Origin of the sequence: Eubacterium ruminantium, assembly GCF_900167085.1 — a bacterium.
Lineage (GTDB): Bacteria > Bacillota > Clostridia > Lachnospirales > Lachnospiraceae > Eubacterium_Q > Eubacterium_Q ruminantium.
This window is the reverse complement of record NZ_FUXA01000012.1, coordinates 16677-74347: the sequence shown is the minus strand read 5'-3', so window position 1 is coordinate 74347 and position 57671 is coordinate 16677. Positions and strand designations below refer to the sequence as shown.

The following is a 57671-nucleotide window of genomic DNA, read 5'->3' as shown; positions in this document are numbered from 1 at the left end:
ACCCGGGTTCATGGCAAAGATTCTTATAGGATCAAAAAGATCTGCTGTTACTTTTATTCCGAATAAAGTTCCTGCACCCAGAAGTTCTCTGATCATACCGATAACAGTAAGACCGAGTGTAAATCCAAGTCCCATACCGATTCCGTCAAATATAGACAGAAGAACTTTATTCTTACCTGCATAACTCTCAGCTCTTCCGAGTATTATACAGTTAACAACAATAAGTGGAATGAATACTCCAAGACTTTCATATAAGCCCGGAGTATATGCCTGCATAACAAAGCTTACAACTGTTACAAATGAAGCGATGATGGTTATATATGCAGGTATTCTCACCTTATCCGATATAAGATTTCTAAGCATGGAAATGAGCATATTACTCATAGTAAGTACTGCAAGAGTTGCAATACCCATTCCAAGTCCGTTTATAGCAGTCGAAGTAACTGCGAGTGTCGGACACATACCGAGCATCTGTACAAATGTCGGATTTTCTTTAATTATTCCGTTATATAATCTCTCCCAGTATTTCTTCATTACTTAGCACCTCCCCATGTTTCATTTGCATAGTTAAGCGCTTTATTAACTGCCTTTGTTACAGCGTTTGAAGTAATAGTTGCACCTGAGATTGCTGTTATCTCTTCATCAGATCCGGCAGGGTTCTTGGTTACAACATAATTCTTAACATTCTTGCCGATATACTGCTTAAGGAATGAAGGATCATCCTTAGCTTCCATACCAAGTCCGGCTGTCTCACTTATCTTAAGAACAGATATTCCTGTTATCACGCCGTCATTCCCAACAGCAACTGCCATCTGGATATCACCGCCATAACCTTCATGAGAAGTGATTATAATGATATGTCCTGCTGTATTTCCATCAGAAGATTTAGCATCCCAGATTTCATCTATATCAGCTTTAGCCGCGTAGATATCTTCAGCTTTATCATTTGCATCACTTATATTTATTTCCTTATTCTCTACATAAGAATCAGCCTCAGGGAAAATCTTTGTAAATGATTCCTGCTTATTCTTATCAGCTGTTTCTGCAATCGGTTTCTTTGTAAGATCATAGACTGCTCCAAGAAGAAGTCCTGCGAAAAGACCGATAATACAAATTGAAATAATGATATATGCAAGACTGTTCTTTTTCTTTTCTGAACGTTCTGCCTTATCCTGCAACTTTTTATTCCTGATCCATTCTTCAGCCTCTTCTGCTGTAAGACCTTCAGGCATTCCGATATTTTCATTACCCGGAATATTCTCTCTTCCACCTATGAATCCAAGATTCTCTGAAAGAGGCTTTTCATCATAACCTTCACCGAATGACTTAGGTTTTGTAACCATTTCGATAAGCGGTACAAGAAGGTTTGAAATGATTATGGCATACGAAACGCCTTCTGCACTTCCTCCGTAAATTCTGAGAACAAATGTAAGAAGTCCGAGGATAATACCAAATATAACCTTTCCGGATGCAGTAATAGGTGATGTCACATAGTCAGTCGCCATGAAAAATGCACCGAGCATAAGTCCACCACCAAAAAGATGTCTTGTAAGATAAAGACCTGCGTCCGAAAGTTCCATATGCTTACTCATTATAGCATAAAGGAAAATGCAGATTGAGAAAGTGAAAATATAATAAAATGGAATTCTTAAACTGATAACTTTCTTGATAAGAAGGTACAGCGCTCCGATAAGAAGTGCCGCTGCCGATGTCTCTCCTATAGTTCCTGCTTCATTTCCAAGGAACATCGAAAGTATGCTAGGAGCCTTACCTCCGTTCTTTAAAATAGTAAGCGGTGTTGCAGTTGTAACTCCGTCATAGACAAATGAAGTCATTCGTCCTGCGAAAGACATTACAAGAAAACATCTTGCAGCAAGGGCCGGGTTCATAAAATTCTGTCCCAAACCACCAAAAAGCTGTTTAACGACTATTATTGCAAATGCACATCCAAGGATTGCCATCCAGATTGGAAGCGTCGGTGGAAGGTTGAGTGCAAGAAGAAGTCCTGTTACAGCTGCCGAAAGATCCTTAACCGTAAGCTTTTTCTTAAACCAATATTCCGAAAGTGCTTCGAATGCAACGCACGAAACCATGCATACCATGATCAAAAGATATGCATCAAATCCGAAATTGATTATTCCCATTATAGCGGCCGGAATGAGTGCGATGATCACATCACCCATTATAGCCGTTGTAGATGATTTATCCCTTATATGAGGGGATGCCGATATATTTACCAAGTCTTTATTCATTCTCCCCTCCTACTTTTTCTTATTCGCAAGAAGAGCTTTTCTCGTTCCTGCTATTGTCTGTGTCAAATGTCTCTTTGCAGGGCAAACATAAGAACAGCAACCGCATTCGCAGCATTCCATTCCGCCTGCATCCAGGAATTTCTCGTATCTGCCATGTTCAGCATAATCCGCTAAAATATTAGGCATAACTCTTCCCGGGCAAATAGATACACATCTTCCGCACTTGATGCATGATGACGGCTCAAGTTCAGCAACCTCATCCTTTGAAAGCGCAAGTATAGAAGATGTTCCCTTTGTTATAGGAATATCGAGAGAAAATATCGCTCTACCCATCATCGGTCCACCGGAAATAACTTTTTCCGGTTCAACCTTATATCCGCCGGCAGCCTCGATAAGTTCTCTGTAAGATGTTCCGAGAGGCACAATGAAGTTGCCCGGCTCAGCAATCGCATCACCGGAAACCGTCACAACTCTTGAAATAAGCGGCCGCCCCTCAATAACAGCTTCATATATCGAAATGATAGTATCCACATTATTTACAATAACGCCTGCATCAGCAGGAAGCATTTTGGAATTAACAAATCTTCCTGTAGAAGCATAAATAAGCTGACGCTCTGCACCCTGAGGATATTTTGTTTTTAATTGTCTTACAGTGATATTCGGAAGATCCTTTGTCATTTCCTTAAGGATCTTGATAGCCTCCGGTTTATTGTCTTCTACAGCAATAATACCTCTGGCTCTATTGAAAAGATTTACCACAATCTGAAGTCCGAGTATCAGTTTCATAGGTTCTTCTATCATTCTTCTGTAATCGGAGGTGATGTAAGGTTCACACTCTGCTCCGTTCACGATTATGGTATCAATGTCAGCTTCATTCTTTGGTGAAAGCTTAACATGTGTAGGAAAGCCTGCTCCGCCCATTCCGACGATGCCCGCTTCTTTGATAATATCTATAACATCTTCTCTGTAGAGAGTTTCAAGATTTTTGATATTCTGAGAATAATCCATTTCTTCAAAGAAATGATCATTATCGATGATTATTGAATCAACTTTATTTCCACCGGGAGTAAGACGTTTTTCAATAGCCTTAACTGTTCCGGATACTGTTGAATGAACGTTTGCAGAAACAAATCCCGTTGCTTCTGCTATCTTCTGTCCCGCAACAACTTTGTCGCCCTTTTCCACAATAGGTTTTGCAGGGGCGCCAATATGCTGGCTTAAAGGAAGAACTATCTCTCCCTTAGGAACATAAACTTTTATCTCTTTATAATTTGAAAGCTTTTTGCCGCCATACGGATGAATTCCACCCTTAAACGTAAAAATCGCCACTTATCCCTTACCTCTTTCGTTAATCTCAACTGATATTCTACTATATGACATTCTATAATACAACTTCATTTGTTTTGCTTTTTTATGTCATTTCAATTAAATTTTTTATATTTTTTCTATCACTATTCCGGAGATGATACCGACAATCATTCCGGAGATTGCTCCCACTGCCAGAAGAACCCCGAGATAGTATAAAAGGCTCATATTTCCAATCATAAATGCAGCCACAAGAATCTGCCCGAGGTTATGGAATATCCCTCCGATAACACTGACTCCTGTTTTTCCGAAAATAGGAAGTTTCATCGCCAGATACATAACGATCACGGCAAATATGAACCCTGCCGCACTATATATTATCATCACCGGATTTCCGAAAAGCAGCGACGAAAGTACAATTCGGGCAAGTGCTATAAATATAGTATCTCTGAGACCAAGTTTATATAAAGAATAAACCGTAACTATATTTGACAGCCCTATCCTTACTCCCGGCACGGCTGCGAAGACCGGTATAAAACTTTCAATATATGAAAGTACCATCGCAAGAGCGATAAGCGCTCCTCTATATGCTATTTTTTTATTTTTACTGAGAGTAGGCTTGCTACTTTCACTTTCTCCCATGATTTAATCCTCCGGAACAATGTCATTCGATAACTTCAACGATAAGCCTATGAGGCAGACAAATGATGGTCTCTCCGGTCTTACTTATCTTACCCTGCTTCACACAAAGTCTGTCCGGACAGTCCGCTTCTTTGATATAAGCCTTATTATTTTTCACAACTACGGTATTAAATCCGCCATTATATCCATCAAATGAATATTCTTTATCCTCTTCAAGTGATGCCACAAGCACGACTTTCCCATCAATACTTACCTTTATCCTCTTACCTTTATGCATAAATGATCTCATCATAATTAATAAGATCACTCCGAATAAAACGGCAGAAATCATCAAAATGACATCACCCTTAGTGATCAGTTTTTTTTTCATATTCAACCTATTCTTCCACAAATCTGTCTTTAAGACCGTCGGTTACGGTAATATTTCCTTTATCATCTATAAAGATTGCTTCTGCATTATACATTTCCAGAAGCTTCTCTGATCTTTCCTTACCCAGTATAAAGCATGCAGTTGAAAGTCCGTCACTGATCAGACCGGAATATTTCGGCTGAATGCATTTTTCATCGCATACTATTGTAACTGAAACAAGTCCTGACTCTGCCGGAAATAAAGTCGCAGGATCAATGATATGATGATATCTTTTCCCATCTTTATCTATGTATTTCTCATAACTACCTGATGTAGAAATGCATACCTTATCACTGCCTGAATGGACTTTTATATATCCAACCAGATCATTCATCTCACCCTTTGGATCTCTGATACCTATCTTAAAATCAGAATTATCTTTTTTAGATCCATGAACCATAATGCTTCCACCGACAGAAAGGACAACACCTGTATTACCATCAACAAATTTATCTTCATAAACCTTATCCAGTGCATAGCCCTTACCTACAGAACCGAAGTCCATTTTTACTCCATCCAAAGTTACAGCTTCTTTATCTTCATCGACTGTAATCTTCTTATATCCTGTTTCTAAAGCGGCTTTTTCCAGCTCACTTTTATCCGGAACCTTATAATCTTCGGCACTTCCGCTATATCCTTCTATCCCCCATTCATCAAGAACAGGTCTTAAAGTGATATCAAGAGCGCCTTCACTGTCATCACAAAGCTTTAATATCATTTTCGTAACTTCTGTTATTTCTTTCTTATCAGCCGGATCAACTTTATCCAGAGAAGGATCGTTTTTATTGATTTTGTAAATAAGGCCGTTTTCTATTCTCCAGGAAATCTTCTCATCTGTTGCATGAACCGATTCAAATATTCTTTCCGCCTTTTCTTTTACTTCTTTATCAGCCGCACCTCCGGCACCGCTTTCAAAATCTCCATATAACGTAAGAGTTATCTCAGTTCCCATAGCAAAATCATGAGTGGTATATGAATCCATCCCATTACTGTAGCTTCCTACTTCTTCTTTATTTGAAGAGCGGTTTTTATATATAACAAAGCCCACAATGAGAGCTATACTTGCTGTAAATAAAATGATCAGTCCTATGATCGTTCGTTTATTATTTTCCATTTTTCAATCATTTCCAAATTTATATATTAAACTTTTTTATAAACGGTATTATATTCGTAAAACAACCTGCCTATTGCTATGAATGCATGTCTAAAGGCTCGTGTCTATACGTATGCCATTTTATAATAAACCCGGTCGTTTCTTCAACTTTTTTAATCACTCAAAGTGCATTCCGACTACATTATTTTCATATCAATATAAAACGGACCGGAACTCTTACAAGTTTCCGGCCCGCGTAACGCATCATCAATTATTCAATATATAATATTCACTTACAAGGAAAACAAGGAAAATAATACTGAAGACTGTAAATGTCAGAATATATTTTCCCTTCCTATTTCCTTTTACACGTCCATAAAGTTTAAATGATATAAGACTCGCCATCGATGCAATAAGTGTACCGAGCCCACCAAAATCCGCTCCGATACAAACTGCTTTATAATTTGTTGTCATACCTGATATAAGTATGGTTGTCGGTACATTATTTATGAACTGACTTGTGATCAGTGTTGTTTCAAATTCTCTGCCTGCAACAATATTTGAAAGGAATTCATTTACGACATCCACTCTTTTCATATTTCCAACAAATATAAACAGAAATAAAAATGTCAGCAGCAGGAAATAATCCACTTCCAAAAGATTTTTTCTGTCAAATATGATAACAGCAACAATAACTATCCCAAGTACCAGATAGTATGGTAAAACTCTTAACACAACCGTAAGGCTGAGAACGAAAAGAACGAGATAAATAATTGTTCTTAGCGGCGTCTCATATCCGGGTTTGTAATCTTCCTTGTGACTTCTGTTGATCTTTTTATTTCCTGTAACAAGACAGGTCATGACTACAAGGATCACAAATGCAAGCAATGTATAAGGAAGCATCATTTTTACAAATGCAACCGGATGGAAATGAGCCAGATCATATAAGAATAAATTATGCGGATTTCCTATCGGTGTCAGCATACTTCCAAGGTTAGCTGCAATAGTCTGCAGAACAATTATAGGAATCAGATACCCATCCTGTCCTGCCATGCAAAGCACCTCAATCGCGAAAGGCACAAATGTTATCAGCGCAACATCATTTGTAATAAACATCGAAAATAAGAAGCAAAGAAGCACCAGCACCAATCCTAAAACTCTTAATTGAGATACTTTATCGAGAAGATTTTTGGCTATCTTCCTGAAAAAACCCTGTCCGCTAAGTCCCGACATTATTATCATAAGAGAAAGCAGGGTTCCGAGAGTTTTGAAATTAATGTAGTCTAAGTATTGCTTATCAAACGGTACAAGAAAAACCGACATTACAGCAAGAATAAATGAAACCATTGTAACCGGTTCATTTTTAAATAAATTCTTTATAACACGGAGCATGATATTTCTTTTCTCCTACAGTTTTCTGGAAATGTCTGCGCAAGCTTCCATAGCTTCGATAAGGCTGCTTCTGAATCCTTTATCTTCAAGAACTCTGACAGCTTCTATTGTTGTTCCTGCAGGTGAGCAAACCATGTCCTTTAATTCTCCAGGATGTTTGCCTGTTTCAAGAACCATTTTTGCACTACCGTACACTGCCTGAGCAGCAAATTTATATGCTTTATTTCTTGGCATGCCGAGTCTTACTGCTCCATCTGCCATAGCTTCTATCATCATAAATACATATGCAGGCGAACTTCCGGAAACAGATACAACAGCTTCCATGATCTTTTCAGGAACAACTTCTGCTTCTCCAAACGAAGAAAGGATCTTCATAACTTCTGCAAGCTCTTCCTCTGTTACTTCATCGCTAGGACTAACTCCTGTCATTCCCTCACCAACAAGAGCAGGTGTATTAGGCATAGTTCTAACTATCTTGAGCTTCTTTCCGAAAGCTTCATTGAACCAGGCAATAGTCTTTCCTGCAACGATTGAAATAATAAGTTTATTCTCATCAACCTGATCTTTAAGTTCTGCAGCTACTGCAGGGATAACCTGTGGCTTAACAGCAAAAAGGATGATCTCAGCCTTCTCAACAACTTCCTTATTGTCTGCAGTTACAGCGATACCAAAGCTTTCCTTTGCTTTATTTCTCTCTGACTCAACAGGTGAAGAACAGATGATATCATTTTTACCTAATATCTCTTTCTTTATAATCCCTCCAATTATGGCGCTTGCCATATTTCCTGCACCTATAATACCAAGTTTCATTTCTGTATCCTCCTGGAATAAATATTATTTATCTATATTTCCGCAAATAATGTGGATAATATTTAAAGTTCAAACTGATCAAAGAAATCTGTCTCTGCCGGCTTATTTTGCTCATTCCAGCAAATAAATACAGCCTTCATTTCCGGATGTTTATCTCCCAGATCATTTAATGTATCATAAAAATTTTCATCATTCAGACAACCGATTTCTACATATAATTCATAGTACTTTTTCTCGTGTCCGAATTCTTCTTTAAGTACCTGCCAGCTTTCATCTGAATCACAACCAACCGAATGATCTCTTAAATAATCCTTCAACTGATTCTCGGTTTTTTCTTCTATTCCTGTGTTATAAAGCAGTCTCAGAAATGCCAGCCTTACTTTTTCTTTTCTCTTATTTCTTATAAAGCTTTCAAGAGTACAATCTATATCTTCTTCGCCGCAAAGAATAAGCTCAGTGTGTCCTTCTTCATCATCTTCTTCAATAAATGATATTATCTTATGATCAAATCCTTTAAACCACTCATCTCTGCCGGCTTCTTTGATATTCAGAAGAAAATCCGCCTCTTTAAGATTAATGGCACAAGCAAGCAGTCTTGCTGTATCTTCCTTTTCCTTATCATTCATTGAAATGAATTTTTTATCAGGATAATCTTTCCTGCTCCTTGGCATAATTTTGACCAGTTTGCTGTCTCCAAGGAAAGGTGAACGTCCCATGGCAAGAGTTCTCTTCGGGATCTCAACCTCAGTAAGCATTTTGCAATATGAAAAGCACCAATCAGAAAGTTTCTTTATATTATCCGGCAGGACAACCCGCCTTAAACTCCTCGTATTCATAAATGCTTTTTTATCTATCGTTCTTACTTTGGCATCCTCAATAGTTTCCGGTATCTCAAGCACTTCATCATCCCCTGAGTAGGACGTAACAGTTACCGAATTATCTTTAATTGTATAATATAATTCTCCCTTGGGAGTTTTGAATATATTATCCTGCATATTACCTCATCTGGTTATCAATATTTTAGATTTCAAGTTCCAGGATTTCCTGCTTAATGGCATCCTGTCTCTCTGAGATCATCAAAGTTTCACTCGCTCTAGTATAATCCTCAGAACCGAACTGTGCAATAAATCTTGAACTATTTTCGTTAACAGTCAGTTCTGTCACAAGAAGAAGCATTTCATTTCCTTCTTCAAATGCCTTGCCCACATACTCAAATAAATTATGAAGTCTTGCTTTTACATTAGAAACGCTCTCTTTCATTTCAGCAACTTCATCATCAAATCCGGCCTTAACCACTGCAAATGCGTCATTTACATCTTTATTTTCATTTCCTTTTTCAACAAGGATCTTTATGCTGTTACTGAAGAATTCGATAATCCTTCTAAATCTATACTTGTCTTTATCAGAAAGTGAACTTGCCTTCGCCAGATTATCTTTACGTTTCTTCTGGCCATCCACAAGTTTTTCCATAAAGCTTATCATTTCTGTTGTATCATTTTTCTCTGCAATATTTGTCTTCAGAGCCTTCAAGAGTTTAAGGAGTTCTGTCAGATATTCTGATGTTTCCATCACATCTTTTATTTCAGAAATAACCTTATCCATGAGCATACCGAGAACCGAAAGTCTTTCGTCAAATCCGGCTTTATTTCCTCGGATATATGCGGTTTCAGGCGCATTTCCGCTCAAAATGTCATCCAGCCTGTAATCCTTTTTGTATTTATTGTAAAGATCATAATAAGCCGTGAATTCTTTGACAATCTTATTATTTCTGATGTACTGCCCAACGAGTGTTTCATCAACAGGAAGATTCTTCTCATTATAGAGATTAAGAATTGTCGAAAGGTCCTCCCATCCTCTGGCAGTAACATAAGAACGGCCATTTACCGTCATTTCCATATGGTAGAAGAAATCCTTATGAATCTCCAGGAAGCTGGTTATCTCGCTTCTGACATTATGTTCTCTTGCATATTTCTTCCATGTGTCGTAATCAGCCTCAACAGTAAGAACCTTCAATCTGTCCATGGTAACAACATCAAACTCGCGAACGCTCTTATTGTATTCCGGAGGATTTCCGGCCGTAACTATAACCCAACCGTCCGGAACTTTATGCTTTCCAAATACTTTATACTGAAGGAATTGAAGCATTGAAGGCGCCAGAGTTTCCGACACGCAATTGATCTCGTCCAGGAAAAGTATACCTTCTTTTACGCCCGATTCTTTCATAACCGAATAAATAGATGCTATAATCTCACTCATCGTATATTCAGAAACATCATATTCCATTCCTTCATATGTTTCATGCTTTATAAACGGAAGCCCAAGAGCCGACTGCCTTGTGTGATGTGTCATAGAGTATGAAACAAGCGCTATCCCAAGCTCCGAAGCCACCTGCTCCATTATCGCCGTTTTTCCTATACCCGGCGCACCCAAAAGAAAAATAGGTCTCTGTCTCACAACAGGAATTCTGTATTCGCCCCATTCATCTTTAAGAAGATATAAACTAACATCGTTCTTTATATAATTCTTAGCCTGATTTATATTCATCTATTCATTCTCCCGTAATCTAATTTACTATTTCTTGCTTAAATCTCCTGTTTGCTTACTGATATTCCATCATTTCCGAGGAATCCATTATGTTTTACTCATCGGCGCCATATAATTTCCGCATGAATTATTAGCACACTATTCGTGATCATCCCTGTTGTTCCAGTTATTATCCTGATTGTTGTACTGGTTGTTATACTGGGTGTTGCCCTAGTTGTTGCCTAGTTGTTGTACTGCTTGTTGCCCTGGTTGTTGTACTGCTTGTTGTACTGCTTGTTGTACTGCTTGTTGTACCGGTTGTTGTACCGGTTGTTGTACTGCTTGTTGTACTAGTTGTTGTACTGGTTGTTGTACTAGTCTTTATCCTGTTTTTTATTCTAGTTTTTGCTCTATTTACTATCCTCACTCTTACTTTGTTCTTTGACTGTGACTGTGGCTGTGGCTGCGGCTTCAGCTTCAGCTTCTCGTGCCTCTCTCTCCAGTCGAATAGCCTCCGCCTCAAGTTCCTCAGGTTCAAGTATTACCTTATAGGCCCACACCGGTGGTTTAGGTGCATACTCATCTTCTTCAAGAAATGCAAACATAACATCATAATCCGGCATCTTTTCCGGATAATCGCCATATCCATCCGTAAAATAAATGAGCCCCTTAAGATTAGTAAACTCCTTCTTTTCTATCAGCTCATCCACATATTTGAAAACCGGTCGAAAATCAGTAGTTCCGAATCCCTTAAGTTTTATATTTTCGCAGAACAGATCAAATTCATCATTATTGGTTATCTTCGTATCCTTCCTAATTTGGCTATCACATTGGATTATATGAATATTTACCTCCGAAAAGAAATTATCCTTACTCTTAAGTATACTATAAGTCTTCTTCAAAAATGTCCGAACTACCTCTCCCTTACAAGAAGCTGACGTATCCAGAACAATGATAAATTCTCTTATCTTTTCATTTTCTTTATACTCAAGAGGTTCGATAAGCGGCATATTTCCATACTTTTCAATTCCATATGTATAGTAAATGTAATCAAACTCATCATCATTTACATGTATATCCTCGCCACTCGACATGAAACGGCGAAGCAACTCCGAATAATCATATCGTTCCTTTGTAGCTTCTTTCAGCCCGGCATCTAGTTCCTCATTTCCATTTCCACTCCTGGAAAATGTCCTAAGATCCGTCTTCACTCTCTCACTTATCTTCTGCCACTTTGTGAGTTCAATGTTTATCTCTTTCTTCTGCCAGAAAATATGCTCGTCTCTATGAAATAAAACGAACCATTTTACCTTACCCGCTTCTGATATTCCGTACGTCCTCAAATGTTTATAAACCTTTTCTGCGGTAATACCGTTGCACTGTCGTCTTATTATCTGAAGCTGTTCTCTCGCCTCATCATCCTTCGTCAGAGAAAATGCCTTTATATCCATCGAAAGTATAGTAGCTTCTGTCGCAACATCCACCGCAAGATCCCATAAATTCTTATCGATCTTTGCATATCCAAACAGGTGAAAGAATATTAAATGCAGTAGTAAATGAAGATATATCCTCGGAATCATATTGGGCTCATCTTTATAAGTTTTCAGAATCCATACAGGGTCGTAGTATATGTTTATCCCATCTGTAGCCATACCACCGCCCACAACAGCCCCGGAAGCTTTGATATCCTTTTTGGGAATAAGCTTCATTTCTGCAAGAGCAATATCGAGAAATCTCAGATTAACAGCTATCTGATCTCTCGCTATTACAAGTATCTTCGTTGCAAGATCATTTATCTTTTTTTCTTTTTCTGAATTATTGTCTCTCATATTCCTCGTATAGGAGCAAACAAAAAATATTATTTCTCCCGTCACTCAAATAGAATTATTGTCTCTTGTATAAAAGCGGTGCAAAAATTGCACCGCTTCATAAATATAATGTGCTATATTTTTAATTACTTAACCGACTTATAGATAAGCTCAGCCAATGCATTGATTCCTTCCTCTGTAAGGAACGGTCCGCCGTCACTTACATATTCCGGTTTCTTTTCAACAGCCGCGTGCCAATCTATAATCGTAAGATTTGCATTCTTACTTGCAAGCATGGTCAATGTACTGTTAACTGTATCAGTATATTCAAGGCTTGTTCCGTATACATTTACCCAATATATCTTCTTGCCTTCGCCTGCAGCTTTAATTATTTCCTGTCCTGTTTCCTCGGAGAACTCACCATTGCTACCAAGCATGATAACTACGATATCTCTAAGATTTCCTTGTTCTTTAATACTGTTTATAACATCGACACCATCATAAGCCGCCTGACGATTCTGTGAAGCATCTATATAAACTTCCGGCATCTTACTTACTATTTCAGAACTGATACCCTGGAGCATGAAGTCACCAATAACAGTTACCTTAGATGAATCAGCAGGTGATGCAAGTTCAGGCTTTGGTTTCTCAGTTGTAGGCGCCTCTGTAGTTGCTTGTGTAGTAAGTGTAGTCGATATCTCTGTTGTTGTTTTCTTTTCCTTAGGCTTCTTGTCTGATCCTTTATTGTCCGATGAAGAATTTGAACTAACTATAAGTCCGATTATACCCATGAGCATAAATATTCCAAATATAACAATAGGTAAAAGTCTTACTAACTTAGTAGTCGGATCTTTAACTTTCTCGGAATCATAAATCATTCTCTTAATATCATCCGAATTAATAAAATGAATTGCTTTATAGATTCCAAATGTTATAGCTAAGATCAATAAAACAAGAATGATTCTTCCGCCGATTCCGTTTGTCCATCCCTTATATACAAATATGATCACCATAGATATAAATGTTATAAGGAACTCAAGCCACATCTTTCCAAGGAATTTAAATATTCCGAGGTCAACAATACCTCCAATCTTAAGATACTGTGCTGTAGCAAGCCAAACCATAACGCCCATTGCTGCTATTACAAGGATTATTCCAAGTCTTGACCAGATGTTGCTTCCTGTTAAGAAGATAATTCCTACAATAACTATAAGTGAAGCAGCTATGAACATAAGCGTTCTATACATTTTATAATCAGCCGGGAGTGAACTATATTTAAGTTTCTTCTTATATATGAGGGCCGCCATCATACCAACGATGAATGGATAAATCTTACATAAACCAAAATTGCTTATAGCAATTGTTATAGCCTCTATAAGGGCTACAATAAGAAGAAATATATTGGATGCCGTTGGTCCGTTTTTATCAGCTATCATATTCCAAATATGGAATAGCAATGGAAATACAATGAAGAATACCGTAAATCCTAAAACTGATTTAATTATCTCTTTTCCAACTATTCTTGTAATTGGATGAGAAAGTATAAGTGATAAACCACAAAATGCAAAAAGAAGAACAAGTATTTCAAGATAATAGTTCTTTATCCTTCTTATATAAAACTGAGAAACTTTATACTTGTCTTTTCTCATAAGACTTACAGCTGTAACAGTTGTTATATAACCAAGTACAACAAAGAACATTTGCAGGATTAAATCTCCTGATTTAAATACTTTAGGTGCAAGAATAGCACAAAGAGCGATAATTATAGATATACCTCTTAAACCATCAAGTCCCCTGTTCTTATTTACTTTCTTTTTTACCATTTTGGTTCCAGATTCCTTATCATATTTTCCGGTCTTGTCATACTCATTAGAATTTAAAGAAAACTGATTATCCATTATGACCTCCTCATAAACTTATATAATCCCCTTTTCATATCATATAGCAAAAACCAAAAAAATACAATGCAAAAAAAGCTTCCGGTATTAAACCGGAAGCCTTTTGTCTGATTTATAATATATCAATTATTGATAATTACTCAACGATTGAAACAACTGAACCAGAACCAACTGTTCTACCACCCTCACGGATAGCGAATCTAAGTCCCTGCTCCATAGCTACTGGATGGATGAGTTCGATTGTCATTTCTACGTTATCACCAGGCATGCACATTTCTGTACCTGCAGGAAGGTTACAAACACCTGTTACGTCTGTTGTTCTGAAGTAGAACTGTGGACGATAGTTGTTGAAGAATGGAGTATGACGTCCACCTTCATCCTTTGTAAGAACGTAAACCTGAGCTGTGAACTTCTTATGGCATGTTACTGTACCTGGCTTAGCAAGAACCTGACCTTTTTCGATCTGGTCTCTGTTGATACCACGAAGAAGAGCACCGATGTTATCACCAGCCTGAGCTTCGTCAAGCATCTTTCTGAACATTTCGATACCAGTAACAACTGTCTTCTGAACTTCTTCCTTGATACCAAGGATTTCAAGTTCGTCGTTAAGGTGAAGTGTACCTCTCTCTACTCTACCTGTAGCAACTGTACCACGACCTGTGATTGTGAATACGTCTTCTACTGGCATAAGGAATGGCTTATCTGTATCACGCTCTGGAGTTGGGATGTACTCATCAACTGTCTTCATGAGTTCCATGATCTTGTCTCCCCACTCACCGTTTGGATCTTCAAGAGCCTTAAGAGCTGAACCCTTAACGATTGGGCATCCTTCGAAACCATACTCTTCAAGAACTTCTGAAACTTCCATTTCAACGAGCTCGATAAGTTCTGGATCGTCAACCATATCACACTTATTAAGGAAAACGATGATATATGGAACGTTAACCTGACGTGCAAGAAGGATGTGCTCCTTTGTCTGAGCCATAACACCGTCTGTTGCAGCTACAACGAGGATAGCGCCGTCCATCTGTGCAGCACCTGTGATCATGTTCTTTACATAGTCAGCATGGCCTGGGCAGTCAACGTGTGCGTAATGTCTGTTATCTGTTTCGTACTCAACGTGAGCTGTAGAGATTGTGATACCTCTTTCTCTCTCTTCTGGAGCCTTATCAATGTTAGCGAAATCTACTGCTGCGTTTCCTGCTACTCTCTCAGAAAGTACTTTTGTAATAGCAGCTGTAAGAGTTGTTTTACCATGGTCTACGTGTCCGATTGTACCAATGTTACAATGTGGCTTTGTTCTTTCGAATTTTGCTTTTGCCATTTCTTTAATTCCTCCTTAATTTGCCCTGCATGGGCATTCTTAACAGTCTGAAACATATTATATTAAAAAATCGAATAAGTTTCAAGATTTTTATTAATGTTTATTTAGATTTGTAATATAATTACTTCTTTGTGCTGAGGACCTTCTCCTGAACTGACTTTGGAGCTGGCTCATACTTATCAAAGAACATAGAATAGTTTCCACGTCCCTGTGTCTTAGAACGAAGGTCTGTTGAATAACCAAACATTTCTGCAAGTGGAACATAAGCCTTTACAAGCTTACCATTACCAACATCTTCCATTCCTTCAACACGTCCACGACGTGAGTTAAGATCACCAATAACATCACCCATGTAATCAGCAGGCATAGTTACTTCAACCTTCATTACAGGCTCAAGAAGTACAGGATTACCCTTCTGCATAGCTTCCTTAAACGCCATAGAACCAGCGATATGGAATGCCATTTCAGATGAGTCTACTTCATGGTATGATCCATCATAAACATTAGCATATACACCAAGTACTGGGAATCCGGCAAGAATACCAGCCTGAGCTGCTTCTTCGATACCCTCTCCGATAGCTGGGATGTATTCCTTAGGAATGTTACCACCAACTACTGAAGACTCGAACTTGAATGTCTCTTCACCGTTAGGATCCATAGGCTCAAACTTAACCTTACAGTGACCGTACTGACCACGACCACCTGACTGCTTAGCATACTTAGAGTCAACATCAACAGGCTTTGTAAATGTTTCCTTGTAAGCAACCTGAGGCGCACCAACGTTAGCCTCTACCTTGAATTCACGGAGAAGTCTGTCAACGATGATTTCAAGGTGAAGCTCACCCATACCAGCGATGATAGTCTGTCCTGTTTCATGATCTGTATGTGTTCTGAATGTAGGATCTTCTTCAGCAAGTTTCTGAAGAGCTGTTGCAAGCTTATCCTGACCGTCCTTTGTCTTTGGCTCGATAGCGAGCTCGATAACAGGCTCAGGGAATACCATTGACTCAAGGATAACTGGATGCTGCTCATCACAGATTGTATCACCTGTTGTAGTATTCTTAAGACCAACTACAGCAGCGATATCACCTGAGTAAACAGTCTCGATATCTGTACGGTCATTAGCGTGCATCTGAACGATACGTCCTACACGTTCCTTGTTGTCCTTAGTAGCGTTAAGTACATAAGAACCTTTATTTAATGTACCAGAGTAAACTCTGATGAATGCAAGTTTACCAACGAATGGGTCAGCTACAATCTTGAATGCAAGAGCAGCAAATGGTTCATCATCTGATGACTTCTTTGTGATCTCATTTCCATCAAGATCAACACCCTTGATATCAGGGATATCAATTGGTGATGGCATAAATTCGATAACAGCGTCGATAAGCTTCTGGATACCCTTGTTCTGATGTGCTGAACCGCAACATACTGGAACAACTCTAGTCTTCTCTCCTTCTGGAGTGTCGATAGCTGCACAAGTACCCTTACGAAGAGCTGCTTTAAGCTGATCGATTGTAGGAACTTCACCCTCAAGGTAAGCCATCATAAGGTCATCATCTAATTCGCAGCATGATTCAACGAGTTTCTCATGCCACTCTTCAGCGAGGTCCTTATAATCGTCACGGATATCAACGATAGAGATATCCTTACCTTCATGATCGTTGTAAAGATATTCCTTCATTTCGAAAAGATCGATGATTCCTTCAAAGAAATCTTCCTTTCCGATTGGAAGGTTTATAACAACTGGCTTCTTGCCAAGTCTTGTTTTGATTTCTTCTACTGTGTTATAGAAGTTTGCACCAAGGATATCCATTTTGTTAACAAATGCCATTCTTGGTACGTGATATGTATCAGCCTGACGCCATACATTCTCTGACTGTGGCTCAACACCACCCTTAGCATCGAATACACCGATTGCACCATCAAGTACACGGAGTGAACGCTCAACTTCTACTGTGAAGTCAACGTGACCCGGAGTATCGATGATGTTGATACGATGCTCAAGTGCGCCAGCCTTTGGCTTAGTCTGCTCCTGAAGTGTCCAGTGGCAGGTTGTCGCTGCTGATGTAATTGTGATACCTCTTTCCTGCTCCTGTTCCATCCAGTCCATAGTAGCAGTACCTTCATAGGTCTCACCGATTTTATGATTTACACCGGTATAGTAAAGAATTCTTTCTGTAAGAGTTGTCTTACCAGCATCAATATGTGCCATGATACCGATGTTACGAGTTCTCTCGAGTGGATATTCTCTTCCAGCCAAGGCTTTTTCCTCCTTTGTTCAAATATATAAATACAATTAGAATCTGTAATGAGCAAATGCCTTGTTTGCTTCTGCCATTCTGTGCATTTCTTCTTTTCTCTTAACTGATGCACCTGTGTTGTTTGATGCATCTATAAGTTCTGCAGCAAGTCTCTCTTCCATTGTCTTCTCTGTTCTCTGACGTGAGAAAGTTGTAATCCAACGGAGACCGAGAGCCTGTCTTCTGTCAGCTCTTACATCAATAGGTACCTGATATGTAGCACCACCGATACGTCTTGCCTTAACTTCGAGAAGTGGCATTACGTTATTCATAGCTGCTTCAAATACCTCAACAGGTTCCTTACCTGTCTGATCCTTAATACGGTCAAATGCACCGTAAACAATCTTCTGTGCAACACCCTTCTTACCATCTAACATAATGTTGTTGATAAGACGTGTAACAACCTTATTATTGTAAATAGGATCTGCTAAAACGTCTCTTTTTACGATATGTCCTTTACGTGGCACGGTTCTTCCCTCCTTAATAATTATTAATTCATTGGTACTCACATCCTCCAACGGGATGTGTTCGTGCTGTATATTAGCAAAGATAATGAAAATCATGCCAAACCAGCACTTAACAGAAATAAACTGTTAATATGGATTACTTAGCATCCTTAGGACGCTTAGCACCATACTTAGAACGTGCCTGACGTCTCTTAGCAACACCTGCTGTATCATTAGTACCACGGATAATGTGATATCTTGTACCAGGAAGGTCCTTTACTCTACCACCACGGATAAGAACAACGCTGTGCTCCTGAAGGTTGTGACCTTCACCAGGGATATAGCTTGTTACTTCGATTCCGTTTGAAAGACGTACTCTGGCGATCTTTCTAAGGGCTGAGTTAGGCTTCTTAGGTGTAGCTGTCTTAACTGCTGTACAAACACCTCTCTTCTGTGGAGAATCTGTGCTTATAGGCTTCTTCTTAAGAGAGTTAAAACCTCTAAGAAGGGCTGGTGCAGTAGACTTTTTAACAGCTGTCTGTCTTCCTTTTCTGACTAACTGGTTAAATGTTGGCATGTTTTCACCTCCAATTCTTTAAAATTCTGCATAATTTAAGGCATGCGATTTACGCATGCCTTAACATTATATAATCAGCATATATATGTGTCAAGAGATTTTTTTACTCTTCGTCACTGTTTACTGAATCATCTGCAGCTACATCATTTACATCTGCTGAATAGCTGTCAGCTGAAACTTCATCAGCATCATTGATGTATGAATCGTCATCTGCAAAAGAATCATCAACATCATTTATATATTCTGTATCAAGACTTACTGAACGGTAACGCTTCATACCTGTACCTGCAGGGATAAGTTTACCGATAAGTACATTTTCCTTAAGACCGATAAGTGGATCGACCTTACCCTTGATAGCAGCATCAGTAAGAACTCTTGTTGTCTCCTGGAATGAAGCTGCTGAAAGGAAGCTGCTTGTTGCAAGTGAAGCCTTTGTGATACCAAGAAGTACCTGTTTAGCTTCTACCGGTTTCTTACCTTCTTCAATAAGCTTTTCATTTATATCATTTACATCAAGTACATCTACAAGTGAGCCAGGAAGAAGTGTTGAATCTCCATTGTCTTCAACCCTTACCTTCTTAAGCATCTGACGAACGATGATCTCAATATGTTTATCGTTGATATCAACACCCTGGAGACGGTAAACCTTCTGAACTTCTCTGATCATGTAGTTCTGTACCGCATCAACACCCTTGATCTTAAGGATATCATGTGGGTTTACTGAACCTTCTGTAAGTTCATCACCGGCTTCGATATCCTGTCCGTCACGAACCTTAATACGTGATCCGTAAGGAATGAGATATGCCTTTGATTCTCCTGTCTCATCATTTGTGATGATAACCTCTTTCTTCTTGCCTTCCTTATAAGTAACCTTGCCGCCGAACTCTGCAATGATTGCAAGACCCTTTGGCTTACGAGCTTCGAAAAGCTCTTCGACTCTAGGAAGACCCTGTGTGATATCGCCACCGGCAACACCACCTGTATGGAATGTTCTCATGGTAAGCTGTGTACCAGGCTCACCGATTGACTGAGCAGCGATGATACCAACTGCTTCACCAACCTGTACTGCCTGTCCTGTTGCCATGTTAGCACCATAACATTTAGCACAAATACCAAGATGTGATTTACATGTAAGTATAGATCTGATCTTTAACTTAGCATCTCTTCTTGGAAGTCCTGTTTCAGGATCTGTGAATGGACGTCCATCATCAGGCTGAACACCATACTTCATGATGTTCTCAGCACGCTTAGGTGTGATCATATGATTCTTCTTAACGATCATATTTCCATCTTTATCGAAGACAGAAACAGCTGTATAACGTCCTGTAATTCTATCCTGGAAGCTTTCAACTATTTCATCAACACCTTCAACGAATGCCTGTACATAGATACCCGGCTTCTCATCCTGTCCCTCGCAGCAGTCTGTTTCACGGATGATAAGATCCTGAGAAACGTCTACGAGACGTCTTGTAAGGTAACCTGAATCGGCTGTACGAAGAGCTGTATCAGAAAGTCCCTTACGAGCACCGTGAGCAGAGATGAAGTACTCGAGTACGTCAAGACCTTCACGGAAGTTTGACTTGATAGGAAGTTCGATAGCCTTACCTGTTGTATCAGCCATAAGACCACGCATACCTGTAAGCTGCTTGATCTGCTGATCAGAACCACGGGCTCCGGAATCAGCCATCATGTAAATGTTGTTATATTTGTCAAGTCCGTCAAGGAGGGCTTTCTTAAGTGTAGTATCTGCACCGTCCCATACCTTGATGGTTGCGTTATATCTTTCTTCTTCAGTAAGGAATCCCTTGCTGAACATTACTGCGATGTAGTCAACGACATCCTGTGCCTCATTAAGGATATCAGGCTTAGAATCAGGAACAGTCATGTCTGCTACAGAAACTGTGATTCCACTAAGTGTAGAATACTTATATCCGATAGCCTTAACCTTATCAAGAACTTCAGCTGTCTTTGTAGCACCGTGTGTATTGATACACTTATCAAGGATCTTCTTAAGCTGCTTCTTTCCAACATGGAAATTAATTTCAGGAACAACGGCATTATCAGGGTTAGATCTGTCTACAAATCCAAGATCCTGAGGAATGATCTCGTTGAAGAGAAGTTTTCCAAGTGTTGTAGCAACCATCTTCTTGATCTTTGTTCCATCAGAAAGCTTAGCCTTTCTCTGAACATAAATCTTCTGCTGAAGAGTGATTTCCTTATTCTCATAAGCAAGAAGTGCATCATTAAGTCCCTTGTAGTAGTGACCTACAACATCATGAACCTTAGCAGTTATATCTTTATAAAATCTTGTCTTTTCTTTTGTTTCCTTCTTAATAACTCTGATTCTTACAATATCTGTAAGCTGAAGCTTCTTAGAAGGATCTTCGCTCTTAACAGCCTCGATAACGGCATCAACGTTTGCCTGCTCATCATCAAGAAGGAACTCTGCCTTGATCATGCTGTCATCAGCAGGTGTTTCCTTGAATCTATCATTTGTAAGATAGTAAATACCAAGTACCATATCCTGTGAAGGAACTGATACAACACCACCGTCTGATGGCTTAAGGAGGTTGTTAGGTGAAAGAAGAAGGAATCTACATTCTGCCTGAGCCTCAACAGAGAGTGGAAGGTGAACAGCCATCTGGTCACCATCGAAGTCGGCGTTGAACGCTGTACATACGAGTGGGTGAAGCTTAATAGCCTTACCTTCTACAAGGATAGGCTCAAATGCCTGAATACCAAGTCTGTGAAGTGTCGGGGCACGGTTAAGCATAACCGGATGCTCTTTAATGACATCTTCGAGAATATCCCAAACCTGTGGTTCGAGTCTCTCAACCATCTTCTTAGCTGCTTTAATATTATTTGCGATTCCCTTAGCTGTAAGCTCTTTCATTACGAATGGCTTGAATAATTCGATAGCCATTTCCTTAGGGAGACCACACTGATAAATCTTAAGTTCAGGTCCTACTACGATAACTGAACGTCCTGAGTAGTCAACACGCTTACCGAGAAGGTTCTGACGGAAACGTCCCTGCTTACCTTTAAGCATATCTGAAAGAGACTTAAGGGCTCTGTTTCCAGGTCCTGTTACAGGTCTTCCACGACGTCCGTTATCTATAAGTGCATCTACAGCTTCCTGGAGCATTCTCTTCTCGTTACGAACGATGATGTCAGGAGCAGAGAGCTCAAGAAGTCTTTTAAGTCTGTTATTTCTGTTAATGATTCTTCTGTAAAGATCATTAAGATCTGATGTTGCAAATCTACCACCATCGAGCTGAACCATTGGTCTGATGTCAGGTGGAATTACAGGTACAGCATCCATGATCATCCATTCAGGCTTGTTGTTTGAATTTCTGAATGCTTCAATAACTTCAAGCTTCTTGATGATCTTAGCTTTCTTCTGTCCTGTTGCTGTTTCAAGCTCTTCCTGAAGAGCGTCACCTTCAGCTTCAAGATCGATTGTAGAAAGCATTTCCTTTATAGCTTCCGCACCCATTCCGACACGGAACTTATAACCATACTCTTCTAACTTTGCCTTATATTCTGTCTCATTAAGTACATCCTTGTAGTGAAGATCTGTTTCACCCGGATCAAGAACAATATATGATGCAAAGTATAATACTCTTTCAAGTACTCTTGGTGAGAGATCAAGGAGAAGACCCATTCTACTAGGAATTCCCTTGAAATACCAAATGTGTGATACAGGGGCTGCAAGTTCGATATGCCCCATACGTTCACGACGTACAGAAGACTTTGTAACTTCTACACCACATCTGTCACAAACGATACCCTTATAACGAACCTTCTTGTACTTACCACAATGACATTCCCAGTCTTTGCTAGGTCCAAATATTCTTTCACAGAAAAGTCCGTCTTTTTCAGGCTTAAGTGTTCTATAGTTAATGGTCTCCGGCTTCTTTACCTCGCCATGTGACCATTCTCTGATCTTTTCAGGAGATGCAAGGCCAATTTTAATAGCATCAAAGTTAATAGGCTGTTCCTGCTCAGCATTTTCCATAATTGCCATCTAACTGTTCTCCTTCCTTAGTAGTTATCATCACTGTTATCATCTGAATAATCGTCTTCATAGTCATCAGAATAATCATCTGAGAAATCATCATCAAGGGATGTAAGCTCGCCTTCTTCATCAACACCACTATATCCTTGCGCCTCAAGATCTTCGCCGAACTTCTCATCTCCCTCAAGGAATTTACGAGTATTCTGATCATAATCTACTGATTCACCGAGTTCAATCTCTTCACCGTCTTCCTTAAGTACTCTTACATCAAGACCAAGTGACTGGAACTCTTTAAGAAGTACCTTGAATGACTCAGGAATACCTGGTTCAGGAATATTATCACCCTTAATGATTGCTTCGTATGTCTTAACACGTCCGGTAACGTCATCGGACTTAACTGTAAGGATCTCCTGAAGTGTATATGAAGCACCATATGCCTCAAGAGCCCAAACTTCCATTTCTCCGAAACGCTGTCCACCGAACTGAGCTTTACCACCGAGTGGCTGCTGTGTTACGAGTGAGTAAGGACCTGTTGAACGTGCATGGATCTTATCATCAACAAGGTGATGAAGTTTAAGATAATGCATGTAACCGATTGATACCGGTGATGGGAATTCCTCACCTGTACGTCCATCACGAAGTGTTACCTTACCTGTTTCATCGATAGGAACACCCTTCCACTCTTCTCTGTGATCTCTGTTGTCATAAAGATATTTCATAACTTCAGGATCAACGCTGTCTTTATATTTTGCTTCGAATTCTTCCCATTCTGTATTGGCATAATCATTTGCCATTACAAGGGTAGCTCTGATATCTTTTTCATTTGCGCCGTCGAAAATAGGTGTTGAAACCTTAAATCCGAGAACCTGTGCAGCAAGACCGAAGTGAAGCTCGAGCACCTGACCGATGTTCATACGGGAAGGAACGCCGAGTGGGTTAAGTACGATATCAAGAGGTCTACCGTTTGGAAGGAATGGCATATCCTCAACAGGAAGTACTCTTGAAACGACACCCTTGTTACCATGACGTCCGGCCATCTTATCACCTACAGAAATCTTTCTCTTCTGAGCGATGTAAACTCGAACTGATTTATTTACTCCAGGAGGAAGTTCATCACCATTCTCCCTTGTAAATACCTTTGTATCCATAACAACACCGTAAGCACCGTGTGGTACTCTGAGTGATGTATCTCTTACTTCTCTTGCCTTCTCACCAAAGATTGCACGAAGAAGTCTCTCTTCTGCTGTAAGCTCTGTCTCTCCCTTAGGAGTAACCTTACCTACAAGGATATCTCCGGCACGAACTTCGGCACCGATACGAATAATACCATTTTCATCAAGGTCCTTAAGTGCATCCTGAGAAAGACCTGCAAGGTCTCTTGTGATCTCTTCAGCACCAAGCTTTGTATCTCTTGATTCAACTTCGTATTCTTCTATATGAACAGATGTATAAACATCTTCCTTAACAAGCTTTTCTGAAAGAAGAACGGCATCCTCGTAGTTGTAACCTTCCCATGTCATGAATCCGATAAGAGGGTTCTTACCAAGAGCAAGTTCTCCGTTATATGTAGAAGCACCGTCAGCGATAACGTCTCCGGCCTTAACCTTCTCACCTGCAACAACGATTGGATGCTGGTTCATACAGTTACCCTGGTTACTTCTGGCGAATTTAATTACGTTATATTCATCTGTTGTTCCGTCATCAGCTCTTACAACGATCTTTTCGCTTGATGATAATTCAACAACACCATCACGCTTAGCTACTATACAAACACCTGAGTCTACAGCAGCCTTAGCTTCCATACCTGTACCGATAACCGGTGAATCAGTCTTAAGAAGAGGCACTGCCTGACGCTGCATGTTTGATCCCATGAGGGCACGGTTAGCATCGTCGTTCTGAAGGAAAGGAACCATTGATGTAGCTACTGAGAATACCATACGAGGTGATACGTCCATAAGGTCAATTTCACTCTTAGCAAACTCAGCTGTTTCCTCTCTGAAACGTCCTGCTACGTTATTTCTTACAAAGTGTCCTTCTTCATCAAGAGCTTCAGAAGCCTGAGCTACATGATAGTTATCTTCTTCATCAGCTGTAAGATATACAACTTCTTCAGTAACTATAGGATTCTCAGGGTTTGTCTTATCTACTACACGGTAAGGTGCTTCGATAAATCCATACTCATTTATTCTTGCGAATGTAGCAAGTGAGTTGATAAGACCGATGTTAGGTCCTTCAGGTGTCTCGATAGGACACATTCTTCCGTAATGTGTATAGTGAACATCTCGAACTTCGAATCCGGCTCTGTCTCGTGAAAGACCACCAGGTCCGAGAGCTGAAAGACGTCTCTTATGTGTAAGTTCTGACAGTGGGTTGTTCTGATCCATGAACTGTGAAAGCTGTGATGAACCGAAGAACTCCTTAACTGCAGCTGTAACAGGTTTAATATTTATAAGTGATTGAGGTGATACGCTTTCAATATCCTGAGTTGTCATACGTTCTCTTACAACTCTCTCGAGTCTTGAAAGTCCGATACGATACTGATTCTGAAGAAGTTCACCTACAGATCTGATACGTCTGTTTCCGAGGTGATCGATATCATCATCATTACCAACGCCATACTCAAGATGCATATTGTAGTTAATAGAAGCAAATATATCTTCTTTAGTAATATGCTTAGGAATAAGATCATTTATGCTATTCTCGATTGCTTCCTTAAGGTCTTCTGCGTCGTCATATTCCTCAAGAAGTCTCTTAAGAACAGGATAATATACATATTCATTGATACCAAGCTCAGCAGGATCAAAATCAACATACTCACGGATATCAACAGCCATATTTGAAAGAACCTTAACATTTCTTTCTTCTGTCTGTACGAATACGTAAGGAACTGCTGCGTTCTGGATAACTTCTGCAGATTCACGGTTAATAATCTCACCTGCAGCAAAAAGGAGCTCGCCTGTTGTTGGATCGATAACATCCTCTGCGAGAATGAAACCATCGATACGATTCTTAAGAGCAAGCTTTTTATTGAATTTATATCTACCAACCTTGGCAAGATCATATCTTCTTACATCAAAGAACATGCTGTTTACAAGGCTTTCAGCACTTTCTACAGCAAGAGGTTCGCCCGGTCTGATCTTCTTGTAAAGTTCAAGAAGTCCTTCTTCATAGCTTCTTGAAGGATCCTTCTCAAAGCTGGCGATAAGCTTTGGCTCTTCACCGAAAAGCTCAAGTATTTCCTCATTAGTTCCTACACCAAGTGAACGTATAAATACAGAAATAGGAACCTTTCTAGTTCTATCTACACGTACATAAAAAACATCATTGGAATCAGTTTCATACTCAAGCCATGCACCTCTGTTTGGAATAACCTGGCTGGAATATAAAGTCTTACCAATCTTATCATGACCGATTGAGAAGTAAATTCCAGGAGAACGTACTAACTGACTTACTATAACTCTCTCAGCACCATTGATGACGAAAGTACCCGTCTCTGTCATAAGAGGAAGGTCACCCATGAAAATCTCATGCTGGTTGATCTCTTCTGTCTCATGATTATGAAGACGTACATTTACTTTGAGTGGAGCTGCATATGTAGCATCTCTCTCCTTGCATTCTTCGATAGTGTACTTGATATCATCTTTGCACAACTGAAAATCGACAAACTCCAGACTCAACTGACCGGAAAAATCAGTGATCGGAGAAATATCGTCAAACGCTTCTCTTAACCCTTCGGTAAGGAACCATTCGTACGAACTAACCTGAACCTCGATAAGGTTAGGCATGTCAATAACTTCCTTCTTGTTGGAATAGCCCATTCTGGTACTTCTTCCGGACTTGATAGGATGCATTCTGTACTTATTCATCGACGCATTCACCCCTTGAAATATATTTTAAAATGAATGCATTTTCTAGGTTTTTTAACATAGAAAACGCAAGTATAGAGTGAAAAAGCGCACTTTTCACCCTACTGTCTAGGCTTAATGGGCTATAAACCCATATTAACCCATAATGACAGATAACGATTTTATCATCTTAAGTCAACAATGTCAACACTTTTTATTACTAATTTTTTTTATTCTACTATACTATTAACTATCCATATGACCATCTCTGTACATAGAAAACTTATCGATAGGATATTTTTTCAGATTCTCTATAATCTTACGTTTATCTGCTGCCGATAGTAGTTCTTCTCTGGCCTTGGTTATCTCATTTTCTGCCATATGCTTTGAAGGTCCTCCGACACAGCCTCCCGGACACATCATACCCTCGATGAAATCCTCCGGAAGTCTTCCTGCCTTAAGAAGCAGAAGTGCCTGTCTGCATTCCTGTCCACCTGCGCATTTTCTTAATTTTATGTCAGATGTGTCAACACCCATTTCCTGCATGCACTCAAGAACTGCATTTGCCACTCCGCCGGATGAAGCAAATCTCTTGCCCCAGACAGTTGCCTCCTGATACTCACCTTCCACAGGTGTAAGCTTCATATCCTTAGACCTGAGAAGCGCTCTGAATTCTCCGTACGTCATTACATAATCAGCATTGTCCGAAATCGACTCATCAGCTGCTTCTGCTTTCTTTGCGATACATGGTCCGATGAATACTGTTACGCATCCAGGATTAACAGCTTTAAGATATCTCGATACTGCACACATCGGAGATACAGTCGTTGATTTATTCTTCTCGAATTCCTCAGGGAATTGCTTCTTCAGCATATTTATAAATGCAGGACAGCAAGAAGTGGTCATCTTCTTTCCTTCTTCAAGGGCTTCAGCCCACTCTTTTGCTTCAAATGCAGCAGTCATATCAGCACCGAGCCCTACTTCAACCATATCAGCAAATCCCATTTTAATAAGAGCATTTTTGATTGAAGCCATGGTTATGTCATTTCCGAACTGTCCTTCTGTCGCAGGTGCACACATGGCAATAACTTTCTTGCCGGCCTTAATAGCTTTGATAACATCCACAAGATATGATTTTGATGAAATAGCGCCGAACGGGCACGAATGTATGCAATGACCGCACTGAACACATTTTTCTTCATCAATTATACAAAGACCGTCTTCATCATATGTAATAGCGCCTGTTGTACAGGATTTCTTACAAGGTCTTTCAAGATGGGCAATGGCATTGTACGGACATGCCGCAGCGCATTTTCCGCATTCTTTACATTTTGCAGGATCGATATAACTTCTGTTTCTTCCTATAGAAATCGCCCCGAAATGACATGAGTTAAGGCAAGCTTTTCCCATACACAATCTACAATTGTCCGTAACTATATATGATGCAATCGGACACTCGTCACATGCCGGATCAAGAACCTGTATGATATTCGAAGATGTCTTTTCTTTTTCGGCCGTCGGACATTTTCCCATAGCAAGACGTATCCTCTGACGAACCAATTCTCTTTCTTTATAAATGCAGCATCTGAATGTAGCTTTCGGTCCCGGAACAAGTTTATAAACCAACTCGTCGAAATAGTCATCCGAAAGTTCGTCATTCCATGCGAGTCTTGCAACTTCTTCTATGACCTTATGTTTAAAACTTACTATTCCTTCATCATTAGTAACCATGTCATTTCCTCCTGCATAAATGCAATTTATATTTATTGTTTTCAACAACTCGGGTTGTAGATTTCTTTATCATTTTTACACGACATGCGTTATGAATTTTCTTATCATCTCTATAACTGTAACTCAATAATGTCGCCGAAAATATCCGGCAGATCGTCATTATGACCCGTCATTATCAGTATGCCGTTTCCTGTTTTTTCTTTTATATATTCAGCTACCCTTTGAATATTATCTTTATCAAGACCGGTAAAAGGTTCATCAAGAATATATAAATCCCTTTCACTTATACATGCTCTTATGATGCTTATCCTTTTACGCATTCCGCCCGACATTTTACTTACAGTTTTCTTATCATCAAGTCCCGGAAGGATTCGTTCTATATCCGAAGCTATATCTTTATCTTTCACACCGGGATTTGCTATCTTTATATTTGTGAAAGCATTTATATCTTCACAAAGTCTGTCTTCCTGGAACGAAGCCCCGATTGAAATATCGCCTGCTTTATCACCATTTTCTTTAGAAAAAAAGAGCTCACCGGAATCATATTTTTCAAGCCCCATAATTATCCGAAGAAATGTCGTCTTGCCGGCTCCGGACTCTCCCTTAAGATAAAGTATCTTACCTGATCCAACCGTCTCTGACACATCCCTAAGAACCACTTTGTCATTATATATTTTCTTTATATTTTTTGCTGTCAGAACCATATAATAAACCTATCAGAAATTTAAACATTTTCTCAGATAAAGCTGCCACCAGAATTATTATCACAGTCCAGGCAAATAATCTGTCCGTCTCAAGAAAGATCTTTGAACGATACAGCCCATTTCCCATTGTTAAAACAGGCTGTCCTATCACTTCAGCTGCCGCCCCGCTTCTCCATCCCATTCCGACAGAGAGCATGAGTGCACTCTCGATGGACGTCCTCAGCCCAGGCATGTAAATATATCTTATCTTATTAAGCGGCTTCATTTTAAATACAGATGCCATTTCAACCATTTTTGCATCGATACCTTTAAGGCCTTGAAGCAGCGAAAGATAAATAATAGGAAATGTAACAAGAGCCGATATGATCATGGATATGCGACTGTTTCCACACCATAATAAAACTATTACAACAAAGCTGACCATCGGTATGGATCTTAGTACTTTGACAAAAGGATCCATCAAATCTTCAAATAAACCATACTTTGCAGAAATGCTCGATAATAGAGTTCCCAGCACTATTCCCATCAGAATCCCGCAAGTAATATTAAAAAATGAATTCCATACCGATCTGTAAAATCCCGTTTTGCCAAACATATTTATGATTGCTTTAACGGTTTCGTATGGTCCTGCCATAAGAATAGGATTATTAACCAGTAAAGATATTATCTCCCATATTGCTATCCAAAATATTATGATGAAAATTTTTTTCATAATTTATTTCAGCCTCAAATTTATAATGCTTATATCACGAATCATCTCCGCATATCATCCTGCCGGTGCAACATATCATTTCCGGTATATCATCCTGCCGGCGCAACATATCATTCCCGATATATAATTTTCATTTCGCGAAATAAAAATCTTCTTCAGGGAGCTTTCCTCCCACCGCCTCAGGTGAATTGTCATATAAGACCTTCAGATACTCGGAAAGATTTTTCTTCATTTCATCACCATCAATATATGTGATGTTACATTTAGAAATCGCCTCCTCAGCGATTGCCGCATTTTCAATTATACCTTTTTCCACAACAAGATCAGCCGATTTCTTTACATCACTAAGACTTTCCGTACTCTTCTTCTGTTCTTCCATGAATAAAAGAACCGCATCTTTATTGTCCTGGAGGAAATCTTTTCTCACAACAGTTACACCCGTCACAAAAGAATCATTACCGGATAATCTTTTCCACTCATCGGTTAAAGAAAATACTTCTTTAATTTTATCATTTTTCTTAATTGCAACCGTTGTAAAAGGCTGAGGAAGTATTGCTATACGCTTCGGATCTTCCATAAGAAGCGCTGCCGCTTCATTTGCCTCAGATACAAAAGTTATGTCGCATTTTTTAACACCGGATTTTTTCAAAAGATATCTAAATACAAACTCAGGAGTTGTGCCCTGTCCCATGGAAATAACATTTTTCCCTTCAAGATCATTTATGGACGATATACTCTCGTCACCCGTGACACAGTAAAGAACCCCAAGCGTATTTATATCAAGAACTTCAATATTATTGGTTTTATTATATAAAACAGAAGCTGCATTAGCGGGAACCAAAGCAACATCAAGTTCGCCGGAAACAAGCATGGAAGTTATCTCATCGGCCTGCCCTGATATTTTAAATGAATACTTTCCTTCGGTTTTACCTTCTTCCGAATCCTTCATAAGATTCACAAGTCCTATAGAAGTCGGCCCCTTTAGCGAACCTACTCTAACCTCAACATTACCGGTCTTTTTGTTATCGCCCTTATTATCACCGGTTTTTTTAGAATTTGAGCAGGCAGAAATACACATTATCAAAAGGCAAAGCAGAAATATAACCGAAATTTTTTTCTTCATTATTATCACTCTTCTTTCCAAATCAATATTTTTATTCTATATCTTCTAAATAATTTCTTCAAGTAAGTAAAGAGCAAAAATACTGTTTATTTTCAAAGAAAAAACGGGTATACATTCAATAAAGAATATATACCCGTGATAATTCAAATATGAATCTATATAAGGATCAATTACTTAAGAGTAACCTTAGCTCCTTCAGCTTCAAGCTTAGCCTTCATATCTTCAGCTTCTGCCTTATCAGCACCTTCCTTAAGTACCTTTGGAGCGCCTTCTACAGCTTCCTTAGCTTCCTTAAGTCCAAGACCTGTGATCTCACGAACAACCTTGATAACCTTAATCTTGTTTGCTCCAACATCTGTAAGCTCAACATCGAATGAATCCTTCTCTGCTGCTGCTCCGTCAGCTGCACCTGCACCTGCTGCTGCAACTACAACACCAGCTGCTGCTGAAACACCATACTTCTCTTCAATTGCCTTAACAAGATCATTTAATTCAAGAACTGATAACTTGTCAATCTCTGCTACTAATTCTTCAATAGTCATTTTTTTATCCTCCAAAATTGATTAATTTACTTGGGCCAAACCCATTACTGATACATAGGCTAAAATAATTAAGCCTCTGCTTTCTGCTCTGCAACCTGATTGATAACACGAGCAAGATTTGCGATAGGTGACTGTAAGCTTCCAAGAAGTCTTGAAAGAAGAGTCTCTCTTGATGGAATCTGAGCGATTACTTCAATACCCTTAGCATCATAGTATGTACCTTCAACAACACCTGACTTAAGATTAAGCTTATCAGCTGTCTTAGCAAATTCAGCTATAACTCTTGCTGGAGCTGTAGCATCATTCTTTGATACAACTATTGCTGTAGGTCCCTCAAGATCCTTAGAAAGGCTTTCGAACTCTGTACCTTCAATAGCACGCTTAATAAGTGTATTCTTGTATACTTTGTATGTAATCTCTTCTTTTCTGAGAGCTCTACGAAGATTTGTATCCTGCTCAACTGTAAGACCAAGATAATCAACAAGAACAACTGATGCTGCACCATCGATAGTAGCTTTAATCTCTTCAACGATAGGTGCCTTAAGTTCTACCTTTGCCATTTCACGCGTCCTCCTTATTAGAATAATAATGACTGCGCTTTAAAAAAAGAAAAACTTCCATACTATACCGTACGGAAGTTGAAATTCGTCATAATTAATAATAATCAAAAACGATTCTTTCCTCGGCAGGCGAGCCAAAACTCATTACGCCTCGCGGCACCCGCTGTCTACGGCAGTTCATCGTTTGCTAGATTAACATGTATGAAATACAATGTCAAGCTTTTTATTTGTGTTTTATTTTTCTCCGGACCTTATTGCTATTTCCACTCAATACTGTACGTACCTCTCTCAGGTGATATTAATCTAAGAGAAAGATAATCCACATACCATTTTTTATTGTATTTATAGACTATTACCACACTATTATTCTCATCGGCAGATTCATTATATTCTTGTACAGTTTCATATGGCATAACAGCTTTTGATGAAGTTTTAAATTTTTTCTCTTCTGAAATCACATTACCATATTTATTTCCGTTATAGCTCCACTCCACGTGCATTTCAACAACATATATATCGGATGGATCTATATCGATCTCATAATTATTAAGATTCTCTACCTCATTTTCAAAAATATTCTGTTTGGTGCTCATTCTCTGAGAACCTTTCACCGAAACACTTTTAATATCATTTAAACTTCCGATCCTTATAATGTCATATTTAACATCAAGGTCAAGCTTCTCACAAAAAAGCTCAGGATTCTTCAAAACTTCTTTGTAATCTTCTATATCATATGCTTTCTCAATATATTTATTCTGATTCAATCTATTCGCCATACCAATAGGAAATACTTCCGTCACTGATCTACCGGGATATTTATCATACGTTCTATACAGATTATTTTTTCTTCGAACTTTGTCACTTACAAAAGAATGTGACATCATATATTCATAATCGCATCTCTCCATGGCAGCAAAATATGCATTAAGCGCTTTTTCCTGCTCTGATTTAACTTTATGGTGAGACAGATAATACGATAAACCAACCACCAGAACAAAGACCGCAAGTAGCGCCGAAATAATTATCTTCTTGCGATTTTTCGAAAAAAAGGACTGTTTTTCCGGCTTTGCATTCAAATACGGATTTTCCTGAAAATATGGGTTTCCTTGCGTATACGGATTCCCTTGCATGTATGGATTCACCTGCTGATTCGGATTTCCTTGCATGTATGGATTCACCTGCTGATTCGGATTCATCGATTGATTCTGGCCGTTTCCCATATACAGATTCATCTGTTGATTCGGATTCACCTGCATATCCTGACCGTTTCCCATATATGGATTCATCTGCTGATCTTGATTCATCTGCATATTCTGACCGTTTCCCATATATGGATTCATCAGCTGATCTTGATTCATCTGCATATTCTGACCGTTTCCTATATACGGATTCATCTGCCGATTCGGATTCACCTGCATATCCTGACCGTTTCCCATGTATGGATTCATCTGTTGATTCGGATTCATCGGCTGATTCTGTCCGAAACTATTAATAATGTCGTTCCCCTGATTATTCATAAATTCTATACCACCTCAACTAATGTGTTTATTCTTTTATAAAGACTTTATAACCATTTTTTCTTCCTAAAGAAAATAAGACTTAGCACAATAATTGCGATACTCACAAGTATCACTATCGGATATCCCCATCGCGATTCTAATTCCGGCATGTATCTGAAATTCATACCATACCATCCTGCAATAAGTGTAAGCGGCATGAAGATAGTCGTTACAACTGTAAGCAGTGTCATAATCCTATTCTGTTTTATATCCATTTGTGTATGATAAAGATCTCGTATCTGGACCGTGTAATCCCGAATGGAATTTGCAGTATCATGAAGCCTTGTCATCCTGTCGGTGAACAGTCTGAAATATCTGGTATTCTTTGCTTTGAAGAAATTATTTTCATTTTCTTCAAACTCCTGACCAAGATCTATAAGCTGCTCATAATGAATCCGTAATTCTCTTATATCACCACGTATCTCATTTACTCTCTCTAAATTTGCATTTTTGGCATCATCAAGAATATCACTCTCGATCTCATCAAGTTCTTTCTCATATTTCTCGAGTATCGAAAGATCTCTTGCAATTATAAGTTCCAGGAAGTCGTAAATAAATCTTTCGAGACAAGGAACCTTCCATCTCTTACGACCTTTTATCCTTTTTACCATTCTTTCAACAACACCTGTCGGATCGATGAAAACAATACCTTTTTCATCGATAGCAAATGCATATTTATATTCATTATCAATTATATTACGTCTGCTTGGAATACAAAATGTTCCGGTCAAAGAGTCAAAATTCACTTCTGCTTTGGTATTGTGAATCTCGTCGGTATTTATATCCATCTCGATTCCGATATCAAAACTGGCCTGTTCTTTCTTCCATTCTTCGGGAGACAACACTACAACGTATTGATATTCACCATTATGAACCTCTTTGCCGTCACATTCTTCAAGTGTAGATTTTATTAAATAATACATTTTTCCACCTTTTAACCTTTAATATACATTAGGTAGTATATCATTTTTTGCAATAACAATCAAAAAAATGTATAATTAAACACAATAATTTTACAAAGGAGGAGACGATATTATGTGGTACGAAGAAAGTGTATTTTATCAGATTTATCCTCTCGGATTTTGCGGTGCACCATTTGAAAATGATGGCAAGCTCTGCCACCGTATCAAAAAAGTCAGTGACTGGATCCCTCATATGAAAAAACTCGGAATAAATGCAATATATTTTTCTCCGGTTTTTGAATCCGATACACATGGTTACAACACCAGAGATTATAAACTTATCGACAAAAGGCTTGGAACAAATGACGACTTTGCCGAACTCTGCGATGAACTCCATAAAAATGATATCAAAGTCGTTCTTGACGGAGTTTTCAATCATGTCGGCCGCGGTTTCTTTGCGTTTTTGGATGTTTGCAAAAATAAATGGGATTCGCCATATACAGACTGGTTCCATCTGTCATTTGACGGAAATTCCAATTATAATGACGGTTTCTGGTATGAAGGATGGGAAGGCAATTATGACCTTGTCAAATTAAACCTCAGAAATGAAGAAGTTATAAATCATATATTTGATGCTATTGACTTTTGGGTAGAAAAGTTCCACATTGACGGATTACGTCTCGATGTTGCTTATTGTCTGGACAGAGACTTTACTCACCGCCTCAGGGAAAAAGCTAATTCCATAGGAAATGATTTTCTTCTCCTTGGTGAACTTCTCCATGGCGATTATAATCAGTTCGTAAATGACGGCATGCTTCACAGTGCTACAAATTATGCATGCTACAAAGGACTTTATTCAAGTTTCAATTGCATGAATATGTTCGAGATAATCAATACTCTTATCCAGCAGTTCGGTCCTGAAAACTGGAGTTGGTACAGAGGAAAACATTTCCTTTCATTTGTTGATAATCACGATGTCACAAGAGTTGCCAGTATTCTTAGCAACCCAAATCATCTTCCTCTGATTTATACACTTATGTTCTGTATGCCCGGAATTCCATCTGTTTATTACGGCAGTGAATGGGGTGCAACAGCCAGAAAAGAAGACGGCGATCCTGCTTTAAGAGCATCATTTGATAAGCCGGAGTGGAATTCTTTGACTGATCATATTGCTAAACTTTGTGAGATCAAAAAAAGCAGCATTGCTCTCAACTATGGTTCCTTTAGATCAATTCATCTGACCAACCATCAGTGTATATTCGAAAGATGGTTTGATAATGAGCGTCTTTTAATAGCAATAAATGCATCAGACCAGCCATATACAGCACATTTTGATGCAGGATGCGGAACAGCATTCGATCTCTTATCGAAAACAACGCATGATTTTGGCGGTGGTTCAACACTTCAGCCTTACAGTTCCCATATATGGAAAATGGAACAGTAGACCGCAAGGTCTACCGTTCCATTTTTTAATATACTTATCTTATATCTTCAATGAATGTTATGATCTTGATATATAGACATCATTCTAATATTCGCATTTAGGATCATGGAATTCCTTCACACGTCTCTTATATGCTCTGTCTATCTCTTTCTTGAATGCCGTCTCAGCATTATCGATTCCCATAACCTCTCTCATCAAATATTTTGTAAATTTAGGATTAAGAGCAAGGAAAGGACCAACCAGATATGTAGCAAAAAGATTCTGATCATGGATACCTTCAAGATAACTGTCCTTATCCATTCCCATTCCTTTATCAACTTCGATAAATGAAAGGGGTTCATCAACATCTGTTGCCTGTGTAAACTGTGTCTTAAATCCTACTATCTCAAGATCACCGAAATGTCCTCTTACGAGACTGTTAAGTCTATTCATTCTGTCTCTCTTCGCAGAGAAATCATAAAGTCCGAGACACTCTATACGGCTTCCGTCTTCATTTTCAATATAGTTACCCAGAACTTCCACAGCATTTGATGTAAATAATATTGCTGTTCCTTCATTTTTTTGTCTGACGAGCGCATCTTTATATTCCTTCAGCTTATTGATGACCATTTCCTGTTTTTTCTCAGTCATGGCACCAAGATAAATCATATCCACATCATGATCTGCGAAGTATGGCTTCTCTGTAAATGATGTAAACTTAAATTCAGCTTCAGGAAGACAAGCTTTAAGATACTTAATATTACTGCTGTCTCCGAAGAGATTACAAAATTCAGGGAATAAAACTTCAATCGTCTTATCCTTACCTTTTGATGCAGGATCAAGGATTGGTTTCCCCGGAGCAAATGTCTTTCTGTAGTCTTTTATATATGCTGCAGCTTTTTCAGAAACATTTCTTTCACCGTTTCTGAGTCTTTCTGCAAGTCTCTTCTGAACCGCCTGTGCAAAATGTGTTGTATATATATCATGCAGCACAAAAACCTTCTCGATTCCGTTAAGATCAACCAACTCACCGGTCTTAACATCATCATCTATTGAAAGTATCTTATCTTCAGGAATACCTGCAAGAAGTAATCTGAGTTTAAGATCATATTGTCTTTGTCCACCGATAACGATCTGCTTTATAGAATGATCGTTCAGGAATTCAAAGTCCGTATCAAAGAACCAGGCAATATTTTCACTGGTTTCTTTTCTATCGAAAAAGTCATCGATAATAAGAACAACCGACTTGTTGCCATCTTCTTTTCTTACGAAATCGCAAACTCGTGAAACAGCTACCGGATTCTGTCCTTTTGCAACATAATTGATAAGATGAACATTTTCTTCAACCATCTCATCATATCTTGTTCCGGCAATCTTCATATTTTCAAATGAAGCTGTGATTCTCTTAATTGCTACTCCGAACTCCATCAAAACAGCAACAGCCGTGATCTGATTATATACATCTGTTATATTATCGCCGAGAAGCTTAATATCGAAATTTCCTTTTGGAGTTCTAAGATATAATCTTCTATTCTCAGCATCTATCTTTTCAACTGCATAATCAAATTCCGCAGGTGAACCAAATCCACAATTCGGACATTTCACCTTACCGATATGATTATATCTGATATATTCATAATCAAGTCTTGTACCACACTCAGGACAAGCTATCATATCACGGATGATATTATTGGTTTCATCCATATATACGGATCTGTCTTCTATACCAAAATAAACTCTTTTATTCCCAGGACAAAGATGACTGCTGAGTGGATCTTCTCCATTTAAAACAAGCCTTGTTTCCTTAGGAATAGTCTGATTAAGAATATCAAAAATATATTCCGAATGCGCATTTCTTCGATATGAATCTCTGAAAAGATTTGTTACGGCAAGTATCTTTGGTTTTACATAAGGGAAAATCTTCGTTGTCATTCTCTCATCAAGCTCAAGAACGGCATACTGCTTTTTCATTCTTCCCTTCATATCAGAGTTCTTAACAAATGCTGTTACAACTCCGGATGCGATATTGCCGCCGAATCTGTTATCTATAAATTGAAGCTTTGTATCAGCAAGAACATCATCAATAAGATTTGATACTGTAGTCTTGCCATTAGTTCCCGTAATTCCTACAACCACCTTCGGCTTATCAATCTTCTCAAGGAAATCAGGACAAACCTTAAGTGCCTGATTACCCGGAACATGGGTTGCATTCTTTCTTGCAAGTTTAAGACCTCTTATAAGTGCCTTAGTTCCCACAAGTGTTGCATAGAACTTAGGACTCTTTTTACTACTCATTTTATTTCCACCTCTTCAATCAAGTATCGCTGACCATATTAGCGCATCCAAACGGAAATATCAACATCTCCTTCAACTCCCGGACAACTTCCGTATGGAGTATACTGCCAACCTGCCATTACATATGGGAAGTCAGGATTATCATATGCAGCAAGCCAGAATTCATAATCCTTAAGCTGCTCTAAGTCCATATTGAGAAGGAACCATCCGTGGCTCGCATAGATTATAGGTGTATATCCTGCTGATCTGACAGTCTCGCAAAATCCCTTGATAGCACTTGTTCTGTCTTCAATGCTGATGTCATTTGCACGAACCGTATCATCTGTATAGATATACTCTGTATCAACAACGATTGCTTCTATCTTACCGTGATTCTTAAGGTTCTCGATGGCAAACTTAGCCTCTTCAACACCTTCATCATAATTAATTGCCTCTGAGAAGAAATAAGGCATAACCTCAAGTCCTGCTTTTCTGGCATTATCGAAATGATTAGAGAACTTAGGGTCAAGATTAAGACTTCCCTTGGAACCATATCCTCTGAAACCAAGTCTTACAACAGCTACGGAAACTCCGGCATTCTTAACCTTCTTCCAGTCGATCTCATTCTGATAATCCGAAACATCGATGGCAACCCTGGACGTTTTCTCGCCATTTTCAACATGATAAAGGAAATTAGTTGTTCCATTATCATCATAAACAAAATCATTTTCAAAATCGAAATTATTTCTTTCGATATTCGGACTGATCTTTACAAGTTCACAATCCGGATATTCTCCGAAAAGAACATATGCTTTATGGAGATATTTAACATAGTTATCCTCAACTGCCACTGCAATCTCGGAATCTCCAAACGACATTTCATACGGAAATTCATACTTAAGTGCTACCGGTTTACCTGACTTTTCGTCAAAAAGCTTCTTTCCGAAAATGAAAAGAAATACTCCTTCCACGGCAACAATTACAGATAAAATGATACACCACCACGTTAACCTTATTATCTTGCTTCTTTCATTTGGTGTTCCCATATTTTATGAAACAGCAGTCTCATTTGACTTACTGCTTTTCCTCCTTAATATTATAATGCCTACAACCATGAGAATAACTCCGCCAACAAATACCGCAGCCCCAATTCCCAAATTGAAATACTGATCATCGAGGAACGGCATTACCTTTAATACCGCATTCGGATAGTGATAAGCCACTACCGAAAATGCATTATTCGCAAAATGCATAAGCATCGACGGAAAAATGCTGCCCGTATAGTATACCACAACACATAGCATTGCGCCAAGTAAAGCCGTAACAAAAAATCTTGCCAGACTCATATGATATATTCCGAAACATACTGCCACAAAAATAATTGCAGGCACTATTCTGTATTTCTTTCTGGCCGCTGCAAAGATATAACCTCTGAACATCATTTCTTCGCATACCGCCGGCAAAAGTGCGACCACAAAGAGGGTTAACAAAAAGCCGTTATCCAAGATTTCATTCACACTATCATCCGCTGCGCTTCTGCTCGATGGGAAGAGCTGCGAAACTATACTGCTTATTATCATTCCGACAAAAATAGTACCTGTGATAAGCAAGATGCTTCCCAGCACTTTAACAGGTTTACATTTTTTGAAACTGTATGTTTCCTTTAAATCTTTCTTGGTATATATACTCATCAGAAGCGGAATCATAACGATTATCAGCTGCGTGCCGATAACGCCATATATTCCAAATGAAGTCTGCAGCAGTCCTCCCACATAAATAACAAGCACAAATACTACAAGGAGAGTGAACCAGGCATCCGAAACCGTCGGAACACCACCCTTTTTAAGATTGCTTCTCTTCTCAAAAAGCTGAAGTCCGCCTCTTCCGTCATTAAAGAGTATCGACTCGCTGTCATAAATCTTACTGAGGAGCATGATCGCGAGGAATGCATAAAGCACATTACTGAGAAGAACCATAGCCACAGAATTAACCGTTATCTTGAAGATAAGAAGGTTCTTGATGAGAAGACATATATTTGCAACCGGAACAAGTGCCATCACTCCATCAAGGCTTACATTTGGTACAAATCCGATATAACCTGTAAATAAAACCACCATCATAAGCGGAGTGATGTAATTGTTGGCCTCTTTATAACTTTTTGCAAATGAAGTTACGCACATTGTTATCGCACTTATAAAAAGCGAAAATGCAAGTATCGCTATGATTCCGATCAGAATCGCAGGCAGAAAACTTATAACGCTTGTATTTCCCAGATGAATGAGCCCGTTATCCTTCATAATCTTCGTCATATAGATAACTATACTTCCCAGAGAAATGATATTTAATAAAGCTGAAATAAGTCCGATAAGCGCAACCGTCAGGAATTTTCCGATTATCATCTGTCTGTTGGTAACAGGAAGTGTCAAAAGGGTTTCAAGTGTTCCTCTTTCTTTTTCACCCGCTGTTGTATCTATAGCCGGATACATTGTTCCCATAAGAAGACTGATGATAAGAAGGAACGGAAGGACAGATCCCAGTATACTTCCCACAGACTGCTTACCACTGGCCACATTTTTATATTTATAAACAATAGGATTCAAAACATATTCAGCATCCAGATTTTCATCCAAAAGTATCTTTTTACTCTTTTTCTTATTCATTTCTTCCAGTTGCTTATAGACTATCTCCGATGCATAATTTGAATTAGTCGAAGAAGAAAGGTAATAAACATTATACTGAATTCGTCCCTCTATATCCGTATCCTTAGTATTTGACTGTGTCTTACATTCTACATAAACATCAATATCTTCTTTTTTTACATCAGCCTCGTAATCATGTCCTCCTTCGGCATGAGTTATCTTAAGAACATATTTCTTATCCGAGAAGTTGCTGTTACCGGTGAGATAATCATAGAATTCACTCTTATCTTCTTCAGCATCAATAACAATATTATATGTACTTGTTTCCAGGTTATCCTGTACAAATGACATTATTCCCAAAGCCGCAATAAAAATGAGCGGATACAGAATAACCGGCACCACCAGCATCATGATCACGGTCTTTTTATCACGAAGAACATCCAGGAGTTCTTTCTTGAAGAGAGTTCTTATAATCTTATTATTCTTGTTCTTCATTATCCAGATCCTCCCTCTCCACTATTACATTAAATGCATCTCTCATATTGTCCGTGCCCGTTTCCTTCTTAAGTTCATCAGGCGTGAGATTGCATATGATACGGCCTTTATTGATCATAATAATCCTGTCGCAAAGGTACTCGGCCTCCTCCATATAATGCGTTGAATAAATAACCGTCCTGCCTCTATCCTTCTCACCCTTCATAAACTTTGTTATGGCAGCACTGCTGATGATATCAAGCCCGAGAGTCGGCTCATCAAAAATATATATTTCCGGATCATGGATAAGGCACCTTGCTATTGCAGCCCTCTGTGTCTGTCCTGTTGAAAGTTTCTCAATACGGTTATCAATAAATGATTCCATATTAAGAAGTTCCTTTATCTTATCTATCCTCTCTGCTATCACTTCATCAGAAAGCCCGTAAATAGTACCAAACATTGTCAGAAGTTCTCTTGCAGAAAGTCTTCCGTATAACTTTGTGTTGCCGGAATGATATCCTATATGTCTCCTTAACTCAACAGGATCTGTGATCTCTTCATCAAGACTTATATAAACTTTACCCGATGTAGGTTTCATCAAACTTGCAAGCATACGAAGAAGAGTCGTTTTTCCTGCCCCGTTTGGACCAAGTATTCCGACTATCTCCCCTTTATTTACCGACAGTGAAATTCCATCCACCGCATTAAATTCTACTTTTTTATTCTTTTTTTCATTTCTTATGAATGTTTTTACAAGATTATCAGCACTGATCATAAATACCCCGAACCTCATACATATGATTATCAGGCCACCGGATCCTGAACGTCCCGGAAGCCTAAAGCAATATAAATTAAATATAAAATATTATATCATATACTGTATAATTTCGCACCGATGTAAGACTTCTAAACTATCGGAATCCGGATGAAATAATTTTAGACATAAAAAAACTGCAAGTTCTCCATCTTGCAGTTTTATGATAACACGCCCCCACAACGTAACCTAGCCCTCTCACATGTTCCGAACGTGAACAACTAAGTTTTAATTTATACTCATTATACCATTTATTAAGAAAATCGCAATACTTTTTTGTTTATTTTCCGTGTTTTTTGATATATTTCTTAATATTTGTTAATATTTTATAAGAAAATCGGCATGAATTATCTTTATGTAAACCAACTTTTGTTGTTTATGACAGCACTATATGTTGATTTCAAAATATAAAAGTGCCGGAGTTATACTCCGGCACCGTAAATTCACTTATTATATTCTGTCGCACAAATAATTAAGTATTTATTTCTTAGCTGTTATTCTCTTCTGCTACAAGATTCACTGTACCATACATCTCGCGAAGCTTTGGTTTTTCAATCTTACCTGTTGCATTTCTAGGAACATCAGCGAAGATTATCTTACGAGGTCTCTTATATCTTGGAAGTTCCATACAGAATTCATTTATCTCTTCTTCTGTTGCCATCTTTCCTTCTTTAAGCTGAACTATGGCTGCTGAAATTTCTCCAAGTCTCTGATCTCCGATTCCTATAACAGCTACATCCTGAATCTTATCATTCTTCATCATAAAGTCTTCGATCTGAACAGGGTAAATATTTTCACCACCGCTTATGATGACATCTTTCTTACGGTCAACAAGCCAGATAAAACCATCTTCATCAAGCTTAGCCATATCTCCTGTGAATAACCATCCATCCTGAAGACATTCTTCTGTAGCTTTCTTATTATGATAATAGCATTCCATGACTCCGGGACCTTTAACAGCAAGTTCTCCGACTTCACCTTTTGCTACTTCATTTCTTGATTCATCAACTATCTTCGTCTCCCATCCATAACCCGGGATACCGATAGCTCCAACCTTATGAATATTCTCAACCCCAAGATGAACGCATCCGGGACCGATTGATTCTGAAAGGCCGTAATTGGTATCATACTGATGATTAGGGAATATCTTCTTCCATCTTGAGATAAGACTCGCAGGAACAGGCTGTGCACCTATATGCATAAGTCTCCACTGATCAAGACTGTAATCATCTTTATTTAACTGTCCGCTTTCAAGGGCAATAAGTATATCCTGAGCCCAAGGAACAAGAAGCCAAACAATTGTACAATGTTCTCTGCTTACTGTATCAAGAACATATTCAGGACTTGTTCCCTTAAGGAGAACAGCTTTGCTTCCTGAGATAAGACTTCCAAACCAGTGCATCTTTGCGCCTGTATGATAAAGAGGCGGGATGCAAAGGAATACATCATCATGAGTCTGTCCATGATGAGCCTGCTCAACCTTTGCAGAATGTGAAAGGCTTCTGTGTTTATGAAGGATTGCCTTAGGAAATCCTGTTGTTCCGGATGAGAAATAAATTGCTGCATAGTCATCATCTGTAAGTTCAATATCAGGCGATACGCTGCTGCAATTTACAGTAAGTGATGTATAATCTTCCGCAAATGAAGGGCATCCGTCACCAACATAAAGAAGACTTACCTTCTTAGAGATTTTATCTGCAATACTTTCCATTCTTCCGATGAATTCCGGTCCGAATATAAGTATATCCACTTCAGCCAGCTTCGCACAATATTCAATCTCGTCAGCTGTATATCTGAAGTTAAAAGGTACTGCTATGGCACCTGTCTTAAGTACACCGAAATAAATCGGAAGCCACTCAAGGCAGTTCATAAGAAGTATACCTACTTTATCATTTTTCTTTATTCCTCTGGAAAGAAGAAGATTTGCAAAACGGTTAGCTTTCTCATTGAAAACGCTCCATGTTATCTCTCTTCTATATGGTTCAGCCTCACTTGGCTGAATAAGATCAAACTCTTTCCATGTAATTCTTCTTCGCTCTGTAATAGCCGGATTTACTTCAACAAGAGCTATCTCGTCTCCGTATTCTTTGGCATTTCTTTCCAAAAGCTCTGTTATTGGCATTTTAACATTCTCCCTTATTCATTATAACCTTCATAATATTACATTTCATATCCGGCATGGAAAGCTTTGAGATTGATATCAACAGTCTTTGCAGGAACTGTATTCTTAATAACATTCTCCCACTGTTCTACCGAATAATCCATGTGTCTTGCGGCCATACCAAGAACGATAACATTGAATGTTCTTGTATTTCCGATTTCCTTAGCCTTATTCATGGCATCGATGGAATAAACTTTGTATTTTGAAGAAAGCTCTTCAATTATACCTTCCGGATATTCTGCTGCTCCGGTTATAACAGGCATTGGATCTATACGCTGATCATTTACTATTATTACTCCGTCTTTCTTAAGGAAATGTGCATATCTCTTTGCTTCAAGTCTCTCGAATGCGATGAGCACATCCGCACATCCTTCTTCAACTATAGGTTCAGCAACTTCTTCGCCATATCTAACATATGTAACAACGCTTCCACCTCTCTGAGCCATACCATGTACTTCAGAAAGTTTTACATCATAACCTGCATCAAGTGCGAGTCCTCCGAGAATACGGCTTGTAAGAAGTGTTCCCTGTCCGCCTACTCCAACTATGATAATATTCTTTACTGCCATATTACTCACCTCTCTTTTTAAGTGAAATAGCATCGAACGGACAATTCTTCATACAAAGTCCGCAGCCATTGCACATTGTATCATCTATAACTGCCTTGCCTGTTTCTTTATCCTTCTTTATAGCTGGACATCCGGCAACAAGGCACTTACCACATTTACGGCATTTATCAGGATCTACATAACATTTACCCTGTGGAATATAGTCCTTAAGAAGAGCACAAGGTGACTGAGCAATGATAACTGAAAGCTCATCTCTTGCAACTTCTGTTTTAACAACCTCTTCAAACTTCTCAAGATCATATGGATCAACTACTGTTACATGGTTAATGTTCATAGCCTTGCAAAGCTTTTCAAGATCTATAGCATATGTTGTCTCACCATTTAACATCTTTCCTGTAGCAGGATTATCCTGGTGCCCTGTCATACCTGTTGTTGAGTTATCAAGAATGATAACTGTTCCGGTAGCTTTGTTATATGCCATATTCATAAGTGAATTCACACCTGTATGAAGGAATGTGGAATCACCTATAACTGCAACCCAGTTCTTAACAAATTCACTTCCCTTAGCCTTCTCCATACCATGAAGCATAGAAATGCTGGCACCCATACAAAGAGTAGTATCAACTACATTTAACGGTGCAACTGCGCCAAGTGTATAACATCCGATATCACCTGAAGCATGGATCTTAAGCTTCTTAAGAACGGAGAATGTTGCTCTGTGAGGACAACCGGGACAAAGGATAGGAGGTCTCATAGGAACAGCCGCTGCCGACTCAGCCTCAACCTTCTCACCGAGGATTGCTTCACGGATCATATTTGCACTGTATTCTCCCTGGATTGTAAATATCTCTTTACCGATACATTTTACTCCCCATGACTTAACCTGCTCTTCAATAACAGGTTCAAGCTCTTCAACGATATAAAGAGTATCTACCTTTGAAGCAAATTCAAGAATAAGATTTTTTGGAAGTGGATTAACAAGTCCGAGTTTAAGGATTGATGCATTTGGAAGAACTTCCTTAACATACTGATAAGGAATACCGCTTGTGATAACACCAATCTTTGTATCGTTATATGTTACTTTATTTACATCTATTGTACATGCATCTTCAGCAAGACGATTGGTTCTTGCTTCAACAACAAGATGTCTTCCCTTTGCATTTCCCGGCATCATGATATTCTTTGCCGGATTTCTCTCATATGGCTTATCATCAGGTTCTACTCTGTCTTCAAGATTAACAAGTCCCTGAGAATGTGCAAGTCTTGTAGTAGTACGTACGATAACAGGTGTATCATACTCCTCCGATATCTCAAATGCTCTCTTTGTAAAAACTCTTGCTTCTTCAGAATCTGAAGGCTCGAGTACAGGAACGCAAGCTGCTCTTGCAACACGTCTTGTGTCCTGCTCATTCTGCGAGCTGTAAAGTCCCGGATCGTCAGCTGCGATCATTACAAGACCACCATTTGCTCCTATATATGAAACTGAATAAAGCGGATCAGCAGCAACATTAACACCTACGTGTTTCATGGCACACATTGCTCTTACACCTGAGATAGATGCACCTACGGCAACTTCTGTTGCAACCTTTTCGTTTGGCGCCCATTCAGCATAAATTCCATCATACTTAACAAGATATTCACTTACTTCTGTACTTGGCGTACCCGGATATGCAGAGGATACTTTTACTCCTGCTTCATAAGCACCTCTGGCAATCGCCTGATTACCAAGCATAATCTTCTTTTCCATTTATTTCCTCCTATTAAACTGTGTTGAACACAGATAGTATTAAATTTGTTATACTCACACTTTGATCAAATGTCCGTCTCTATACAAACGGTATCTTTCTTCGCCGAGTCTGAGTCTTATCAATCTGTCTCCACGGATGTGGTTATTGTATAAGATCCTTATCCTTATGGAGTTCTTCCATTTCTTCGAAACCTTTATATTACTAAATACCGATTTTTCCGTAACAACCTCATATGCAACATTCCAAAGCGGAATATCCTTTCTCGGATCATTTACATGAAGACGGTATTTCTTATAATCTACGTCATTTTTTCTGGAGTACATATTCTTACGAACCATTCCTCCATAACTCGGAGCATTAAATACAATCTGTGCCCCGGGATATCTGTTATATATTTTCTCGATAAATCTAACTACTTCCTTCGATGTTCTGTAAAGGAAAATGTCCCTGCAAACAAAAAGAAGTCCAAATCCAATATCGCATTCTATATCATCAAGCCATTTCATATCATCCACTGACTTAACTATCGTATGTTCCCTTTCGGAATCTTTATCATACTTCTTCCTGATTGAAATTTTTCCCGGAGTATCGAGGTTATACCAGTTCACTCTTCCGTTATCAAGTCTTTTAAACATAGTATCAAGACTGCATCCAAGATATACTATGGTTGACATCGGGTACTGAAGTATAAACTTACTCACCTCATCGTCAAAAGCCCTCATCGTTGCAGCCTTGGTTATATCTATAAATTCATTTTCTTTTTTGTATTTTGTATATGAAATACTGTTGTTAACAAGGTATTTAGTAGCCAGATTATCTTTAAATATCTCTGAATACTTCTTAGACCATTCGCCTCTTTCCTTTATCTCATACATATACTGATCTATGATCCTGTGTCTTGTATCAGATATCAGATCTGCCATGATCATCCTTGCATGAAGTGTTTCATCAAGCTTATTATCATGATAAAACTTGTGATGCATTCTCGGGAATTCGAAATAACTCACATGAAGCCCCGCATTCTCAATCTTTCTTGCAAGCTCTCTCGCATAACAATTGAAAATATCATCCGTTCCGGAAATGATTATTACATTATCACAAAGTTCTCTTAAATCCTCATAAATCGGGCTTGTATATTCTGTCTGACCTGCATATTCCTGCACCCAGTATTTGTTGACAAATTCCTTATATCCTTCGCTGAAATAAATACCATCATCATAATACGAATTCAGAAGTATTTCTTCAAAAGTCTTATCAAAGAATTCCGAATCTACTTCAGGCGACAAAAGAAGAAGTTTATCCGGAAGAGTAATTCCTTCTTCCCACAAATGAAGAGCAAGCGATAAAGCAAGTCCTGCTCCTACTCCCGATCCTGCCAGAATGATATCTGTTATATGCTTTTTATGAACAAGATTCTCATAAACAGCTGCAAGCATCTTAAGAGCCTTTCGACATCCTGCTTCAGGCGCTATAGGATACATGGGAATGCAAAGATTCATTCCGGTTTCTTTTGCCAGATGCAATACAAAACTATACTCATCCTTAGTGATTGGCATACAATAGTCGCAATCATAAATATACAGAATATATTTACCTGTATTGTTCATTTCAGGCATGACAAAACAGCATTTTCCATCTCCTACATCTTCTTTCTTAAGAGTAATATCCGGATCCCCCTCAACGATATAGCTGTCAGGATTAATGCTTTCTCTTCTTTTCATCTCTTCTCGAAATATCTGTTCTGCTGACTTTTTTTGCAACTTTGCAAGTTTTGACATTCCTGTCTCTCCCTTACTGATAAGACAATATTTTAAAAAGCTTTGTCATTTAAACCCGTATCTAAGTATTATAAGATATATTAAGTTTTAATGCAATAAGTAAGGCAGAGGCTTTACAACTTCCACCTCTGCCTTAATATTTTTAAGTTTAAATCAATCTGCGAAATAATATCCAACTCCCCATTTTGTATGGATGAATTTTGGATCCGCCGGATGTTCTTCTATCTTTTCTCTAAGTCTTCTTACATGAACATCAACCGTTCTCGCATCTCCCGGATAAGATGAACCCCAGATAGTTTTAAGAAGTTCGTCTCTTGAATATACCTTATTGGGATTTGAAACAAGAAGAAGCACAAGGTCAAATTCCTTTGCTGTAAGACTAGCTTCTTTTCCATCTATAAATACTCTTCTGCTGTCAAGTTCAAGCTTAAGGCCCTTTTTCTCGATCACATTATCCTTCTGAGCTTTCTGTCCGTCATTCTTGGAATTTCTTCTGAGAATTGCTTTTATTCTCGCCTTAACCTCAAGGATATTAAATGGTTTTGTAATATAATCATCCGCTCCGTATTCAAGACCAAGAATCTTATCCATATCTTCGCCCTTAGCTGTGAGCATTATGATCGGAACATCAGAGAATTCTCTGATCATCTGACAAACTTCAAGTCCTGTGAATTTTGGAAGCATGATATCAAGAAGGATCATATCATAAGAATTCTCCTTAGCCTTATTTATGGCCTCTTCTCCATCATAAGCTGTATCCACTTCCATATCATCTTGTTCAAGACTGAATCTAAGTCCTTTGACAATAAGTTTTTCATCATCGACAACAAGTATCTTTTTCATCTTTTTCCCCTTTTAAATAATGATCATGTCCTTTATTTTCTCAAAAATATTGTCCTTGATCCCCTTAATATTTTTTATCTCCTCAATACTTTTAAAGCCACCATTATCATCTCTGTAACTGATTATATCTTCTGCTCTGCTTTCCCCGATTCCGGGTAATGTCATAAGAAGATTTTTATCAGCCGTATTGATATTAACCTTCATATTGGATTCTTCCGTAAAATTTCTCTCATTCGGAGTATCTTTTCCTTCGTTAGAAAAACCCGTCATTATCTCTTTACTTAAGTTTGTTTTAAGCGAATCATCCTCTTCAGGAAAATAAATCCTCATCCCGTCCTCTAATCCGGCCGCAAGATTTATATATCCATGAAGTGCATTTTCATCATATCCGCCCGCTGCATCCAAAGCATCATTCACAATACTCCCTTCAGGAAGTATATATACCCCTTCATTTCTGACCGCACCACATACATAAACCCGAACCGTCCCTATCTTAGAATGATCTTCGGTAGTTTCTTCCGTCAGATCATAACCGGTCGTTAATGTACTATCGTCTTTATCTTCAGTCAATTGTGATTCGGTATCCGTTTTTGATGTGTCGTCAACTTTAAGAGATGTATTGCTGCAACCATAAAGAAATACAGTCAATAGTAAAATGACTGTAACAATTCTGATTTTTTTCAAATATACATCATCCCTCGATTTATCTTGATTTTTGATCTAATCATCGGGAAATTTGTTAATTCAACTTTTTCAGAGCTAAACTTATTGTAACGAAATTGAAACATTTATTCAATACGATTTTTCATATTTATAAATGTATTTATATATTTTTAGGACATTTAAACATTTTAAAACCGGCACTTAAATATGCGCCGGTTTTAATCTTGTCAATATATTTAGAATAATGGATCCTTAAGGATAGCAGTACCGATACCTTTTTCAGTAAAGAACTCAAGTAAAAGGCAATGCTCTACACGACCGTCAAGGATATGAACTCGCGAAACACCATTCTTAAGTGCTTCAATACAGTTCTTAAGCTTAGGCATCATTCCGCCTCCGACAACACCTTTCTCGATGAATTCTTCTGCTTCTGCAACATTCATCTCTGAAACAAGTGTCTTCTTGTCGCTTGGATCAACATATACACCTTCAATATCTGTAAGGAATACAAGTTTTTCTGCATTTACTGCTGATGCGATAGCACATGCACAGTCATCTGCATTTATATTATATCCATGGAAATCATCACCAAGACCGATAGGTGCGATTACAGGAATAAAGTCATCCTGAATAAGTGTATCAAGGATCTTTGTATCTGAAGATGTAACTTCACCTACATATCCGATATCTTTTCCGTCAGCTGTCTTCTTGTGTGTCTGAAGAAGACCTGCATCTTTTCCGCTTATACCTACTGCCTTAAGTCCAAGCTGAGTCATCATCGCAACAAGGCTTTTATTTACCTTATTAAGAACCATCTCAGCTACTTCAAGAGTTTCCTCATCTGTAACACGAAGTCCGTTAACAAACTCTGACTGCTTATTGATCTTGCCAAGCCATTTATTGATCTCCTTACCACCACCGTGTACGATGATTGGCTTAAGACCTATAAGCTTAAGAAGGGCAACATCTTTAATAACATTATATTTAAGATTCTCATCAAGCATTGCGCTTCCGCCGTACTTTACTACTATAGTACTTCCGTTAAAACGCTGAATATAAGGAAGTGCTTCACTCAGTGTCTGAGCTTTTGCAAGCACCTTATCTAAAGAATCATTACTAACCATACTATTATCCTCCGCGTTTCTCTCTAATTCCTGTTCAAATCTGTATATCATAGCTCACACCTCATTACTTTATCACTAAAAATTTTACGAATCAATAACTATGAACGATAATCAGCATTGATCTTAACATAATCATATGTAAGGTCACAGCCCCATGCTGTAGCCTCTCCGTCGCCTTCATGAAGTATACATTCTGCAACTATCTCATCAGGCTGAAGAACTGAAAGAGCTTCTTCTTCTGAGAATTCAGGAAGCATACCGTCAGCGATAAGTTTGATTGAACCATTTTTACTACTGAGTATGATGTCAGTATGATCCGGATCGAATTCCGCTCCGGAGTAACCCATTGCGCAGAAAAGACGTCCGCAGTTTGCGTCCATACCGAATACAGCCGCCTTAGTAAGGTTTGAAGTGATAACAGACTTAGCAAGAATACGTGCTGTCTCATTATCCTTTGCACCTGTTACATGACATGTGAAAAGTCTTGTTGCACCTTCACCGTCTTTTGCAATATTTTTAGCAAGGAATTCAGCAACTGTGAAAAGTGCATTCTTAAATTCCTTAAGATCTTCACCTTCCGATGTGATCATTTCATTTCCTGCAAGTCCGTTTGCAAGAAGCATAACTGTATCATTTGTGGATGTATCTCCGTCAACCGATACCATATTAAATGTATCATCAATTACTTCTCTGATAGTCTTAAGCGCTATATCATGTTCAATAGCAACGTCTGACATGATGAATCCGAGCATTGTTCCCATGTTTGGATGAATCATTCCGGAACCCTTACACATAGCGCCGATTGTACATGTTTTTCCACCTGCTTCAAAAGTAACAGCAATTTCCTTTGGCTGTGTATCTGTTGTCATGATAGCCTTAGCAGCTTCATGCGCTTCTTCAACACTGTCTGTAAGCTTTGAAACAAGTTCATCAACTCCACCGCAGATCTTATCAACAGGAATCTGTGGTCCGATAACACCTGTAGATGCTGTAAGAACTGTATTTGCAGGAATACCGAGGGCTGCACCGACTTTTTCAGCTTCTGTCTTGCAGCTTAAAAGTCCCTGCTCGCCTGTAGCAGCATTTGCAATACCTGTATTTACTATAACAGCCTGAGCCTTCTTAACATTATATGCTATATCCATGTCCCATTTAACAGGAGCAGCTTTTACAATATTTCTTGTAAAAGTTCCGACACATACTGCAGGAACCTCACTTACTATAAGTGTAAGGTCTCTGTTTGTTCCCTTTGGCTTAATACCAACTCTTGTACTGGCACATTTATAACCCTTTGCAGCTGTAACGCCGCCGGAAATAACCTTAACTGACATTTTATCTCTCCTTTTATTCTAACCGTTTATCCTGACTTTATTTTGATTATGTCTCATGACCGTTTATTTCAATCATTTGTTACGACTATGTGCTATAACCGTTTATTCAGGATTAAATCTAACTATATGATCTAACTGTTTAAACTATTTAATCTGCGTTTCAGATTTATGGAAATACAGGTGGCATCAGAAGTCCTTCATTTTCAGGAAGACCAAAGATAAGATTCATATTCTGAACTGCCTGTCCTGCTGCACCCTTAACCATATTATCAAGAGCTCCACATACAACGATGCGTCCTGTTCTCTCATCGATCACAAAATTAATATCTACGTAGTTACTTCCTTCAACCCATCTTGTCTCAGGCATAACTCCCTTATTCAGTACTCTGATGAACTGCTCATTCTTATAATACTTATCATAAACAGCCTTAACATCATCATAAGTATATTTGTCATTTAACTTAGCATAACATGTTGCAAGGATTCCTCTGTTCATAGGAACAAGATGAGGAGTGAAATTAATAAGAAGAGGATTTCCGCCTGCATTCTTGTCACTTATACATTCCTGACCTACTGTTGAAAGATCCTTTGATGTATTTCCTGCAAGAAATGCATATCCAAGCTGCTCTTCTATCTCAGGTGTATGTCTGTGAGTTGTAACACCGTAAGCTTTAATACTTTCATTAACTTCACAGTAAAGGTTAGCAAGTTTTGCACTTCTTCCTGCTCCTGAAGTTCCTGACTTAGCATCAATAACTATTGTATCTGTATCAACCATATGCTCTCTTACAAGAGGATAAAGTGAAAGGATTGATGTTGTTGTATAGCAACCAGGGTTTGCAACAAGTCTTGCGCCCTTTATGCTTTCACGATTAAGTTCGCAAAGTCCGTAAACAGCCTCATCGATATACTGCTTCGCCTTGTGATCTATCTTATACCATTTCTCATAAACATCAGTATCCTTAAGTCTGAAATCGGCTGAAAGATCGATAACCTTTGCGTTCTCAAGTATATTTTCATTTATTACTCCGGCAAGATATCCCTGTGGTGTAGCTGTAAAAATGACATCTGCCTTCTTGCAAAGTTCATCAAGATTATCATCCATACATGCAGCATCAACTATTTCAAACATATTTCCATATACACTGCTGTATGCTTCATCGACATAACTTCTTGATCCATACCATACTATCTCTGCATCCTTATGTCCGAGAAGTATTCTTACCAGTTCCTGACCGGCATATCCTGTTGATCCAATAATACCTGCTTTGATCATTTTTCTGCTCCTTTTTCCTGAAATATATATTTATCCGGCATCCTAAACGGATGTATTTCAAAAGTCTTTAGACCACGATTATAATCTCACTGTGAATAATATGCAAGCATTTATTGATTTTATTCATAAAAAATCCGTCAAATATACATTATATTCATGTTTTATGCATTAATTTTGCATATTATTATAAACTTATTCGTTTTTTTGTGTCTTTCTGTTTCTATTTGTAAATTTATTGCTGAAATCCATATATCATTGTATAATTTTTGTGAGGGCGAAAAGGATTTAGGAGGACACAGCATGATCAACTTGAAAAACAAAAAAAGATTTGTCATACCAATGACACTCTTACTCTCATTGACTATGACTTCATGTGGCAAAAAGGCCAAAAAAATCGATGATTATGATAATTCAAATTCATCAACTGAAGAAATAGCAAGTACAGAGGAAGATTCTACAACCAATCCAACAACCGATAAATCCGGTTCTTCTCTTTGGATTGAGCACATTAACGGCGATGAAAGTAAGGGCTATCCCGAAATATTCATCAATTCAAGTCTAAGAGACATTTCCAAATACAAATTAACAACAAGCACAGTAAATGTCCCTCATTTCGATAAGGAATTTCGTAAAAACATCTGCGAAAAAGCTTTCGATTCAGGAGATATTGAAGTCTATGATTACGATCATATGACCAAAAAACTCTATGATGATAAAATCTCACTTTATCAGCACGTTTTAAGTTACTATGATGATAACTCTTCAAACACGGGAATCATGTCTAATTATTATGAAACATATGATAGACAGACAATGCCTGTAGAAACCAGCGAAGTATTTTCTAAGGATAAGATCGAGTATGACATTGACAAACTTAACACTGATAAAGAAAAAGCTCCTGAAACAATAGAAAATGATTATACATACGATGGATATCTGGGCAAGATAAATGGTGAAGAATACTATGTTCATTTTGGTAACAGAAATTTCGACGAATATGTAAGCTCACCTGAAACATACCAGACCAACAACAGAGTTGTTACTATAATGAAGAAAGATCTTGCCGGATCTTATGTCTTCCATGATTATCCGGATGAGATTAAAGCTCAGGCAGATGCAACCAACACTCCTCTTCCGGAGCATGATGAAGCATTTGAAAATGAATTTTATGATTCAATAGTCGATAACGATTCAACAGTTATGGTCCCTGAAACTACAATCTATCAAAAGGGTGAAGACGGGGTATTTATTCACGTTCCTGATGAATATTTCGCTCCATATTCTCCGAAAAACTCTGATGAGGAAGAAGCATTAAGCAAAGCAGATGCCTTTTTGGATAAACTTGGTTTTTCTGATTACAAAATCCAGAATTCAGGCACTCTTACATGGACAAGCTCTATTTCTCCGGGATTATTCTATATAAATGATTATAAATTCCTACCGCTTACTAAGTATGCAAGAGATTTTACAGGAGGATATACCTTCATATACAGATTTGATTTCGGTAGCGATCTGGAAGAAATAGCAGCTGAAGCTCTCAGCTTACATAATTATACAGACGACGGCGATGTGTTTAATTTCAACTCATTTATCAAGGTTTATGTTAATGATAACGGAGTACTCGGATGCCATATAATTAATCCTATGACTCTTGTAAAAAATCAGGATGTAGATAAAACCATAAGTTTTGAAGATATGCAGAATATTGTTCGTGAAAGTGTATCAGACAAATCATTATGGAATAATCCTGCTACATTAAATCCAAATATAGAATTAAAAGATATTGTATTTACAGAATTCCCAATCAAATCAAACGATTCTGATACGGAATATACTTACACACCTTGCTACATCATTGGTAACTTATCTATTAATAATATGATTCTCAATAATTCAGGATTATCGACGGATAATACATCCAAAACTCCGGTAATCATCATAAATGCAATTGATGGAAGTATAGTTTCTGTAAAAGATTCCCTTGATGAATATCCTATCGGTGCAAATAATGCAAATGTGGGAACATCAGGTTATTATGATAAGACATGGCCAATGTTCCATAAAACACACTAAGGAATATTCCTATGATTTATAAATTAAATATAAAATGTTTTATTCAGATTGAATTATGTACAACAAAACCCCGGGTTTTCCCGGGGTTTTAGTTATTATAGACTCTATATTATTCTGTAAAGAAACAATGATTGCCAATTATCTCATAATCATTAAGTTCTGATGTATCGATATTCCAAGTTGGTCTGAAGCTTGTATAATTCTTTATATTATTCTTTCCGCCAACAGCTGCATAAACAGCACTGAGTGTTGTATCAGGCGCTCCATTCTTTAATGCATCATCAAATGCCCATGTTTCAGTTGCTGTGAACTGATTTTCAGCATAAATAACATCACTTAATGATCCGCCCCAGCCATTGTTAAGTCTGTTGAGCACAACATTTGCCACTGCAAGCTGACCTTCATATGACTCTCCGCCTGACTCTGCATATACTATTGCAGCAAGTAACTTAATATCATCGACAGCAAATCCGCCTGCAGCATGATAGCCATCTACTTCTTCAGGTTCAGGTTCAGCTTCTTCTTCCTCTTCAACCTTTTCCTCTATCACTTCTTCAGTAGTAGCTTCTTCAGTATCTTCTTCCTCTGTAACTTCTTCAGAAGACTCTTCTTCAGTTACTTCAGTTACTTCAGTATCATCAGGAGTCTCTTCCTTAGAGCTACCATCCTCATTTGACGCTTCTTCAACGACCTTTTCATTTTCAGCAACAAGGATATTATTTCTTCCTTCAAGGACTTCATTCATATCATCCATGGAAAATGCTTCAGGAAATCCGTCAACAACTTTAACATCATCAACAGATACATATCCGTATGCACCGTCTGCAAGTCTTATACATTTGATCTGATCATTACTTGAATGAACCGATATCTCGAATGTTCTGTCTTTATCAACCGTGATAATAACATTGCCATCATCACTTCCGGAATCCTTAACTCCAACAGCATTTTTAATAACAGCTATCTTTGTTGCGTATTTTTCAGCTGATGAAGTAGCTTCCTTATCAGCCAACACGTCTTCAGCTTTAACATAACCTGTAACTTTACCGGAAACTATCTTATACCAGTCTCCTTCTTTTTTATCAATCTTTCCGGCTGCTCCTTCATACATGCAACCTACTATCTCGCTATCATCTGAAGCCTCTGCTCTAATATTGGAGGTAACCACTTTACAAATGACCTTTCCGGCCATGTTGTACTTGATTTCAGTAATAGGTTTAACTTTAACAGGTTCCTTGTTGATATTCTTCTCCTGACCTGCGTCTTTTGCCTTACTGCTTTCAGTTTTAATGCTCTCGCCAATGCCGGTGGCAATTGCTCTTGTCATCAGCTCATTATCAGCGACAGATTTTTCTGACTTTCCCTTACTTTTATTGCCATCAAGACCTTTAAGGGAATCTACAGCAAAAACGGCAAGAAATACAACTGCTACTGTGATCATAAGTACCAGTGTATTTCTCACCATAAATCTTGTATTGAAAACATTCTTTCTTAAATTGATTTTTAATCTCTGAAGTTTCAGCTTATTTCTTCTGCTTATCATAAATAGTCTAAACCCGGAAGCACGTAACATTTAGCTAAGCATTATGTAAACCATTTAACCACTAACTATATGTAAAACCGTACTTTATATCCTTTTGTTTTTAAATATATTTCAAATTATGTTAATTTGTTACATTTCTGTTACAAAAGGAATAATATCACTATATAGTACTTCTGTCAAGTTTAACAATGTTTTAGCGCTGGAGTATGCGATTTTTTATGCAATTAGTATATATTGGTATTGAATTAGGTATAAATTGCACAAAAGATATTATTCAGGACTTACCTGCTGATTTTCATAGAAGCATGCATACTGCTCTCTAAGATACTCAGGGAAATTACCTAAATTATTAATACCGTTCATAGCTGCCTGCTGGTTCTGATTATATCCATTCATCACTGCCTGCTGTGACTGGTTATAGCTGTTCATCACCGCCTGCTGGTTCTGGTTGTATCCATTC

General features: G+C 38.3%; 43 protein-coding genes, 1 pseudogene and 1 other annotated feature (1 of these 45 only partly in view). Of the genes and pseudogenes, 2 read left to right on the top strand and 42 right to left on the bottom strand.

Going from position 1 to position 57671, the window contains the following annotated elements; all coding sequences use genetic code 11:
- From rsxE to B5D25_RS09860, 27 genes and pseudogenes are all read right to left on the bottom strand, one after another.
- A protein-coding gene (gene rsxE / locus B5D25_RS13295) for an electron transport complex subunit RsxE (RefSeq protein ID WP_078787823.1) crosses the window boundary here: on the bottom strand, nucleotides 1-534 show its 5' portion. 513 nt of this gene lie to the left of the window's left edge; the window shows 534 of its 1047 coding nt (coding positions 1-534); its start codon is at nucleotides 532-534; its stop codon lies beyond the left edge, outside the window.
- Nucleotides 534-1232, bottom strand: a complete 699-nt coding sequence (locus B5D25_RS13135; protein WP_242870237.1) for an RnfABCDGE type electron transport complex subunit G — start codon at nucleotides 1230-1232, stop codon at nucleotides 534-536. Before B5D25_RS13135 ends, rsxE begins: the two co-directional genes overlap by 1 nt.
- Nucleotides 1233-1316: 84 nt before the next feature.
- Nucleotides 1317-2252, bottom strand: a pseudogene (locus tag B5D25_RS13130) (RnfABCDGE type electron transport complex subunit D); the annotation flags it as partial.
- A 9-nt stretch (nucleotides 2253-2261) separates the two neighbouring features.
- The gene (rsxC, locus tag B5D25_RS09980; RefSeq protein ID WP_078787822.1) at nucleotides 2262-3581 is read right to left on the bottom strand and encodes an electron transport complex subunit RsxC; all 1320 of its coding nucleotides are present in this window, start codon (nucleotides 3579-3581) and stop codon (nucleotides 2262-2264) included.
- 105 nt (nucleotides 3582-3686) lie between these two features.
- Entirely contained in the window at nucleotides 3687-4199 is a 513-nt protein-coding gene (locus B5D25_RS09975) for a Gx transporter family protein (RefSeq protein ID WP_078787821.1), read from the bottom strand.
- Nucleotides 4200-4221: 22 nt separating this feature from the next.
- A complete protein-coding gene (locus B5D25_RS09970; RefSeq protein ID WP_276709062.1) occupies nucleotides 4222-4530 on the bottom strand; it encodes a NusG domain II-containing protein in 309 nt (102 codons plus the stop codon).
- 46 nt (nucleotides 4531-4576) lie between these two features.
- Complete coding sequence (locus tag B5D25_RS09965) at nucleotides 4577-5722, bottom strand: FAD:protein FMN transferase (RefSeq protein WP_078787819.1); 1146 nt, start codon at nucleotides 5720-5722, stop codon at nucleotides 4577-4579.
- Nucleotides 5723-5968: 246 nt separating this feature from the next.
- Nucleotides 5969-7093: an SLC13 family permease gene (locus B5D25_RS09960; protein ID WP_078787818.1), complete on the bottom strand. Its 1125-nt coding sequence runs from the start codon at nucleotides 7091-7093 to the stop codon at nucleotides 5969-5971.
- Nucleotides 7094-7108: 15 nt separating this feature from the next.
- Nucleotides 7109-7903 (bottom strand): pyrroline-5-carboxylate reductase, encoded by a 795-nt coding sequence (gene proC, locus B5D25_RS09955; protein ID WP_078787817.1) that lies wholly within the window; start codon nucleotides 7901-7903, stop codon nucleotides 7109-7111.
- Between the two features lie 62 nt (nucleotides 7904-7965).
- Complete coding sequence (locus tag B5D25_RS09950) at nucleotides 7966-8898, bottom strand: leucine-rich repeat protein (protein ID WP_078787816.1); 933 nt, start codon at nucleotides 8896-8898, stop codon at nucleotides 7966-7968.
- 25 nt (nucleotides 8899-8923) lie between these two features.
- On the bottom strand, nucleotides 8924-10447 hold the full coding sequence (locus tag B5D25_RS09945) for an ATP-binding protein (RefSeq protein ID WP_078787815.1): 1524 nt from the start codon (nucleotides 10445-10447) through the stop codon (nucleotides 8924-8926).
- Between the two features lie 389 nt (nucleotides 10448-10836).
- Nucleotides 10837-12255 carry a vWA domain-containing protein gene (locus B5D25_RS09940; RefSeq protein ID WP_078787814.1) on the bottom strand — a complete coding sequence of 473 codons (1419 nt, stop codon included), beginning with the start codon at nucleotides 12253-12255 and terminating at the stop codon, nucleotides 10837-10839.
- 125 nt (nucleotides 12256-12380) lie between these two features.
- Entirely contained in the window at nucleotides 12381-14132 is a 1752-nt protein-coding gene (locus B5D25_RS09935; protein ID WP_078787813.1) for an acyltransferase family protein, read from the bottom strand.
- Nucleotides 14133-14268: 136 nt separating this feature from the next.
- Entirely contained in the window at nucleotides 14269-15456 is a 1188-nt protein-coding gene (gene tuf, locus B5D25_RS09930; protein ID WP_078787812.1) for an elongation factor Tu, read from the bottom strand.
- Between the two features lie 121 nt (nucleotides 15457-15577).
- Nucleotides 15578-17719 carry an elongation factor G gene (gene fusA, locus B5D25_RS09925; protein WP_078787811.1) on the bottom strand — a complete coding sequence of 714 codons (2142 nt, stop codon included), beginning with the start codon at nucleotides 17717-17719 and terminating at the stop codon, nucleotides 15578-15580.
- A 36-nt stretch (nucleotides 17720-17755) separates the two neighbouring features.
- Nucleotides 17756-18226, bottom strand: coding sequence for a 30S ribosomal protein S7 (gene rpsG, locus B5D25_RS09920; protein ID WP_173472749.1), 471 nt, complete (start codon nucleotides 18224-18226; stop codon nucleotides 17756-17758).
- A gap of 136 nt (nucleotides 18227-18362) precedes the next feature.
- On the bottom strand, nucleotides 18363-18782 hold the full coding sequence (gene rpsL, locus B5D25_RS09915; protein WP_078787810.1) for a 30S ribosomal protein S12: 420 nt from the start codon (nucleotides 18780-18782) through the stop codon (nucleotides 18363-18365).
- Nucleotides 18783-18885: 103 nt separating this feature from the next.
- Entirely contained in the window at nucleotides 18886-22800 is a 3915-nt protein-coding gene (rpoC, locus tag B5D25_RS09910; protein WP_242870235.1) for a DNA-directed RNA polymerase subunit beta', read from the bottom strand.
- A 26-nt stretch (nucleotides 22801-22826) separates the two neighbouring features.
- A complete protein-coding gene (rpoB, locus tag B5D25_RS09905; protein ID WP_078787808.1) occupies nucleotides 22827-26666 on the bottom strand; it encodes a DNA-directed RNA polymerase subunit beta in 3840 nt (1279 codons plus the stop codon).
- 225 nt (nucleotides 26667-26891) lie between these two features.
- The gene (locus tag B5D25_RS09900) at nucleotides 26892-28376 is read right to left on the bottom strand and encodes a 4Fe-4S dicluster domain-containing protein (RefSeq protein ID WP_078787807.1); all 1485 of its coding nucleotides are present in this window, start codon (nucleotides 28374-28376) and stop codon (nucleotides 26892-26894) included.
- Nucleotides 28377-28486: 110 nt separating this feature from the next.
- Nucleotides 28487-29080, bottom strand: coding sequence for an ABC transporter ATP-binding protein (locus B5D25_RS09895; RefSeq protein WP_078787806.1), 594 nt, complete (start codon nucleotides 29078-29080; stop codon nucleotides 28487-28489).
- The gene (locus tag B5D25_RS09890) at nucleotides 29043-29792 is read right to left on the bottom strand and encodes an ABC transporter permease (RefSeq protein ID WP_078787805.1); all 750 of its coding nucleotides are present in this window, start codon (nucleotides 29790-29792) and stop codon (nucleotides 29043-29045) included. The genes B5D25_RS09895 and B5D25_RS09890 overlap by 38 nt, the downstream gene beginning before the upstream one ends.
- 130 nt (nucleotides 29793-29922) lie before the next feature.
- A complete protein-coding gene (locus B5D25_RS09885; RefSeq protein WP_078787804.1) occupies nucleotides 29923-30915 on the bottom strand; it encodes an ABC transporter substrate-binding protein in 993 nt (330 codons plus the stop codon).
- A 170-nt stretch (nucleotides 30916-31085) separates the two neighbouring features.
- On the bottom strand, nucleotides 31086-31457 hold the full coding sequence (gene rplL, locus B5D25_RS09880) for a 50S ribosomal protein L7/L12 (RefSeq protein ID WP_078787803.1): 372 nt from the start codon (nucleotides 31455-31457) through the stop codon (nucleotides 31086-31088).
- A gap of 68 nt (nucleotides 31458-31525) precedes the next feature.
- The gene (gene rplJ / locus B5D25_RS09875; RefSeq protein ID WP_078787802.1) at nucleotides 31526-32017 is read right to left on the bottom strand and encodes a 50S ribosomal protein L10; all 492 of its coding nucleotides are present in this window, start codon (nucleotides 32015-32017) and stop codon (nucleotides 31526-31528) included.
- 38 nt (nucleotides 32018-32055) lie between these two features.
- Nucleotides 32056-32208: a sequence feature (ribosomal protein L10 leader region), on the bottom strand.
- A 66-nt stretch (nucleotides 32209-32274) separates the two neighbouring features.
- Complete coding sequence (locus tag B5D25_RS09870; RefSeq protein ID WP_143004543.1) at nucleotides 32275-33534, bottom strand: hypothetical protein; 1260 nt, start codon at nucleotides 33532-33534, stop codon at nucleotides 32275-32277.
- Between the two features lie 47 nt (nucleotides 33535-33581).
- Nucleotides 33582-34499: a magnesium transporter CorA family protein gene (locus B5D25_RS09860; protein WP_078787799.1), complete on the bottom strand. Its 918-nt coding sequence runs from the start codon at nucleotides 34497-34499 to the stop codon at nucleotides 33582-33584.
- A 112-nt stretch (nucleotides 34500-34611) separates the two neighbouring features.
- Here B5D25_RS09860 and B5D25_RS09855 point away from each other — a divergent pair, with 112 nt between their 5' ends.
- On the top strand, nucleotides 34612-35922 hold the full coding sequence (locus B5D25_RS09855) for an alpha-amylase family glycosyl hydrolase (protein ID WP_078787798.1): 1311 nt from the start codon (nucleotides 34612-34614) through the stop codon (nucleotides 35920-35922).
- Between the two features lie 84 nt (nucleotides 35923-36006).
- Here B5D25_RS09855 and B5D25_RS09850 read toward each other — a convergent pair whose 3' ends face one another.
- The 13 genes from B5D25_RS09850 to argC form a co-directional block, all read right to left on the bottom strand.
- Complete coding sequence (locus B5D25_RS09850; protein ID WP_078787797.1) at nucleotides 36007-38196, bottom strand: MurT ligase domain-containing protein; 2190 nt, start codon at nucleotides 38194-38196, stop codon at nucleotides 36007-36009.
- A 38-nt stretch (nucleotides 38197-38234) separates the two neighbouring features.
- Nucleotides 38235-39221, bottom strand: coding sequence for a GH25 family lysozyme (locus B5D25_RS09845; protein ID WP_078787796.1), 987 nt, complete (start codon nucleotides 39219-39221; stop codon nucleotides 38235-38237).
- A gap of 3 nt (nucleotides 39222-39224) precedes the next feature.
- Nucleotides 39225-41309 (bottom strand): ABC transporter permease subunit/CPBP intramembrane protease, encoded by a 2085-nt coding sequence (locus B5D25_RS09840; RefSeq protein ID WP_078787795.1) that lies wholly within the window; start codon nucleotides 41307-41309, stop codon nucleotides 39225-39227.
- The gene (locus B5D25_RS09835) at nucleotides 41293-42063 is read right to left on the bottom strand and encodes an ABC transporter ATP-binding protein (protein ID WP_078787794.1); all 771 of its coding nucleotides are present in this window, start codon (nucleotides 42061-42063) and stop codon (nucleotides 41293-41295) included. The genes B5D25_RS09840 and B5D25_RS09835 overlap by 17 nt, the downstream gene beginning before the upstream one ends.
- Nucleotides 42064-42589: 526 nt before the next feature.
- The gene (locus B5D25_RS09830) at nucleotides 42590-44224 is read right to left on the bottom strand and encodes a class I adenylate-forming enzyme family protein (protein WP_078787793.1); all 1635 of its coding nucleotides are present in this window, start codon (nucleotides 44222-44224) and stop codon (nucleotides 42590-42592) included.
- Between the two features lie 38 nt (nucleotides 44225-44262).
- A complete protein-coding gene (locus B5D25_RS09825) occupies nucleotides 44263-44832 on the bottom strand; it encodes an indolepyruvate oxidoreductase subunit beta (RefSeq protein WP_078787792.1) in 570 nt (189 codons plus the stop codon).
- 1 nt (nucleotide 44833) lies between these two features.
- Nucleotides 44834-46579, bottom strand: coding sequence for an indolepyruvate ferredoxin oxidoreductase subunit alpha (gene iorA, locus B5D25_RS09820; RefSeq protein WP_173472763.1), 1746 nt, complete (start codon nucleotides 46577-46579; stop codon nucleotides 44834-44836).
- 54 nt (nucleotides 46580-46633) lie between these two features.
- A complete protein-coding gene (locus B5D25_RS09815; RefSeq protein WP_078787791.1) occupies nucleotides 46634-48358 on the bottom strand; it encodes an alpha/beta hydrolase fold domain-containing protein in 1725 nt (574 codons plus the stop codon).
- A 153-nt stretch (nucleotides 48359-48511) separates the two neighbouring features.
- Entirely contained in the window at nucleotides 48512-49201 is a 690-nt protein-coding gene (locus B5D25_RS09810) for a response regulator transcription factor (protein ID WP_078787790.1), read from the bottom strand.
- A 12-nt stretch (nucleotides 49202-49213) separates the two neighbouring features.
- Complete coding sequence (locus B5D25_RS09805) at nucleotides 49214-49885, bottom strand: helix-hairpin-helix domain-containing protein (protein ID WP_078787789.1); 672 nt, start codon at nucleotides 49883-49885, stop codon at nucleotides 49214-49216.
- Nucleotides 49886-50100: 215 nt separating this feature from the next.
- Nucleotides 50101-50988 (bottom strand): acetylglutamate kinase, encoded by an 888-nt coding sequence (gene argB / locus B5D25_RS09800; RefSeq protein ID WP_078787843.1) that lies wholly within the window; start codon nucleotides 50986-50988, stop codon nucleotides 50101-50103.
- A 98-nt stretch (nucleotides 50989-51086) separates the two neighbouring features.
- A complete protein-coding gene (gene argJ, locus B5D25_RS09795; protein ID WP_078787788.1) occupies nucleotides 51087-52319 on the bottom strand; it encodes a bifunctional ornithine acetyltransferase/N-acetylglutamate synthase in 1233 nt (410 codons plus the stop codon).
- Nucleotides 52320-52485: 166 nt separating this feature from the next.
- Nucleotides 52486-53595, bottom strand: coding sequence for an N-acetyl-gamma-glutamyl-phosphate reductase (argC, locus tag B5D25_RS09790; RefSeq protein ID WP_078787787.1), 1110 nt, complete (start codon nucleotides 53593-53595; stop codon nucleotides 52486-52488).
- A gap of 300 nt (nucleotides 53596-53895) precedes the next feature.
- On the opposite strand from argC, the gene B5D25_RS09785 reads away from it, so the two are divergent.
- The gene (locus B5D25_RS09785; RefSeq protein ID WP_078787786.1) at nucleotides 53896-55668 is read left to right on the top strand and encodes a hypothetical protein; all 1773 of its coding nucleotides are present in this window, start codon (nucleotides 53896-53898) and stop codon (nucleotides 55666-55668) included.
- A gap of 109 nt (nucleotides 55669-55777) precedes the next feature.
- Here B5D25_RS09785 and B5D25_RS09780 read toward each other — a convergent pair whose 3' ends face one another.
- On the bottom strand, nucleotides 55778-57211 hold the full coding sequence (locus tag B5D25_RS09780; RefSeq protein ID WP_159444145.1) for a cell wall hydrolase: 1434 nt from the start codon (nucleotides 57209-57211) through the stop codon (nucleotides 55778-55780).
- A 270-nt stretch (nucleotides 57212-57481) separates the two neighbouring features.
- Nucleotides 57482-57671, bottom strand: a 190-nt coding sequence (locus B5D25_RS12900; RefSeq protein WP_207651171.1) for a hypothetical protein, incomplete at its 5' end; no start/stop codon positions are given.

What these genes read in the sequence shown, in the direction of transcription:
- B5D25_RS13135 (WP_242870237.1), bottom strand. Translation starts at nt 1,232, where the DNA reads ATGCCTGAAGGTCTTACAGCAGAAGAGGCTGAAGAATGGATCAGGAAT.
- B5D25_RS09975 (WP_078787821.1), bottom strand. Translation starts at nt 4,199, where the DNA reads ATGGGAGAAAGTGAAAGTAGCAAGCCTACTCTCAGTAAAAATAAAAAA.
- B5D25_RS09970 (WP_276709062.1), bottom strand. Translation starts at nt 4,530, where the DNA reads ATGATTTCTGCCGTTTTATTCGGAGTGATCTTATTAATTATGATGAGA.
- B5D25_RS09965 (WP_078787819.1), bottom strand. Translation starts at nt 5,722, where the DNA reads ATGGAAAATAATAAACGAACGATCATAGGACTGATCATTTTATTTACA.
- B5D25_RS09960 (WP_078787818.1), bottom strand. Translation starts at nt 7,093, where the DNA reads ATGCTCCGTGTTATAAAGAATTTATTTAAAAATGAACCGGTTACAATG.
- proC (WP_078787817.1), bottom strand. Translation starts at nt 7,903, where the DNA reads ATGAAACTTGGTATTATAGGTGCAGGAAATATGGCAAGCGCCATAATT.
- B5D25_RS09950 (WP_078787816.1), bottom strand. Translation starts at nt 8,898, where the DNA reads ATGCAGGATAATATATTCAAAACTCCCAAGGGAGAATTATATTATACA.
- B5D25_RS09945 (WP_078787815.1), bottom strand. Translation starts at nt 10,447, where the DNA reads ATGAATATAAATCAGGCTAAGAATTATATAAAGAACGATGTTAGTTTA.
- B5D25_RS09940 (WP_078787814.1), bottom strand. Translation starts at nt 12,255, where the DNA reads ATGAGAGACAATAATTCAGAAAAAGAAAAAAAGATAAATGATCTTGCA.
- B5D25_RS09935 (WP_078787813.1), bottom strand. Translation starts at nt 14,132, where the DNA reads ATGGATAATCAGTTTTCTTTAAATTCTAATGAGTATGACAAGACCGGA.
- tuf (WP_078787812.1), bottom strand. Translation starts at nt 15,456, where the DNA reads ATGGCAAAAGCAAAATTCGAAAGAACAAAGCCACATTGTAACATTGGT.
- rpsL (WP_078787810.1), bottom strand. Translation starts at nt 18,782, where the DNA reads ATGCCAACATTTAACCAGTTAGTCAGAAAAGGAAGACAGACAGCTGTT.
- rpoC (WP_242870235.1), bottom strand. Translation starts at nt 22,800, where the DNA reads ATGGAAAATGCTGAGCAGGAACAGCCTATTAACTTTGATGCTATTAAA.
- rpoB (WP_078787808.1), bottom strand. Translation starts at nt 26,666, where the DNA reads ATGAATAAGTACAGAATGCATCCTATCAAGTCCGGAAGAAGTACCAGA.
- B5D25_RS09900 (WP_078787807.1), bottom strand. Translation starts at nt 28,376, where the DNA reads ATGGTTACTAATGATGAAGGAATAGTAAGTTTTAAACATAAGGTCATA.
- B5D25_RS09895 (WP_078787806.1), bottom strand. Translation starts at nt 29,080, where the DNA reads ATGGTTCTGACAGCAAAAAATATAAAGAAAATATATAATGACAAAGTG.
- B5D25_RS09890 (WP_078787805.1), bottom strand. Translation starts at nt 29,792, where the DNA reads ATGAAAAAAATTTTCATCATAATATTTTGGATAGCAATATGGGAGATA.
- B5D25_RS09885 (WP_078787804.1), bottom strand. Translation starts at nt 30,915, where the DNA reads ATGAAGAAAAAAATTTCGGTTATATTTCTGCTTTGCCTTTTGATAATG.
- rplL (WP_078787803.1), bottom strand. Translation starts at nt 31,457, where the DNA reads ATGACTATTGAAGAATTAGTAGCAGAGATTGACAAGTTATCAGTTCTT.
- rplJ (WP_078787802.1), bottom strand. Translation starts at nt 32,017, where the DNA reads ATGGCAAAGGTAGAACTTAAGGCACCTATCGTTGAAGAGATTAAAGCT.
- B5D25_RS09870 (WP_143004543.1), bottom strand. Translation starts at nt 33,534, where the DNA reads ATGAATAATCAGGGGAACGACATTATTAATAGTTTCGGACAGAATCAG.
- B5D25_RS09860 (WP_078787799.1), bottom strand. Translation starts at nt 34,499, where the DNA reads ATGTATTATTTAATAAAATCTACACTTGAAGAATGTGACGGCAAAGAG.
- B5D25_RS09855 (WP_078787798.1), top strand. Translation starts at nt 34,612, where the DNA reads ATGTGGTACGAAGAAAGTGTATTTTATCAGATTTATCCTCTCGGATTT.
- B5D25_RS09850 (WP_078787797.1), bottom strand. Translation starts at nt 38,196, where the DNA reads ATGAGTAGTAAAAAGAGTCCTAAGTTCTATGCAACACTTGTGGGAACT.
- B5D25_RS09845 (WP_078787796.1), bottom strand. Translation starts at nt 39,221, where the DNA reads ATGGGAACACCAAATGAAAGAAGCAAGATAATAAGGTTAACGTGGTGG.
- B5D25_RS09840 (WP_078787795.1), bottom strand. Translation starts at nt 41,309, where the DNA reads ATGAAGAACAAGAATAATAAGATTATAAGAACTCTCTTCAAGAAAGAA.
- B5D25_RS09835 (WP_078787794.1), bottom strand. Translation starts at nt 42,063, where the DNA reads ATGATCAGTGCTGATAATCTTGTAAAAACATTCATAAGAAATGAAAAA.
- B5D25_RS09830 (WP_078787793.1), bottom strand. Translation starts at nt 44,224, where the DNA reads ATGCCAATAACAGAGCTTTTGGAAAGAAATGCCAAAGAATACGGAGAC.
- B5D25_RS09825 (WP_078787792.1), bottom strand. Translation starts at nt 44,832, where the DNA reads ATGGCAGTAAAGAATATTATCATAGTTGGAGTAGGCGGACAGGGAACA.
- iorA (WP_173472763.1), bottom strand. Translation starts at nt 46,579, where the DNA reads ATGGAAAAGAAGATTATGCTTGGTAATCAGGCGATTGCCAGAGGTGCT.
- B5D25_RS09815 (WP_078787791.1), bottom strand. Translation starts at nt 48,358, where the DNA reads ATGTCAAAACTTGCAAAGTTGCAAAAAAAGTCAGCAGAACAGATATTT.
- B5D25_RS09810 (WP_078787790.1), bottom strand. Translation starts at nt 49,201, where the DNA reads ATGAAAAAGATACTTGTTGTCGATGATGAAAAACTTATTGTCAAAGGA.
- argB (WP_078787843.1), bottom strand. Translation starts at nt 50,988, where the DNA reads ATGGTTAGTAATGATTCTTTAGATAAGGTGCTTGCAAAAGCTCAGACA.
- argJ (WP_078787788.1), bottom strand. Translation starts at nt 52,319, where the DNA reads ATGTCAGTTAAGGTTATTTCCGGCGGCGTTACAGCTGCAAAGGGTTAT.
- argC (WP_078787787.1), bottom strand. Translation starts at nt 53,595, where the DNA reads ATGATCAAAGCAGGTATTATTGGATCAACAGGATATGCCGGTCAGGAA.
- B5D25_RS09785 (WP_078787786.1), top strand. Translation starts at nt 53,896, where the DNA reads ATGATCAACTTGAAAAACAAAAAAAGATTTGTCATACCAATGACACTC.
- B5D25_RS09780 (WP_159444145.1), bottom strand. Translation starts at nt 57,211, where the DNA reads ATGATAAGCAGAAGAAATAAGCTGAAACTTCAGAGATTAAAAATCAAT.